The following is a 52571-nucleotide window of genomic DNA, read 5'->3' on the forward strand; positions in this document are numbered from 1 at the left end:
GGATCGCCGCGCGCACCGTCGACGCCGTCACGTTCACCAGCGCGCCCGCCGCCGCCTCGCTGCTCGCCCGTGCGGGGGAGCGTGGGGCCGCCGACGGTGTGCTGGCCGCGTTCGCGGGGGACGTGCTCGCCGCGTGTGTGGGGCCGGTCACGGCGGCGCCGCTGCGGGAGCGCGGCATACCGGTGCGCGCGCCCGAGCGCTTCCGGCTCGGCCCGCTGGTCCAGCTGCTCTGCGACGAGCTGCCCGCGCGCTGACGGAGACCGCCCCCGCCGCCCGCCGTATGAAGATCGGGAAACATTTCCCCGGCCGGTTGAGCGCTTGCGGCCCCGCTTCCGTAGTGAAGGTCGTAAGCAGCCACATCAGGTCTCGACCGGGAGGTTCGGGTGCGCAAGGATGCCGCCGTGGCCGATGACCGTCCCAGGCGGGACCGGCGCCGTAGCGACGCACCGCGCGACAACCTCTCCGCTCCGGACGAGGAGCTCATGCGTGCTCTCTACCGGGAACACGCCGGTCCGCTGCTCGCCTACGTCCTGCGCCTCGTCGCGGGCGACAGGCAGCGCGCCGAGGACGTCGTGCAGGAGACACTCATCCGGGCCTGGAAGAACGCCGACCGGCTCGATCGGGCGACCGGATCGGTACGGCCCTGGCTGGTGACGGTCGCACGCCGTATCGTCATCGACGGCCACCGGAGCCGGCAGGCCCGGCCGCAGGAGGTCGATCCTTCGCCGCTCGACGTCATGCCCGCGGAGGACGAGATCGACAAGGCGCTCTGGCTGATGACGCTCTCGGACGCGCTCGAAGACCTGACGCCCGCGCACCGCGAGGTACTGATCGAGACGTACTTCAAGGGGCGGACGGTCAACGAGGCGGCCGAGACGCTCGGCATTCCCAGCGGAACCGTGCGCTCACGGGTGTTCTACGCGCTGCGTTCCATGAAACTCGCGCTGGAGGAGAGGGGGGTCTCGGCATGACGACGCACGACGGTTCCGGCGCGGACGGAGAGGGCTCGGTGCACGACGCGGTCGGCGCCTACGTCCTCGGTGTCCTCGACGACGCCGACGCCACCGCCTTCGAGGAGCACCTGGCGGGCTGCGAGCTCTGCGCTGCCAGGCTGGAGGAGTTCTCCGGCATGGAGCCCATGCTCGCCCTCCTCGCCGACGGCCCGGCCGCCCGGGAGGCGGCGCCCGGCGGGCCGGGTCCTGCCGTGGGCACGGGCCGGCTGCGCTCCGTACCCGCACCCGGGGAGGAGGCCGCCCCGCAGGGCGGCGGCACGGCGGCCGCGGGCGAGGACGGCGGCGCATCCGCCGTGTCCGTACGGCCGAGCCCGCAGCTGCTCGACCGGCTGGTCGACGAGGTCGGGGCGCGGCGCGCCAAGCGGCGCAGGCGCGGCCTGTACCTGGCGGCCGCCGCCGCGGTGCTGATCGTCGGCGGCCCCACGGCCGCGGTCGTCGCCACCTCGGGCGACTCCGCCCCGGCGAGCAGCCAGGCAGCCGACGGCCGCACCGACGGCGCGTACTTCACGTCGATGACGACGAAGTACAGCGCGACCGACCCCACCACCAAGGTCAGCGCCACCGTGGCGCTCCAGTCCAAGGCGTGGGGCACGAACGCGGTGGTGGAGCTGAAGAACGTCAAGGGCCCGCTGAAGTGCCGCCTGGTCGCCGTCTCCACGTCGGGCGACCGGCAGGTCGTCTCGTCCTGGACGGTGCCCCCGTGGGGCTACGGCGTGCCCGGCAGCCCCCACGAGGTCGCCCGCAAGCCGCTGTACGTGCACGGCGGTGCGGCCGTTCAGCCCAAGGACATCGACCACTTCGACGTGACCACCTTCGACGGCAAGCGGCTCGTGCGGGTTCCGGCCTGACACCGGGTGCCCCCTTCGCGTACGGTTGACGGTTTCCGTAGCACGTCAAGAAGGGGGCCAGGGTGGCCGCGCAGGAAGCCGCTGTCCATTCCGCCCACGCCGCGGCGGGATCAGGGACCGGACCCGGGGCGCCCGCCCCTGGCCCGGCGGACGACTCCGCACGCGCCGGCGAGATCGCGGTCGAGCAGCGGCACCTCGACCGCGTCTACCGCCGCCTGGAGGAGAAGATCCACGAGGCGGAGTTCCTGATGGCCGACGCGGCCAAGCGCGGCCAGGTCGGCACGCCGGGCGCGCTCGCCGAGCGGGACGCGCAGGTCTTCAGGGCCGGTGTGCACCTGTCCCGGCTCAACAACGAGTTCGAGGACTTCCTCTTCGGCCGGATCGACCTCCTCGCGGGCAAGGACGGCAAGAAGGGCCCCGACGGCGCGTACACCTCGGTCGAGCCCGCCGACGACGCCGTACGGCCCGACGGCACCGTGGCCGTCGCGGAGACCCTGCACATCGGCAGGATCGGCGTGCTCGACTCCGACTACGCGCCGCTCGTCATCGACTGGCGCGCGCCCGCCGCAGCGCCCTTCTACCGCTCCACGCCCGTCGACCCGGGACGCGTCGTGCGCCGCCGCGTCATCCGCTCCAAGGGCCGCAGGGTCCTCGGCGTCGAGGACGACCTGATGCGGCCCGAGCTCACCGCCGAGCTGGACGGCGCGCCGCTGCCCGTCGTCGGCGACGGCGCGCTGATGGCCGCGCTCGGTCAGGCGCGCGGCCACACCATGCGCGACATCGTCTCGTCGATCCAGGCCGAGCAGGACCTGGTGATCAGGGCGCCTGCCGCGTCCGTCACCGAGGTCTCGGGCGGTCCGGGCACCGGCAAGACGGCGGTCGCGCTGCACCGCGCCGCCTACCTGCTCTACCAGGACAGGCGGCGGTACGCGGGCGGCATTCTCGTCGTCTCGCCCACGCCGCTGCTCGTCGCCTACACGGAGGGCGTGCTGCCCTCCCTCGGCGAGGAGGGCCAGGTCGCGATCCGCGCGCTCGGCTCCCTCGTCGAGGGCGCGGAGGCCACCGCGTACGACGAACCGGCGGTGGCCAGGATCAAGGGCTCAGCGCGGATGGCGCGGGTGCTGCGCAGGGCCGCGCGGGGCGCGCTCGAACCCGGCGGCGCGGGTGGCAGGGGCGCGGCGCCGGGCCAGGCGACCCTTGAAGAAGCCGCAGAAGTCACTGAAGAGGCAGCGCAGGACGCGCCGGGGAGCGCCGCGCCCGTGCGCACCGACCTGCTGCGCGTCGTCGCGCTCGGCCGCCGCATCGAGCTGGACGCCGCCGAGCTGCGGCGCGTGCGGCAGGCGGCGCTCGGCGGCACGGCGCCCGTCAACCTGCTGCGCCCGCGCGCCCGCAAGCTGCTCCTCGACGCGCTGTGGGAGCGCTCGGGGGCCGCGGCGCGCGCCGACGAGCACCTCTCGCGCGGCGACGCGGAACTCGCGGCCGAGCTGCGCGCCGGCTTCGACGAGGACGTCTCGTCCGAGGACGCCTTCCTCGCCTTTCTCGACGCCTGGTGGCCCGAGCTGACCCCGCGCCGCGTGCTGGCGGCGATGGCTAACGAGCGCGCCCTCGGCCGCTGGGCGCGCCGGGTGCTCACGCCGGGGGAGGCGCGCAGGCTCGCCCGCTCGCTGCGGCGGGCGGGCGCGGAAGGCACCGGCCCGCTCTCCGTGCACGATGTGGCCCTGCTGGACGAGCTGGAGGCCGTGCTCGGCACGCCGCCGCGCCCCCGCAGGCCGCGCAGGGAGCTGGACCCGCTGGACGCGCTCACCGGCCTCGACGAGCTGATGCCGCAGCGCGAGGAGACCCAGCGCGAGCGCGCCGAGCGGCTGGCCGCCGAGCGCACCGAGTACGCGCACGTCATCGTGGACGAGGCGCAGGACCTCACGCCGATGCAGTGGCGGATGGTCGGTCGCAGGGGCAGGACCGCCACCTGGACCGTCGTCGGTGATCCCGCGCAGTCGTCCTGGCCCGACGAGGAGGAGGCGGCGGAGGCGCGCGACGAGGCGCTGGGGCGCAGGCAGCGCCGCCGCTTCACGCTGAGCGTGAACTACCGCAACCCCGCCGAGATCGCCGAACTCGCCGCGAAGGTGCTCGCCCTCGCGATGCCGGGCGCCGCCTCGCCCCGCGCGGTGCGCTCCACCGGCCTGCGGCCCCGCTTCACCGTCGCGGCCCCCGGCGAGGCGGCCCTCGCGCGGGCCGTGCGGGAGGAGACGCGGCGGCTCCTGGAGAGCGTGGACGGCACGGTCGGCGTCGTCGTCGCGATGGACCGCCGCGCGCAGGCCGCCGAGTGGGTCGCGGGCCTCGGCGAGCGCGTCGTCGCGCTCGGCAGCCTGGAGGCCAAGGGCCTGGAGTACGACGCGACGGTCCTGGTCTCGCCCGCCGAGATCGCGGACGGGGCGGCCGCCTCCGTGGGCCTGCGGACGCTGTACGTGGCGCTCACGCGCGCCACTCAGCAGCTCACGGTGGTCGCCACGGCGAAGGACAAGCCGGACGGCCGCGGAGTCCCCGACCTGCTGCGCGACTGACGCTTCCCGCCACCCCTCCCCCGGCGGTACACGCCGGAGGGAGGGGGCCTGAGCCGGGCCGCGACGGAAAGTCCAACGGGCTTGGCGTCGGGGAAGACTGAGCGGGGGTCGTTTGTTAGCCTGTATACGGCACCGGCCCGATCCAAGCCCCCGGGCCCAACCTCAGTCGCTTCGAGCGACCACTTGCCGCGAGGCGAGCATGGCGGGTCGGTGCCGCTCAGACGTCAGCAGGTCTTCACCGCGGGTTGGTGGGGGCCTGCTTTTCTCGTATCCGCCGCTGTTACGCTCCGGATGATGGAATTGCCCTTCCGGAAGAGGCGGGTTTAGCCGTTACCGAGTGGTAGGTGCGACCATCTGGAAGGTTCCGCCAGGTAACCCGAACGGTGGAACGGCACAGCGGCTCAGTGAAAGCAGAGGAACCCGGCAATGGCAACGGCGCCCAGCGTCTCGTACTCGATGACGGTCCGTCTTGAAGTGCCGGCGAGCGGCACCGCGGTCTCGCAGCTCACCACGGCGGTGGAGGCGTCCGGCGGTTCGGTCACCGGCCTCGACGTGACCGCGTCGGGCCACGAGAAGCTGCGGATCGACGTGACGATCGCCGCGAGCTCCACGGCGCACGCGGACCAGATCGTCGGCAAGCTGCGCGGCATCGAGGGCGTCGCCATCGGCAAGGTCTCCGACCGTACGTTCCTGATGCACCTCGGCGGCAAGATCGAGATGCAGTCCAAGCACCCCATCCGCAACCGCGACGACCTCTCCATGGTCTACACGCCGGGCGTGGCGCGGGTCTCCATGGCGATCGCCCAGAACCCCGACGACGCCCGCCGCCTCACCATCAAGCGCAACACGGTCGCCGTCGTCACCGACGGCTCCGCGGTGCTCGGCCTCGGCAACATCGGCCCCAAGGCCGCGCTGCCCGTGATGGAGGGCAAGGCGGCCCTGTTCAAGCGGTTCGCGGGCATCGACGCGTGGCCGCTGTGCCTGGACACCCAGGACACCGACGCCATCGTCGAGGTCGTCAAGGCCATCGCCCCCGGCTTCGCCGGCATCAACCTGGAGGACATCTCCGCGCCCCGCTGCTTCGAGATCGAGGCGCGGCTGCGCGAGGCCCTCGACATCCCGGTCTTCCACGACGACCAGCACGGCACCGCGATCGTCGTGGTCGCCGCGCTGACCAACGCGCTGCGCGTCGTCAACAAGGACATCGAGGACGTCCGGGTGGTCATGTCGGGGGCGGGCGCGGCGGGCACCGCCATCCTGAAGCTGCTGCTCGCCGCGGGCGTCAAGCACGCCGTGGTCGCCGACATCCACGGCGTGGTGCACGCGGGCCGCGAGGACCTGGTGGACGCGGCGCCCGGCTCGGCGCTGCGCTGGATCGCCGACAACACCAACCCCGAGGGCGTCACGGGCACGCTCAAGCAGGCCGTGGCGGGCGCCGACGTCTTCATCGGCGTCTCCGCCCCGAACGTGCTCGACGGCTCCGACGTGGCCGCCATGGCGGAGGGCGCGATCGTCTTCGCCCTCGCCAACCCCGACCCCGAGGTCGACCCGGCGATCGCCCGCGAGACGGCCGCCGTGGTGGCCACGGGCCGCTCGGACTTCCCGAACCAGATCAACAACGTGCTGGTCTTCCCGGGTGTCTTCCGCGGCCTGCTCGACGCCCAGTCGCGCACCGTCAACACGGAGATGATGCTCGCCGCGGCCGAGGCGCTCGCCGACGTGGTGACCGAGGGCGAGCTGAACGCGAACTACATCGTGCCCTCGGTCTTCAACGACAAGGTCGCGGGCGCCGTCGCCGACGCCGTGCGCGAGGCGGCCAAGGCGGCCGGCGTGACCGTGGACACGTCAGCCGAGGACGCGCCCGCCGCCCCCGGCACCCCGGCCTGAGACACGGGCCCCGGCCTTGTGCGGGTACGACACGCCCGGCGCGTCGCGCGACGGGCGGGCCGAGTGGCCCGTCTAGGGTGGCGGACCATGACACCCCCCGCCGCCGCGCAGCGGCTTTCCGTGTGACGGCGGGGTCATCGGATTGGCTTTCCCGCCGCTGGTGGGGGCAGGATGCAGTCTCAGGGACTTCGTCCTGGGGAGACCTGATCCCGAGGACAACGTTTCGGGGACACCCCCACGGGGCGCGAGGGTTCTCGAATGAAGGCCCGGGGCCCGGCGAGTGTCCGAGGGCCCTGGGAGCATCGGCTTCGATCTCACGCCTCACAGGCAAGAAGAACACGGGAGTAAGAACATGAACCGCAGTGAGCTGGTGGCCGCCCTGGCCGACCGCGCCGAGGTGACCCGCAAGGACGCCGACGCCGTTCTGGCCGCTTTCGCCGAGACCGTCGGCGAGATCGTCGCGAAGGGCGACGAGAAGGTCACCATCCCCGGCTTTCTGACCTTCGAGCGCACCCACAGGGCCGCTCGCACCGCGCGCAACCCGCAGACCGGCGACCCGATCCAGATCCCGGCCGGCTACAGCGTGAAGGTCTCCGCGGGCTCCAAGCTCAAGGAAGCCGCCAAGGGCAAGTAGTCCCCGGGACGGATCCCGGCCCGGCGGCACCGCCGGGCGGGCCGGCCCCGGTCCGCACAGTCAGTCGCCAAGGGCGGCCCTCCGGAAAACGGAGGGCCGCCCTTGCCGCTGCCCGGGGCCCCGCGGGGTCCCGGGCGCCTGCCGTCAGCCGAGGGGGCCGCCCGGCAGTTCCGCCTTCGCGCCCAGCTCGGCGAGCTTGTCCAGGAAGTTCTCGTAGCCCCTGTTGATCAGGTCGATGCCGTGCACGCGCGAGGTGCCCTGCGCCGCCAGGGCCGCGATGAGGTAGGAGAAGCCGCCGCGCAGATCGGGGATGACCAGGTCGGCGCCCTGGAGCTTCGTCGGTCCTGACACCACGGCCGAGTGCAGGAAGTTGCGCTGGCCGAAGCGGCAGTGCGAGCCGCCGAGGCACTCGCGGTAGAGCTGGATGTGCGCGCCCATCTGGTTCAGCGCCGACGTGAAGCCCAGCCGCGACTCGTACACCGTCTCGTGCACGATCGACAGGCCGGACGCCTGCGTCAGCGCCACCACGAGCGGCTGCTGCCAGTCCGTCTGGAAGCCGGGGTGCACGTCCGTCTCCAGCGCGATCGACTTCAGCGAGCCGCCGGGGTGCCAGAACCTGATGCCCCGGTCGTCGATCTCGAAGGCGCCGCCGACCTTCCGGTACGTGTTGAGGAAGGTCATCATCGAGCGCTGCTGCGCGCCGCGCACATAGATGTCGCCCTCGGTCGCCAGCGCCGCCGACGCCCAGGACGCCGCTTCGAGGCGGTCAGGGAGCGCCTGGTGGTTGTAGCCGCCGAGGCTGTCGACGCCGGTGATCCTGATCGTCCTGTCGGTGTCCATCGCGATGATGGCGCCCATCTTCTGCAGGACGCAGATCAGGTCCTCGATCTCGGGCTCGACCGCCGCGTTCGACAGCTCGGTGACGCCCTCGGCGAGGACGGCGGTGAGCAGCACCTGCTCGGTCGCGCCGACCGACGGGTACGGCAGTGTGATCTTCGTGCCGCGCAGTCGCTGCGGGGCCTCCAGGTACTGGCCGTCGGCGCGCTTGTCGATCGTCGCGCCGAACTGCCGCAGCACGTCGAAGTGGAAGTCGATCGGGCGGCCGCCGATGTCGCAGCCGCCGAGCCCGGGGATGAACGCGTGGCCGAGGCGGTGCAGCAGCGGCCCGCAGAACAGGATCGGGATGCGGGAGGACCCCGCGTGCGCGTCGATGTCGGCCACATTGGCGCTCTCCACCCTGGTCGGGTCGAGCACCAGCTCGCCCGGCTCCTCGCCGGGGCGCACGGTCACCCCGTGCAGCTGGAGGAGGCCGCGCACGACCCGCACGTCGCGGATGTCCGGCACGTTGCGCAGCCTGCTCGGGGTCGAGCCGAGCAGGGCGGCGACCATCGCCTTGGGGACCAGGTTCTTCGCACCGCGGACGCGGATCTCGCCCTGGAGCGGGGTGCCGCCGTGGACAAGCAGGACATCGTCTGTGCCGGTCATGAATCTCGCGTTCCGGAGTGGGCGGTCGGGGGGACGTGGGCCGAACGTGCGGCCCGGGTAAGCCTAAGGCGCGCCGGACCCCCTCCCGTAGGTCCGTGCAGGAGGGGAGGACGTAATGAATTCGGCACAACACCCTGTGTACGCCCGCGTGTACGCAAGGTCGCCGCGCCCCCGGCGCTCCGCGGGCGCCGCGGCGCGCCCTGAGCTGCGCGCACGCGCGCCGCGTACGAACGGCACCCCGCGGGCCCGACATGCGGGATCATGTGTCGCATGACCGAGGTGTCCTCGCTCACAGGCCGGCTGCTCGTCGCGACACCGGCCCTGGCTGATCCGAACTTCGACCGCGCGGTCGTCCTGCTGCTCGACCACGACGACGAGGGCTCGCTCGGCGTGGTGCTCAACCGCCCCACGCCGGTCGGCGTCGCCGACATCCTGGAGGGGTGGGCCGAGCACGCGGGCGAGCCGGGCGTGGTCTTCCAGGGCGGTCCCGTCTCGCTCGACTCCGCGCTCGCGCTCGCCGTCATCCCGGGCGACGGCGACGAGGGCCCTCTCGGCTGGCGCCGGGTGCACGGCGCGATCGGCCTCGTCGACCTGGAGACCCCGCCCGAGCTGCTGGCCACGGCGCTCGGCTCGCTGCGGATCTTCGCCGGGTACGCGGGCTGGGCCCCCGGGCAGCTGGAGCGCGAACTGGACAGCGGCGCCTGGTACGTCGTCGAGTCGGAGCCAGGCGACGTGTCCGTGCCGCGCCCCGAGGGCCTGTGGCGCGCCGTGCTGCGGCGCCAGCGCGGGAAGCTCGCCATGATCGCCACGTATCCGGACGACCCGTCGCTCAACTGACGGCGGGGGCCGGGGAGTGCGCCCGCGGCCCGGCGCCCCCGCGCTGCCGGGGGTGAGCGGCCGGACGCGGAGGGCTCCGACCCGCCCTCGGGGAAAAGCCCGGTCCGTGAGTACTCTTGGCTGTTATGAGCACTCTTGAGCCCGAGCGCGGGGCAGGTACGGGCACCCTCGTGGAGCCGACGCCGCAGGTGTCGCGAGGCGACGGCGACCACGAGCGCTTCGCCCACTACGTCCAGAAGGACAAGATCATGGCGAGTGCCCTCGACGGCACTCCCGTGGTGGCACTCTGCGGCAAGGTCTGGGTACCGGGGCGCGACCCCAAGAAGTACCCGGTGTGCCCGATGTGCAAGGAGATCTACGACTCCATGGGCGCGGGCGGCGACGGGGACAAGGACGGCAAGGGCGGCAAGGGCGGCGGCAAGAAGTAGCCGCCCGGCCGCAGCCGGCGGGCGCACCGGGTGCGCCCGGCCGCTGCCGTGCTGGTCCCTTGGCGCGCGAAGGAACGTTTGTGCGGTCCCGGCGCCCGCCCCGGCTGCGGGCCTCTTGCCCTAGCGGCCGCCGTGTGCTGATCTTCCGTATTGGTATAGACCTCATTTCGGTACGGACCCGATCACCTCGGCGGAGGACGAATGGCGACCCACCCTGCGACACCGGACCCGGCTGCCGCCCGCGCGGCCCTGATCCCGGCCCCCGCCCTGATCACGGGCGCTGCGGGCGGCGGCCCCGCCGGATTCGCGCTGCCGCCCGTGCTGCGCCTCGAAGCGGGCCGGGGCACCGAGCGCACCGCCCGCTGGCTGCGCACCGCTCTGGCCCCCGCGACGGGGCTGACGCTGACGGACGCCGCCGCCACGGACACTGCCCCTGCCTCTGTTGTCGCTACCGACGCCGCCTCCGCCGATGCTGTCTCTGCCGACGCCGCCTCCGCCGACGCGGCGGACGGCGGCCACCGCCGCGTCGTCCTGCGCGTCGACGCCGCGCTCGGCGAGGCGGAGGGCCCCGAGGCGTACGTCCTGACGACGGCGCCGCCCGGCGACGGTGCCCCCGCGGTCGCGATCACCGGCGGCGGACCCGAGGGCGTCTTCTGGGGCGCGCAGACCCTGCGCCAGCTCCTCGGCGCCGACGCCTTCCGCCGCGCGCCGCTCACCGCCGACCGGGTCTGGCGGCTGCCCGCGGTCACCGTGCGGGACCGGCCGCGCTTCGGCTGGCGCGGCCTGATGCTCGACGTGGCCCGGCACTTCACGCCCAAGGAGGGCGTCCTGCGCCAGCTCGACCTGGTCGCGGCGCACAAGCTCAACGTCCTGCACCTGCACCTCACCGACGACCAGGGCTGGCGCATCGAGATCAAGCGCCACCCGCGGCTGACCGAGGTCGGCGCCTGGCGCCCCCGCACCAAATGGGGCCACCGCGCCTCCGAGCTGTGGAGCGAGACCCCGCACGGCGGCTTCTACACCCAGGACGACATCCGCGAGATCGTCGCGTACGCGGCGGAGCGGCACATCACCGTCGTGCCCGAGATCGACATCCCCGGCCACTCGCAGGCCGCGATCGCCGCCTACCCCGAGCTCGGCAACGCCGACGTCGTCGACACCACGGCGATCGGCGTCTGGGACACCTGGGGGATCAACCCGAACATCCTCGCGCCGACCGACGCCGTACTCCGCTTCTACGAGGGCGTGTTCGAGGAGGTGCTCGCGCTGTTCCCGTCGAGGTTCATCCACGTCGGGGGCGACGAGGCGCCCAAGGAGCAGTGGAAGGACTCCGCCGCGGCGCAGGCCAGGATCGAGGAGAACGGCCTCGCCAACGAGGACGAGCTCCAGTCCTGGTTCATCCGGCACTTCGACACCTGGCTCACCGCGCGCGGCCGGCGCCTCATCGGCTGGGACGAGATCCTCGAAGGCGGCCTCGCGCCCGGCGCCGCCGTCTCCTCCTGGCGCGGCTACGCGGGCGGCGTCGCGGCCGCCCGTGCGGGCCACGACGTGGTCATGTGCCCCGAGCAGCACGTCTACCTGGACCACCGGCAGGCCCCGGGCGACGACGAGCCGATCCCCATCGGGTTCGTCCGCACGCTGGAGGACGTCTACCGCTTCGAGCCGGTGCCCGCCGAGCTCGACGGCGACGAGGCCCGGCGGATCCTCGGCGCCCAGGCCAACGTGTGGACCGAGGCCATGCAGGACCCCGGCCGCGTCGACTACCAGACGCACCCGCGCCTCGCCGCGTTCGCCGAGGCCGTGTGGAGCAGCCTCGGCGCGCCCGCGGAACGGGACTTCGGCGGCTTCGAGGCGCGCATGGCAGAGCACTACCGCCGACTCGACGCCCTCGGCGTCGGCTACCGGCCGCCGTCGGGCCCGCTGCCCTGGCAGCGCCGCCCCGGCGTGCTGGGGCGGCCGCGCGAGGGCACGCCGCCCGCGGTCTGAGGCGCCGCGCCCCTCGCCGGCCCGGCGAGGGGCGCGGCGCCTCTCGCCCGGCCGGCCGGGGGGATCCGCTCCGCCGCCCGGCCGGTGAGGGATCCGCGGGCAACCCTGGGCGGTCCTGTGGCGGTTCGGTGCGGATCCGGTGGAGGGAGCGCCGGGCGCCGCCGCCCGCCGCGCCGCCCGGGCCCCCGCGGCCGCGCGGCGGCACCGGCCGCGCCCGCCCCGGCCGCCGTACGGGCACCCGCCGCCGGGCCGCGCGCACGGAACACCCGCAGGACAGGGCTGTTCGCAAACCGCCCGTACGGTTTTCGAACGGAGTGAACGGGGCGACCCGCCCGCATGGCCCCAACACCCGGGCGAACGCGGACTTTCCGCCCGTCAGGGTGCGGATACGTCCTTCGTGGACCCTCGCGTCGGGCGGCTCGGAAGATGTGCCAGAGTTGCCACGTCCGGCCTGTGAGCACGTACGGTACGGCACACAGGCGGGACTGCCGGGACACCGGAAAGGGGCAGCTGGGTTGACCACGCACGCACCGCAGACAGCACAGTCCGTGACGCTCCCGGCCTCGCTCGACGAGGCCGTGGCGGCGCTGGCGGCCATGCCCGCCGCGGTGCCTGTCGCAGGTGGGACGGACCTCATGGCGTCCGTCAACAGGGGGCAGTTGAGGCCCGCCGCGCTCGTCGGCCTCAACCGGATGAGCGAACTGCGCGGCTGGCACTACCAGGACGGCCACGCCCTCCTCGGCGCCGGCCTCACCCACGCCCGCATGGGCCGCCCCGACTTCGCCGCGCTGATCCCCGCGCTCGCCGCCTCCGCGCGCGCCGCCGGGCCCCCGCAGATCCGCAACGCCGGGACGCTCGGCGGCAACATCGCGACCGCGGCGCCCACCGGCGACACGCTGCCCGTGCTCGCCGCCCTCGAAGCCGACCTCATCGTCGCGGGTCCGGACGGCGCGCGCCGCGAGATCCCCGTCACCCACCTGCTGGCGGGCCGCGAGATGCTCGCCCCCGCGGAACTCATCGGCTTCGTCCGGGTGCCGCTGCTGCACGCCCCGCAGGTCTTCCTCAAGGCCACGGGGCGCACCGGACCGGGACGCGCCACCACCTCCGTCGCGGTCGTGCTCGACCCGGCGCGGCGCGGCGTGCGCTGCGCGGTCGGCGCCGTCGCGCCGGTGCCGCTGCGGCCCCTGGAGGCCGAGCAGTGGATCGCGTCGCTCATCGACTGGGACGGCGCGCGCGGCCTCACCCAGGAGGCGCTCGCGGCGTTCGGGGAGTACGTGGCAGCGGCCTGCGTGCCCGACCCGCTGCCGCCGGCCGACGGGGGAGAGGCGCCGGGGCCCTCGCCCGCCGTGCAGCACCTGCGGCGTACCGTCGCCACCCTGGCCCGGCGAGCACTGGGGAGGGCGCTCTCGTGACCGACAACGCACCAGGCGGCGCGCAGGGCGCCGACGACTGGCCGGAGCCGGGCCGGGACCCGGGGGACGGCCAGGGCGCGTGGCGGCCGGTGCCGCACGGCGGCGAGTACGACGCGGAGGCCACCGCCTTCGTCCAACTGCCGCCCGAGGGCGACGCCGACGCGCCGCTCGCCGCCCCGGGCCACGGCTACGTGCCGCCGATGATCACCCCGCTCCAGCCCGACCCCTCGGTCGCCGGCACCTGGGGCGCGCCCGACCCGCAGGCGGACGGCGGCGACCAGCGTCACTACGGCGGCGGCTACGGGCAGGACCCGTACGCGCAGCACGGCGTCCAGGGCCCGTACGGCGCCCAGGACATGTACGCGCAGGACCCGTACGGCCAGGCGCCGTACGGGCACGACCCGGCCGCCCAGCAGTACGGGGCGTACGCGCCCCAGCAGCACGGCGCCCCGCAGCACGACCCCGGCGCGACCGGCCACTGGGACTTCACCGAGGCGCTCGACACCCGGGGGACCGGCCTCGACCCGGGCGCGGGGACCGCGGACCAGGCCCCGCAGGTGGCCCAGGCGCCCGCGCGGTCCGAGGCCGCGGGGCAGTGGCGCATCCCCCTGGCGACCGGCGAGGTGCTGGACGACTCCAGCGAGTTGAGCGCTGCGCTCGCGGCGTCGCCGTGGAGCGGGGGCGTCATGCCGCCCGCCACCCTGCCGGGCGGCGCCCGCGCCCCGTGGGCCCCGGAACCGGAACCCGAACCGGAGCCCCAGGCGCCGTCCCACGAGGAGGTCCAGCACGGCTGGGCCCCGATGGCCGACGCCGCAGCCGGGGCCCGCGAGGCCGTCCACGACACCGGGTTCGCCCCCGCGGGGGAAGGCACCGGCCACGAGCCGCCGCTGCCCGACGAGCGGGACGGCGCCGTGCGGGACCTCCGGGCGCCGGACGGCGCGGCGGAGCCCGCGGCCGCGTCTGGGCAGGAACCCGAACAGGATCCCGAGCAGGGCCGGGCGCACGGCTCTGAACGGGACGCGGATCAGGGTGTGGCGCAGGGCGCGGAACGGGATGCCGGCCAGGGCCCGGAGCTGGGCGCCGTGCGGGAGGAGCCGGCGCCCGCCGGGGATGTGGACGCCTCCCGGGCCGACGCGGCGGCTGACGGGTCCGAGGCGGGGGAGGCGGGCCGGGAGACGGCCGTAGCGGAGGACCCGGCGGAGGACGCGGACCGGTCCGAGGGCGACGGTGAAGGGGCCTCGTACGGGGCCGGGGCCGGTGCGTCGTACGACGCCGGGGCCGGTGCCTCCTACGGTGGCGGTGCCGCCGAGGCCGCCGGTGGCGGCGCTCCCGAGGCCGCCGGTGGTCCGGGGCGCTCCGGCGGCGCGGGGCCCGCGGGCGGTCAGGAACGCCCCGGTGGCTCAGAGCCCTCCGGCGGTTCGGATCACTCCGGCGGTCCAGAGCGCTCCGGTGGTCCGGAACGCCCTGGCGCCCTGGGGCCCTCCGACGGCACGGAGGAACACCCCGGCGCCCTGGGACCCTCCGACGGTCCTGAACACACCAACACCCCGGAACACTCGGACACCGCGGGGCACTTCGATGTCCCGGAGCACTCCGATGTCCCCGGGCCCGACGGCGCCGCCCACGGCGAGGAGTTCGCGGTCGCGCAGGTGCCGGGGCCGCACCCCGCCGAGGTACCCGTGCCGGGCGAGGCGTCGGCCGACGACCACGACGAGGTCGAACACCCCACCTTCTCCTACGTGTTGCGGGTCAACGGCCAGGACAGACCCGTCAACGACGCCTGGATCGGCGAGTCCCTGCTCTACGTCCTGCGTGAGCGGCTCGGCCTCGCGGGCGCCAAGGACGGCTGCTCGCAGGGCGAGTGCGGCGCCTGCAACGTCCAGGTCGACGGGCGGCTCGTCGCATCCTGCCTGGTCCCGGCCGCCACCACCGCGGGCTCCGAGGTGCGGACCGTGGAAGGACTCGCCGCGAACGGCGAACCCTCCGACGTACAGCGGGCGTTGGCCGCCCGCGGCGCCGTGCAGTGCGGCTTCTGCATCCCCGGCATGGCGATGACCGTCCACGACCTGCTCGAAGGCAACCACGCGCCCAGTGAGTTGGAGACCCGCCAGGCGCTCAGCGGCAACCTTTGCCGCTGCTCCGGCTACCGGGGCGTCCTCGAAGCCGTCGACGAGGTCGTCGCGGAACGCGCCGCCGCCGTCGAGGCCGCCCACGCAGCCGAGCCCGCCCACCCCGCCCACCCCGCGCCCGCCCCGGGCACCGAGGGCATCGCGGAGGGCGGTGCGCGGATCCCGCACCAGGCCCCGCCGGGCGCCGGCGGTGTCCAGGCGCCGCACGGCACGCACGAGCCCCAGAGGCCGCACCACCCGCACGCGAACGACGGAGGCATGGCGTGAGCGACGACCTGGCCACCGACCCCGCCTCCGCGGCCCAGGACGGCGAGGCCCCCACCCACGGGCTCGGCGCGTCGCTCCCCGCGGCCGAGGCCCGCGCCAAGACCGAGGGCACCTACCCGTACGCGGCCGACCTATGGGCCGAGGGCCTGCTGTGGGCGGCCGTCCTGCGCTCCCCGCACCCGCACGCCCGCATCGTCTCCGTCGACACCTCGGCCGCCGCCCGCATGCCCGGCGTGCGCGCCGTCCTCACCCACGCCGACGTGCCGGGCGACTCCTCGTACGGCCGCAAGGTCGCCGACCGCCCCGTCTTCGCGTCCGACGTCGTGCGCCACCACGGCGAGGCGATCGCCGCGATCGCCGCGGAACACCCCGACGCCGCCCGTCTCGCCGCCGCGGCCGTCGCCGTCGAGTACGAGGTGCTCGAACCCGTCACCGACCCCGAAAAGGCCTTCTCCGCCGAGCCGTTGCACCCCGACGGCAACCTGGTCCGGCACATCCCGCTGCGCTACGGCGACCCGGCGGCGCAGGGCGACGTCGTCGTCGAGGGCCTCTACCGCATCGGACGGCAGGACCCCGCGCCGGTCGGCGCCGAGGCCGGTCTCGCGGTGCCGCGCCCCGACGGCGGCGTGGAGATCTACACCGCATCCACCGACCCGCACACCGACCGCGACCTCGCCGCCGCCTGCTTCGGACTCCCGCCCGAGCAGGTCAAGATCGTCGTGACCGGCGTGCCCGGCGCGACCGGCGACCGCGACGACCCCGGCTTCCAGATCCCCCTCGGCCTGCTCGCGCTGCGCACCGGCCGCCCCGTGAAGCTCGCGGCGACCCGCGAGGAGTCCTTCCTCGGCCACGCCCACCGCCACCCCACCCTGCTGCGCTACCGTCACCACGCCGACACCGAGGGCCGGTTGGTGAAGGTCGAGGCGCAGATCCTGCTCGACGCAGGCGCGTACGCCGACCAGTCGTCCGAATCGCTCGCGGCAGCCGTCGCGTTCGCCTGCGGCCCCTACGTCGTCCCCCACGCCTTCGTCGAGGGCTGGGCCGTACGCACCAACAACCCGCCCTCGGGCCACGTGCGCGGCGAGGGTGCCCTGCAGGTGTGCGCGGCCCACGAGGGGCAGATGGACAAACTCGCCGCCAAACTCGGCCTCGACCCGGTCGAGTTGAGGCTGCGCAACGTCCTCGCGACCGGGGACATCCTGCCCACGGGGCAGACCGTGACCTGCCCGGCGCCCGTCGCCGAACTCCTGCGCTCCGTCCAGGAGTTCCCGCTGCCCACCCTGCCGAAGGACACTCCCGAGGAGGCGTGGCTGCTGCCCGGCGGGCCCGAGGGGGCCGGCGAGCCGGGCGCGGTGCGGCGCGGTGTGGGCTACGCCCTCGGCATGGTCCACATGCTCGGCGCCGAGGGCGCCGACGAGGTCTCCACCGCCACGGTCAAGGTCCACGACGGCACCGCGACCGTCATCTGCGCCGCCGTCGACACCGGCCAGGGCTTCGCCACCCTCGCCCGGCAGATCGTGCAGGAGACGCTGGGCGTCGAGGAGGTCCACGTCGCCGCGGTCGACACCGACCAGCCGCCCGCGGGGCCCGCCGCCCACGGCCGCCACACCTGGGTCTCGGGCGGCGCCGTCGAACGCGCGGCGAAGATGGTGCGCACCCAGCTCCTCCAGCCGCTGGCCCACAAGTTCGGCATGTCGACCGAGCTGCTCCAGATCGCCGACGGCAAGATCACCTCGTACGACGGCGTGCTCTCCACCACCGTCACCGAGGCCCTCGACGGCAAGGAGCTGTGGGCCACCGCGCAGTCCCGGCCGCACCCCACCGAGCCGCTCGACGAGTCGGGCCAGGGCGACGCGTTCGTCGGCCTGTCCTTCTGCGCGATCCGCGCCGTCGTCGACGTCGACATCGAACTCGGCACCGTACGCGTGGTGGAGATGGCCGTCTCCCAGGACGTCGGCCGCGTCCTCAACCCCGCCCAGCTGCGCACCCGTATCGAGGCGGGCGTCACCCAGGGCATCGGCGCCGCGCTCACCGAGAACCTCCGCACCAGCCGCGGCCTGGTGCGCCACCCCGACCTCACCGGCTACGCCCTGCCGACCGCGCTCGACGCGCCGGACGTCAGGATCGTGCGGCTCGTGGAGGAGCGGGACGTCGTCGCGCCGTTCGGCGCCAAGCCGGCGAGCGCGGTCTCCGTCGTGACGTCGCCCGCCGCGGTCGCCTCCGCCGTACGCGCGGCCACCGGCCGCCCCGTGGGCCGGCTGCCCATCAGGCCCCAGGCGGCGGTCGTCCAGGCGTGACCGCAGGGGCGCCGACCGGCGCCCCGAACGCCGTTGCCCTGTCAGCCCTCGCCTGCGTACTGTCACTGGCGGTCGATACAGTGGTCACGGCATGGCAGTGGTCACGGCATAACGGTGCGCGGACGGCCATCCGCGCGGCGGCGGGGACGGGGGAGACAGTCGTGGTAGCGGCGGCAGCGGACGGCGGCGGAGGCTCGGGCGGCCTCTTCGGGACCATGTTCAGCGAGCTGATCGGCGGCGTGCAGTCGGCGGTCGGCGACGTCGTCAACAACCTCGCCGACATGAAGCAGTTCAAGAAGGACGTCGACGGCCTGCTCACCGAGCTCCACGGCTCGCAGGCCGCGCCCACCCGCGTCGGCCAGGACCGCATGCGGCGCACCCACCTCGGCGGCGAGGGCTTCCACGAGGCCCAGTACCTCTACGCCTCCTACGACACCGTCCACACCGAACTGGAGAGCCTCTCCAAGGTCCTCGGCCTCCAGATCGAAAGCCTCAGCCTCGCGATCGAGACGTCCGGCAAGAGCTACAACGACCTGGACGACGACATCAAGGCACGCATGCACAAGCTCAACAGCGAGATCGAAGCCCAATACCACCCGGATCGGGATCCGTACGCCCACAAGCAGGGGCCCAAGTCCGGCACGGGCGGCTACGGCGAGCACGGCGGTGCGTCATGACCGCGCCCGGCGGTGAGACCGACTTCGAGTCGATGTCGCATGCCGAGATGGCTGCGCTGCTGCGGTCGGCGGACGCGCGGACAGCGGCGAACATCTCGGAGAAACTGGCCTCGGTCGCGAAGACGGTGAACAAGATCGGCGAGCGCCTCAAGGCCCACGTCACGGCCCTGGAGTGGGAGGGCGAGGGCGGTGACGCGTTCCGCGAGTGGGGCAACCAGACGGCGAACGCGACGCTGAAGCTCGCTTCGTATGCGGAGGGCGCAGGCACGTGGATGGGCCACGTCTCGCAGACGATCGTCGAGACCCACGCGAACATGCCGGCGCTGTCGGTGACCACGGGCGCCCAGTCGGATCTGCATCACGCGACGCGGGCGCTGGCGGACAGCGACTCCCCGAACTGGGAGAAGTCGGCGATGCTGGCGTCGTCGCGCATCGAGTCCACGCGCGCGGATGCCGCGGCGCAGATGCGCAAGCTGGCGTCGTCGTATGTGCAGGCAGGCGCCGAGATCAACAAACTGAAGCCGCCTACGTTTCCGCCACCGGCCAAGGGATTGGGCGGGGAATGGTCCGAGCCGCACCGAGACATTGATCGACAGCGCGGCAACGGGACGGCATCCCGCTTTGTCGGTTCGGGAAGTGTCGGGGGATCGGCGACCGACCACGTTCACGACGGGCAGTACGGCTGGCGTTATTCGCTGGCCTTGAACCACTCTTCTTCTCCCTCGGGTACGCATTCCCCCACAATTGGTGCTTCGCATGTGCCGGACTCGCACATGGAGATCGACGGTGCGGCGCCGACGGTTTCCCCGACGAGGGCTGAGTCCCCTCTCGGCCCACCGGCTCATGGCGTCGGCCCGGGAGGTGTATCTCCGGGTGTCGTTCCTCCTGCTTTCGGCGGCGCGCCCGGAACTGCTTACGGCATCGGCTCACGGGTCGGCAACTTCGCGGTACGGCCGGGCGGGGGGACTCCGGTTGCCGGGATCCCTCGTGTGCCGAACTCCGGTGAGGCTGTGGCAGGGAGGGGAAGCACGCTCCCGCGTGAAAACGGGATCATCGGTGGGCGGCCCGTGCAGTCGCCGAGCGGCAGACCGCAGGCGAGACTGCCCCGCAGCCTGGTCGTTGGCGGTGAAGAGGGCGCCAACGGCACCGGCGGTCAACGGCCCATGATGGGCCGCGCTATGCCCGGAATGCACATGGGTGGGCAAGACGGAGCCGCCGCAGGCCGCAACGGCCTCGTCGGCGGGCGCCGACTCGCTTCGGAGACTGGTGGTGTCGTGGGTCGGCCTGCGCAGCCTGGCCGGTTGGGTGAGCGGGCTTTCACCCGCGGAGGCTCCGGGCTCGTACTTGAAGACTCGTCCCAGGACCAGGAAACTACTGGCAGGCGTTCAGGCCAAGGGGGTCGGAATGGAGCGATGCCTCATGGCGCCTCTGCCTCCCGGCGTCGTAAAAACGACCAGGCGACGGAGCGTACCGACTACCTGAGTGAAGAAGAGACCTGGCGGCAAGGCGACCGGCGGGTCGTGCCCCCTGTCATCGACTGAGTCCGCCGGATTGGCCAGAGGGAAGATGCGCAGAACACGCCCACGATCGCTGTGTTACCGGGCCGCTGCCGCATGCGGGGTGGGCGGTCTGCTCCTGGGGGCGACGGCAGCACCCGCGCAGGCCGCGGGCACTGTCCGCGAGATGCAGTGGCACCTTGACGCCATGGAGGCCGACCAGATCTGGAAGATCACCACCGGAAAGGGTGTGACGGTGGCGGTCATCGACTCAGGTGTGGACAAATCACTTCCAGATCTGCGAGGGCAGGTCCTCCCTGGGAAGGACTTCTCTCAGCAGAAGGGGGACGAGTACACGGACGTGGCTGAGCACGGATCAGGTATGGCGGCTCTGATCGCGGCTACTGGAAAACTCGGACCTGCTCAAGGTTCGTGGGGACTGGCTCCGGGAAGCAAGATCATTCCCGTTCGCATTCCCTATGCGGATGAGGAGCTTGCGAAGGACGGCAGGTCCTTCGACGCCAGTGTGGCCGAGGCAATCCGATGGGCTGCACGTTCGCAGGCGAAGGTCATCAATATCTCGGCGGGAAGCGCCACGGGGGACAGCTCCGATTTGCAGGCTGCTGTGAGGTATGCCCTGGGCAAGGGGAAGTTGGTTTTCGCCGCTGTCGGAAACAACGGCGAAAAGGGCAACCCTGTCGAGTACCCCGCTGCTACTCCAGGCGTAGTGGGCGTCGGCGGTCTGGACCGTAAGGCGGTCTCTCTTCCGCTTTCGGAGACCGGTCCTCAGGTGGACATTTCCGCGCCGGCTCAGGACATCGTCAAGGCATGTGTGGGAAAGACCGGACTGTGTGGCGGTAGTGGCACCAGTGATGCCACCGCACTGACTTCCGCCTCGGCCGCCCTTGTCTGGTCGAAGCACCCGGACTGGACGAACAACCAGGTCTTGCGCGTTCTACTGAACACGGCGAGTGGCGTAGCCGGTGGTGCGCGGCACAACGAGTCCGTCGGGTACGGGGCCGTTCGGCCGTTGGTTGCCTTGAAGCATCCGGGGGATCCGGGGCCCGCGGACGTGTATCCGCTGCCCGACCTCGCCGCGTCGGAGAAGTCGGCCGCCTCGGGCGGCGCCGGGGCGGACGGCGGCAGCGGCGGCGGCACACAGAGCGACGCGCCCGCGAGCGCCGCCTCGGGCTCGGGTGGCGGGGGCTCCACAGGGCTGTGGATCGGAGTCGGCGCGGCCGCCGTGGTCGTGGCGGCCGGCGCGACGGCGCTCGCGGTCTCGCGAGCCCGCCGCAGGGCAACGGCCGTCGCACCGCCGCAGCCGCCCGGCCCGTACGCGTACACGACGCCACCGCAGCCGTACTATCCGCCGAAACCCCCCAGCCAGGCGCCGCAGTATCCGCCGCCTCCGGCGGGAGGACAGAGCCCGCCCCCACCAGGCAGTGTCTGACGCGTCGGGAGCCCCTGACGGGCAGCTGGGCATTGCTTTCACCGCTGTCCGGAACGGGTGGATAGGGTGATTTCTTCCGGCAATTGACGCCCCCCTGAAATATCAAAGGGATGATAAAGTGCCCGGGACTATGGGGAGCCGAGGGGCGTTCTGGCGCGCGGTGACTCGGGGGGAGCGGGGCGTCTTGTCGTGCGACGGCGGGCGGGCGTCCAACCGTGCTCGGGGCGCGCGGAACGCCGCCGCGGCGTCGGACCGTACGGCCCCGGGGCCTGTCGGCGGAGACGGTGCGGCGGCCGGTCCCGGTTCTGACTGACGGGGGCATCATGTCGTTCGATGAAGAGTGGGCGTCCGCGCGAAGCGCCGCCGCAGGCAACGCGAGAATGCGGCTTGCCGGTGCCGCAGGGGACGGCGGGGGCGGCGGCGTCGACTACAAGGTCACCTCGCCCGACCTGAAGGCCGTGGGGAACGACGCCCAAGGCCTGTTCCACCAGTTCGAGACCGACGCGTTCCATGCCGGAGCGAACACGGGTACGGCCGCCGACACGCTCAGCACTGACGGGTTCGCCACCGGCTCGGCCCTCTGGGCCGCATGGGACACCTGGCGCACTCAGGCCGAGACCCTGCTGAGTGCCTGCGCGCACATCCACAATCACCTCGAAGACACCGTGGTCAGCCACAAGAACCACGAAGAGACCCTGATCAGCAACTTCTCGATCTCCGAGATCGACAAGCACTTCACGTAAGGGTCGGGCATGTTGACGTTTGAGCAGGTCCTGCATGCGAACCTGACCGGTCTCGACGACGCGGTGACGGACTGGGGCGCCACCGTCACGAAGCTCGAGACGCTTGAGCGGTCCGCCGACACCATGAAGACCAAGGCCGAGAAGGCCGATTGGGCCGGGGAGAACGCCGGGGTGACCCGTGAGTTCGTGCGGAAGACGGCCAAGGAATTCAGCGACGCGAAGACGGAAGCGAGCAGCATCCGCAACGTTCTCCGTGACGCGCACACGGAGTTCGCAGCCGCCAAGAAGGCCCTCAACACCGTTGTGGACGAGGCACCAGCCAAGGGCATACGCATAGATCCCGACGGTGTCGTCAGCTATCTGATCCGACCCGACAGCAGGTCGAAGGATTACGACGGGCCCAATCCCACCCAGGAGCAGTTCGCGGCCACCAGGTCCGCCATCAAGGCGGCCGTCGACCGGGCGAACGACGCCGACGAGATCGCGTCCCGTGCGCTGCGCACGCTGGTGGGCAAGGACAAGAACGACTTCTCCGGGACCGACTACAGCTCCCTCAAGGCCGCCTCCAAGGCGCAGGACGCCGAAGACGCCAAGAAGGCTGCCGCGATCGTGGCGAAGGGGGACGACGCCACCCCCGACGAGGTCAAGCGGCTCAACAGATACCTCGCGGACAACAAGGGTGACCAGTACTTCGCCGAGCAGTTCGCCCTCGATGTCGGGGCGAAGGGAAATCTGGACTTCTGGGCGGACATCGGCGACCCGAGCGACGGGTCGCGTCTCGGCGTCGACCACAAGGACCTGCTCAAGGACCTCCAGAAGAACTGGAGCCTGACGCTGGCCAGCGCCACGCATTCCGACAGCCCGGCAATGAACCAGTGGAAGGCCGACATCATCCACGCGGGTGCGGAGCCGATCCACACGCGTGGGACATCGCCTTACGGCTTCCAGGTCATGAGCAACCTGATGCGGTACGGGAAGTTCGACTCGACGTTCCTCCACGACTACGGCGACGCACTCGTCGTCACCGAGAACAAGATGACGAAGAACGGCATGGGGAAGCCCAGCATGTTCTGGACCTCCTCGCTCGGCGGCATGTCGCATCTCAACTGGAGCGGAACGGACATCGGGCGCGACCCGATGGAAGGCCTCATGGAGTCGCTCGGGCACAATCCCAAGGCGTCCGCCGACTTCTTCAACAGCAGCATCGACCTGACGCCCGGCGACACGACGGACGACAAGAAGGTCGACGCCTTCGACTACCTCACGAAGGACCGGGACTGGCCCAAGGACGTCGTCGACGGCGGCGAGAGCAACAAGTTCGGCTACGACAGCCTCGGCCACGCCCTGGAATCGGCCACCTTGGGGCACCCGTACGACGACCAGCACGCCGCTCTGGTACGCACTGACGACGGCGCCAAGGTGATGCAAAAGGTCGTGGAGCAATACGGAGGCGACGCCGAACTGCTCAAGAAGCAGGAGTCGTTGTCCGACAGCCTGGGACACATGGGCGCGGGGTACATCGACGACATCGACTGGGCGCTCGCCGAACATCCGGATCGAGGCGATCACACCAGCAGCTTCGCCCCGCCCGCGGGGAGCAAGGGGCATATCAAGCTTGGGACGGCCGACGCCCAGAAGTTCCTGAGCTCGCTCGGTCAGCACCCCGATGCCTACGCCGATGTCGGTCGCGCCCAAAGCGTATACACCAGCTCGGTACTTGAGGCTCACACTGGATCTCAAGGTATGGGCCCGGACGAAGCGACTGGGCCGGCTTTGGAGGCAATGCGGGTCGGAGCCCAGGTGCAGGGCACTCTCGACCACTCACGGGTGGCTCAGATCGCTGCTGAGGGCGCCAAGGCGGCCGACGCCTACAGCAAGGCCCTGGACGTCAGGTCGGGTTGGACCGACCTCGGCGTCGGGGCTGCGATCGGGGCCGGTGCGGCGTTCCTGCCAATCTCTGCCCCCGCGGCGGGCGCGGCTGCGGTTCTCGTTCCGCTCGCGATGGACGACGGTCAGGGAGTCATTGGGCAGTTCGCGGGCCAGATCACGGGTGGCTGGTTCGACGGCTCCAAAGACAGCTGGAGCGATGACCACGATGCACGTCTCCATGAGGCCGAAAGCGAGGTCTATACGGCGGGGGAATCGAATTCCGAGGCGCCGATGAACGTGTACATGGAGAGGCACGGAATCGATGTGGGTTCGAGATCCGGCCAGGAGCTCATCCAGGCAACACAGCTTGGTTACGAGTACGGAAACGGGCAGGATCAGCGACAGGGGAACCTTCCTGAAACGGGTTGAGGTCGTTGGCGTGACGTGGGGTCGGAATCGAGTGCGAGGTGTGGATGTGAGCGTGTGGCGGGCGACGCGGGCAGGGATCTTGGCGTGCGCACTGGGGGCGGTCCTCGTCGGTTGCGGCAGCGGTGGGGACGATGGCACCAAGACCGTTTCCGCGAGCGAGGTGTGCAACGGACGCCTCTCGTCGTCGGGCGCCGCGGCGGTGGAATTCCTGACCGGAACAAAAGAGTTCTCCCCGAGTGGGAACGACCCCTCTGGTGTAACGCTTCCGAAGGCAGCCGCGTCTTTGTCCGACGAGTACGAGGAAGACGGGAAAAGTAATCCCATACCCAAGCCGGCATGCGCGGTCACCACTCCGAAGGGCGGTAGCGCGGAGCTGTCGGCCGGGTTCCGAACCACCACAGCCGAGACCGCGGACGGACCGGTAGCGGACACGCTCAAGAAGTACGAGGTGGGGCGCAGTGCACTCGTCGGTATCGCACGTGCATATCTATATTTCGACTGTGTGAGCCCTGAACTGCACGGTAGTACGAGGGAGAAGCCGGCAGTTGTGCTCGGAGAGCTGACCAACAACGCGGAGGGGCAGGGTCGGTACAAGCCGGAGGGCGGACCTGAGAAGGTGCGTGAGGCGAATCTGACTGTCCTGCATTCGCTTTCCCTGGACATGGCCAAAGAGCTCGGCTGTGCGGAAAACGGCGGCCTCTAGGGCAAGTTGTCGCTCAAGCCCGTTGCGCAGGCCACGGACGAGGAGTGATCCTCCGACCGCACCGGACGCGGCAGAGGCCGGGGAATGGCGGAAGTTCGCGATCGGACGGGGTTCATGAGGCCATGGTGACGAACCTCCAGTCCTGGTACGACGCCGGTAGTGCGGATGGCGACCTGCGGGACGCGGACTGATGACAAGGAGTGTGCTGGTGGGGCGTCGGACTGGGCTCGTCGGTCTCGCATGCGGGCTGGTGCTCGGAGTGACTGCCTGTGGCGACGGCTCGGGCGGTGAAGCAAAAGACGGCCGGTCGACCGGTGTCCTGGGCCACGGCGTGCGACGGGATCATCAGCGCTGACATGCGTGCTCATCTGGCGAAGGGCGCGAACGCCGGACTGGTTCCCGAAGACACCGTCTACGAGACCGGCTCCCGCAGTGGGAAGCGGCAGGTTGCGCAGGTCGCGAAGGACTTGGCCGCCGAGCCGCGTGGCACGGAGCACGAAGGTCTGTGCAAGCTGCGTGACAGAGACGGAAAGGACCTCGTGAGCGTTGCGTTCTACTGGGCAGCCGACGACTTCCCGCGCGGCCAAGGCGACAGTCAGAACGTGGTCACCGAGGTCGACAAGAATTTCAAGTACATGACCGACAAGGGGCGGCAGGTTCTGGGCGTCAACTGCGCGTCCACTGGAGGGGACGAGGAGACGGCGCTCCTGCACGGGATGGTCGACGGCAATGCCGCCTTCGACGAACGCTCCGCGATACAGATGCTCTATGCGGCGGTGTCGAAGATCCTTCCCGACCTGCGGTGCACGAATGGTGTGACCGTCCCGACTCGGCTCCCGTATCGTGATCCACGGATGAAGTGACGGGGCAGGCCGGAGGTGCTGCTCCGCAGGCCGGCCTGTCGCAAGCTTCGACTGCTGTTTTTGCTGTGACAAGTTCTGGTCGGCGTTTCTTTGGGTGACGTTCCCAGGAGAAGTGTCCGGGCCCTTCCGCTCGCAGTGTCAAGTCCGTTTCGCAACAGTGATTGGTACGTGCAGTTGCACGAACGCATCAGGAACAGTTACACGTCTGGCTACACCCTCGGTCAGGAGGCGGCGGCAGGATGAGCGTGAAGAGTGCGTCCAGGGTGCTGCTCGGCGCGGTTCTTGCGTCGACCGTCGTACTGGGCCTCACGGGCTGCACGGACTCGGGGCGCAGCAGCGGCAGCGATGGTGGCACCGGCAAGCCGGCCGAGCACGTGGCCGGGGGCGACCTGACCACGTGGCGCAAGGCGTGCCACGGTGCGGTGGATGCTGCCTCAGCCGCGGCGCTGGCCAAAGCGGAGCCGGGGCCCATCTATCAACTGCCCGTGAAGGGCGACGCGTTCGCTTCTGTTGCCGAGAGCCTTGAGAAGCCGGTCGGTGGCAGCGGCACTGTCTGCTTCGTCCAGGACGCGAAGGGGACCCTCATCTTCGAGGTCGATTTCGACTCGATGGCGGGGGCGTCTCCGAAAGCTGGGACGGAAGAGGGCGAGGCCCGTTTCGTCTCGGTAGCCGACAGGGAGAACATCGAATTCAGCTGCAAGAGCGCGGACATGGACCAGGCACACCCGTATCTCACGGTGAACGGCGACATCACGGGAACGGCCGCAGCCCATGGCGGTGCCCGTCGCGCCGTGTTGGCCGCGGCGGCAGAGCATCTTGCCCCCGCGTTGCACTGCCGCAAGCCGGTCTCTTTCACGGGTGTGTCGTCGAGGGCTGAGTAAGCGTGCGACGGCTCGGTCGACCCGACGGACCGTCGCTGTATACCGATCCCTCCGCGGAAGCCGGGCGCGATCGTTGATGAGAGGGATACGGACTGGTGGAAAACGGCCGACGGTTGAAGGCGGTCGCGATGGCTGTGGTCCTGTGCGTCGGTCCGGTCGGTCTGCTGGCGGCGTGTGGTGGTGGTTCGCCGTCGGGGGAGGTGAAGACCGAGGGCAGGCCGGTTACCTGGGAGAAGGCGTGCGACGGGATCTTCAGCGCGGACACGCTGGGGGAGTTGCGCAAAGAGACGTCCGGCGTGGAGTCGTTTCCGCAGAAGACCGTGTATGAGGTTCGGGAGGGCTCGGGGCAGGACACTTCGCCTACTTGTGGGTGAATACGTACCAGCGCCAGGTCAACATCGACTGCCGGCGACCCGGCAATACGCCGGCGGGTGGGCATCCGGCGACGCTGCACGGTGGTCTGCGGTACCGGGACGGGTTCGACGACCGCTCCGCGACGCAGGCTCTGTACGCCTCGGCGGCGCGGGTCCTGCCGGCCGTGCACTGCACGAACGATGTGACCGTGCCGACCACGCTTCCGGACCGGGATCCGCGGATGAAGTGATCGCGCGGGATGCGGGCCGCGTCTCCGGTGGCGGAATTCGAGCTGATTGATGGGAATTGACGTGCGTGTATGGAGGGCGGTCGGGGCCGTCGGGGTGGTTGTCGGGGTCGGGGCGGGTGTGCTCGGCTGCGGTGGGGGTGGTGGCGACCGTGCGCAGAAGACGGTCTCGGCGGCCGCTGTCTGCGGCGGTGCGCTCTCGCCGCAGGCCGCGAAGTCGTTGGACTTCCTGATGGGTTCGAAGGAGTACCTGCCGTCCAGTGGGAGCGACGCCGATCTCACGGGGGCTGCCACCGAGCTGCGGGACGGGTATGTGGCCGGTGTCGATGCGGAAGACCTCGATGTGAAGCCGGCCACCGCGTGTGCCGTGCCCGATCTCAGGACGGTCGGCACCTCGGACCTGCGCGTGCAGTTCAGCTTCGCCACGGCGCAGGAGGCCGACAGGAAGACGTTCTCCGAGCACGTGCGCTACGGGATCGGGCGCAACGCGTTCGTGAACTCCGACTGGGCCTACCTCTACTTCGACTGTGTCAGCCCGCGGCTCAAGGGCAGCACGGAGAAGCAGCCGGCCATCGTGGAGTCCGTCCTGTCGAACGCCGCGCTGAGCCAGCACAGGAGCGAGCCGGACGGCACGCGGCGGAAGATCGACGAGGCCAACCTGTCCGTTCTCAACTCGGTCGCGCTCAAGGTGGCCGGGAAGCTCCAGTGCGCGGACAACGGTGGCCTCACCTCCGATCCGGCGCTCCGCCCCGCCGATGGTGCGTGACGGACGGCCGCGCGCGGCCGCTTTCTCCCGGGTCGGGCGGGCGGGCGTCGCGGTGTGCGCGGCGGGGGTCTTTCTCGTCGGCTGTGGCGGCAGTGGCGAGGGAGGCGGCGGTGGTTCGGCTGTCTCTGCTGGTGCGGTCTGCGAGGGGCGTCTTTCGGCGGCGGGGGCCGCGGCCGTGGAGGATCTGACCGGGGCGGAGAGGTTCTCGCCGGTCGGGGGCGGGCGGTCCGGCGCGACGTTCGCCAAGGCCGCCGCGTCCTTGTCCGACGGGTATACGTCGGACGGGCGGGGCGATCCGATCGCGAAGCCCGCGTGCGCGGTCGCCACGCCGGACGGCGGGGGACCGGAGCTCACGGTCGGGTTCAGGACCACGGCGGCCGGGTCCGTGGACGGGTCCGTGGACGACAGGCTCACGAGGTACGGCGTGGGGCGCGGTGCGTACGTCGGTCTCGCGCATGCCTACGTGTACTTCGACTGTGCGAGCGCGACGTTCTACGGCAGTACACGGGAGAAGCCGGCGGTCGTGCTCGGGGAGCTGGCCGACTACGCGCAGGGGCCGGGCCGGGACGCGCCGAAGGGCGGGGCGGAGAAGGTGCGGGAGGCGAACCTGACCGTCCTGCACTCGCTCTCCCTGGCCATGGCCGAGGAACTCGGCTGCGCGGGAGACGGCGGTCTCGGGGCGGAGCCGGCGCTCACACCCGTCGCGCGGGCCTCGGGCCAGGGATGATCCCCGGCGCCGTTCCCGGGTCCGTCGCCCTGCCGGGTCCGCCGCCCCCGCCGGCGCTGACGGGTCGTACGCCGAAGGGACCAGGCGGGGCCCGCCGCCGGACAGAGGCCGGGGGCGGGGGTGACCCTTACGCTGCCAGGATGGAGACTCCTGAGTCGCGCGACGCCGATGTCGCGGCCTTCGAGCCTGCCGAGCTGCCGGGGCCGTTCGACACGGCGGCCGTGTCGGGAACGCCCGAGCTGCCGGGAGACGCGCCGGGGCCGGCGGGCTCCGGGGCGGGGGACGCGCCCCAGGCGGGCGGGGGACGCGGCGGAGGGGGTGGGGTGCTGCGGGGGCCGTATCGGGCGCTGAGCGTCGGGATCGTCTCGGTCGTGCTGCTCATCGCGTTCGAGGCGACCGCCGTGGGGACGGCGATGCCGGTGGCGGCGCGGGAGCTGCACGGGATTCCGCTGTACGCGTTCGCGTTCTCCGCGTACTTCGCGACCAGTCTGTTCGGGATGGTCCTCGCCGGGCAGTGGGCGGATCGCGCGGGGCCGCTCGCGCCGCTGACCGCCGGGATCGGGATGTTCGCCGCGGGGCTGCTCGTCGCGGGGACGGCCTCGGGCATGTGGGTGTTCGTCCTCGGGCGGGGCGTGCAGGGGCTTGGCGGGGGCCTGGTGATCGTCGCGCTGTACGTCGTCGTGGGGCGCGTGTACCCGCGGCGGCTGCGGCCCTCGATCATGGCGGCGTTCGCGGCCGCCTGGGTCGTGCCGTCCGTGGTGGGGCCGCTCGCCGCCGGCACGGTGACGGAACAGCTCGGCTGGCGCTGGGTGTTCCTCGGCATTCCGGTCCTGATCGTGCTGCCGCTCGCGCTCGCGCTGCCCGCGATCCGGCGGACGGCCGCGGGCCGCGCCGACCCGCGGGCGCCCGCCCCGCGTTTCGACCGGCGCCGCCTCGTGCCGGCGCTCGCGCTGTCGGCGGGCGCCACGCTGCTCCAGTACGCGGGCGAGGACCTGCGGTGGGTGTCGCTGGTGCCTGGCGTGGCGGGCGCCGCGCTGCTCGGCGCCGCCGTGCCCCGGCTGCTGCCCGCGGGGACCTGGCGGGCGGCGCGCGGACTGCCCGCCGTGGTGGCGCTGCGCGGGGTGGCCGCGGGGGCGTTCGTCGCCGCCGAGAGCTTTGTGCCGCTGATGCTGGTGACGCGGCGCGGTCTGTCGCCGGCGATGGCGGGCCTCTCGATCGCGGTGGGCGGGGCGACCTGGGCCCTCGGCTCGTACGTGCAGTCGCGGCCGCGACTCCAGCCGCGCAGGGAGCCGTTGACGGCCCTCGGCATGGTGCTCGTGACGCTGGGGATCGCGATCGCGCCCGCGGTGCTGTTCCGCGCCGTGCCGGTGTGGGCGGTGGCGGTCGCGTGGGCGGTCGGCTGCCTCGGCATGGGGATCGTCGTCTCGTCGACGAGCGTGGTCGCGCTGAGCCTGTCCGCGCCCGAGGAGGTCGGCGCGAACTCCTCGGCCCTCCAGATCTCGGACGGCCTGTCGAACGTCCTCATGCTGGCCGTGGGCGGCGCCGCGTTCGGCGTGTTCGGCGGCGGCGCGGTCGGTGCGGGCGGCGCGCCCGTCGCGGCGAGCGGGGCGGCGGGCTCGCACCCCGCCGCGTTCGCCTCGGTGTTCGTGCTGATGGCGGCCGTGGCGCTGGGCGGCGTGTGGGTCGCGACCCGGGTCCGCGCGGGCGGGCCCCCGGGCCCGCCGCGGCGCCCAGGGACACGCGGCGCCGCCCGGATGTGACACATCCCGCACCCCGGCGCGTGGGGTCGCGTTCGTACGAGGATCATGGCGGCGCCCCGGTAGGGTGGCCCGGTTGTCGTACGGCAGCGGCCGGTCCCGCGCGGGGCCGCCGCCAGGTTCGGAACGGAGACCGTGAGCACTCCCGCCTCCCACCACCTCTCACCCGCCTTCCCGGGCCGGGCCCCCTGGGGCACGGCCAACAAGCTGCGCGCCTGGCAGGAGGGCGCACTCTCGCGCTACCTCCAGGAGCAGCCGCGCGACTTCCTGGCGGTCGCGACGCCGGGCGCCGGCAAGACGACCTTCGCGCTGACGCTCGCGTCGTGGCTGCTGCACCACCACGTCGTGCAGCAGGTCACGGTCGTCGCCCCGACCGAGCACCTCAAGACGCAGTGGGCGGACGCCGCGGCGCGGATAGGGATCAAGCTGGACCCCGACTACAGCGCGGGTCCGCTCAGCAAGGAGTACGACGGCGTCGCCGTCACGTACGCGGGCGTCGGGGTGCGGCCGATGCTGCACCGCAACCGCTGCGAGCAGCGCAAGACGCTGGTCATCCTGGACGAGATCCACCACGCCGGCGACTCCAAGTCGTGGGGCGAGGCGTGTCTGGAGGCGTTCGAGCCGGCGACCCGGCGCCTCGCGCTGACCGGTACGCCGTTCAGGTCGGACACCAACCCGATCCCGTTCGTCGTGTACGAGGAGGGCAACGACGGCATCCGCCGCTCCTCGGCCGACTACACGTACGGCTACGGCAACGCCCTCGCCGACGGCGTCGTGCGGCCCGTCATCTTCCTCAGCTACAGCGGCAACATGCGCTGGCGCACGAAGGCGGGCGACGAGGTGGCCGCGCGCCTCGGCGAGCCCATGACGAAGGACGCCGTGTCGCAGGCGTGGCGCACCGCGCTCGACCCGCGCGGCGACTGGATGCCGAACGTGCTGCGCGCCGCCGACCAGCGCCTCGCCGAGGTGCGCAAGGCGATCCCCGACGCGGGCGGCCTGGTGATCGCCGCCGACCAGGAGTCGGCGCGCGCCTACGCGAAGCTGATCCGGGAAATCACCGGCACGAGGCCCACCGTCGTGCTGTCGGACGAGGCCGCGGCCTCGAAGCGCATCGAGGAGTTCAGCGCGAGCGAGGACCGCTGGATGGTGGCGGTGCGCATGGTGTCCGAGGGCGTCGACGTGCCGCGCCTCGCGGTCGGCGTGTACGCCACCACGATCTCGACCCCGCTGTTCTTCGCGCAGGCCGTGGGCCGTTTCGTACGGTCGCGCAGGCGCGGCGAGACGGCGTCCGTCTTCCTGCCGACCATCCCCGACCTGCTGGGCTTCGCGGGCGAGATGGAGGTCGAGCGCGACCATGTGCTCGACAAACCGAAGCGCGGCGACGAGGACCCGTACGCGGAGTCCGAGAAGGAGATGGACGAGGCCAACAAGGAGGAAGACGAAGCAGACGCTGACACTGGCGAGCAGGACACGCTGCCCTTCGAGGCGCTGGAGTCCGACGCCGTCTTCGACCGGGTCCTCTACGACGGCGCCGAGTTCGGCATGCAGGCTCACCCGGGCAGCGATGAGGAGCAGGACTACCTCGGCATCCCCGGGCTGTTGGAGCCCGACCAGGTGCAGATACTGCTCCAGCGGCGGCAGGCGCGGCAGATCGCGCACAGCCGCAAGAAGCCCGACGAGGAGGCGGACCTCCTCGAACTGCCCGCCGAGCGGCGGCCGGTGGTGTCGCACCGCGAACTCCTCGACCTGCGCAAGCAGTTGAACACGATGGTCGGCGCGTACGTGCACCAGAGCGGCAAGCCGCACGGGGTGGTCCACACCGAGCTGCGCCGGGTGTGCGGCGGCCCGCCGAGCGCGGAGGCGACGGCGGGGCAGATCCGCGAGCGGATCAAGAAGGTCCAGGAGTGGGCCACCCGGATGCGGTGAGCCCCGGCGGGTGCGGGCCGCCTGCGCTGTGAGGTCCCGCCCGCCGCGCGGCCGCGTGTGCCGAACGGCCCCGCCCGCCGCGCGCATGCGTCCGTCGTGCCGTCCCGTCCGCCGCGCGGAGCGCGCGGTCCGTCCCGCCCGCCGCGCGCGGATCCGCCGTCCGTCCCGCCCGCCGCCGTACGCGTACGGCCCCGGTGTGCCGTGCCCGCCCGCCTCGGTGTGTCCGGTGTGGACGCCGGCCCCGCGGTGTGGGCGCCCGGCCCGCGGTGTGCGCACCGGGGCCGCGGTGTGTGCGGTGTGTGCGCGGGCCCGGTGTTCCGCGCGTCGCGGATCAATGTGCTCATCACCGGTTTTTCCTTGTCATTTGCCCATCGTTCGGGACGAACACAACGCTTCGTGCCCGGATTCTGGACCAGGCCTTCCGCTGAGCGGTAACGCTCGCTACTGTCCGGACACGTGACCACGCGCCGTGGCAGCGCCGCCGCGCAGCGCAGCCGGTGTGCCGTGTCCGGTGGCAGTTTCCTCCGCGCGCCACCGAGCCGACGGGACCGGTGCCGCGGCCCGCGCGGGACCGTCGCCACCACTCGCTCCGGGACCATCGAAGGAGAGGGCGTCGTGACCGCCGAGACCTCCCAGACGCTCGACAGGGGACTGCGTGTCCTGAAGCTGCTCGCCGACACCGACCACGGCCTGACCGTCACCGAGTTGTCGCATCGGCTCGGCGTCAACAGGACCGTCGTCTACCGCCTCCTCACCACACTGGAGCAGCACACCCTGGTGCGCCGCGACCTCGGCGGCCGGGTCAGGGTCGGCCTGGGGGTGCTGCGGCTCGGGCGCCAGGTCCACCCGCTGGTGCGGGAGGCGGCGATGCCCGCGCTGCGGTCACTCGCCGAGGACATCGGCGCCACCGCGCACCTCACCCTGGTCGACGGCGGCGACGCCCTCGCGGTCGCCGTCGTCGAACCGAGCTGGACCGACTACCACGTGGCGTACCGCGCCGGGTTCCGGCACGCGCTGGACCGCGGCGCAGCAGGCAAGGCGATCCTCGCGGCACGCGGCGCCGTGCTGACCGAGCCGCGCTGCACGCTGACGCACGGCGAGTTGGAGACCGGCGCGAGCGGCGCCGCGGCCGCGCTCGTCGGGGTCAGCGGGATAGAGGGCAGCGTGGGCGTGGTCATGCTCGCCGACTCGGTGCCGGAGCGGGTCGGCGCCCGGGTGGTGGACGCGGCCCGCGAGGTCGCGGACGCCCTGCGCTGAGACCGCACGGCGGCCCGTCCCGTGGGCCCGCCGGGCGCCCGATAGATTGGCACCGTGTTCTCTCGTCTCTCGCGCCCCGTGTTCCTCGCCGTGTGCGCCGTGCCGGTCGTCGCCCTGTTCGTGATCGTCGCGGTGCTGCCGCTGCCGTACGCGGTCGCGGTGCCTGGGCTGACCGCGGACGTGCTCGGGGTGGACAAGGGGCAGCAGGTCATCACCGTCGGCCGCGCCCCGGTCAGGAAGACCACCGGGCAGCTGCGGATGACCACCATCGAGGCGACGGGCCCCTCGGCGACGGTGTATCTCGGCGACGTCGTGAAGGGCTGGTTCCGGCCGAAGGAGGCGGTGCTGCCGCGCGACGCCGTCTACCCGGCGGGGCAGTCCGTCAAGGAGATCGACAAGACCAACACCAACGACATGGTGCAGTCGCAGGACGACGCGGTCACCGCGGCCCTCGCCTATCTGCACAAGGACCCGAAGTCCGTCGACGTCACGCTGCACCTCGCCGACGTCGGCGGCCCGAGCGCGGGTCTGCTGTTCACGCTCGGCATCATCGACAAGCTCGCGGGCGACGGCTCGGGTGGCGACCTGACGGGCGGCAGGACCATCGCGGGCACCGGCACCATCGACGGCTCGGGCGCGGTCGGCGCGGTCGGCGGCGTGGCGCTGAAGACCCAGGCGGCGGCCCGCGCGGGCGCCACGGTGTTCCTGGTGCCGAAGGCGGAGTGCGCCGACGCGAAGGTCAACCTGCCTGCGGGCATGCGCCTGGTCCCCGCCACCACACTGCGCGGCGCGGTCACCGCGCTCAAGGCGCTCGGCTCGGGCGGCCGGGTCCCGGCCTGCTGAGCGCCCCGGCGCCGGGCCGCGGCCCGCGCCGCGCCAGCGCACCGCGCCCCGTACCGCACCGCGCTACCGCGCCGAGTCGTCGGCCGCCTGCCGCACGAGGGGGATGATCCGCAGCGGTACGGGGTTCTCCATCACGATCGCCGTGGACGCGCGGACGATCCCGTCGAAGCCGACCACGCGGTCGATGACGCGCTGGAGGTCCGCGTTGGAGCGTGCCACCAGGCGGCACAGCATGTCCCCGCTGCCGGTGGTCGTGTGCAGTTCCAGCACCTCGGGGACGCCGTCCAGGTGCGTGCGCACGTCGGCGCCCTGGCCCTGGCGGATCTCCAGGGTGGCGAAGGCCGTCACCGGGTAGCCGAGCGCCGCCGGGTCGACGTCGGGGCCGAAGCCGCGGATCACCCCGCTCGACCTCAGACGGTCGAGCCGCGCCTGCACGGTGCCGCGCGCCACGCCGAGGCGCCGCGACGCCTCGAGCACCCCGATGCGCGGCTCCTGCGCGAGCAGCACGAGCAGCCGTCCGTCGAGTCCGTCGATCCCCATGGCGGCACTCCCCGTTGCGTGTGTGCCGGGGCCCGGGAGGCGTCGCGTGGGACGGGCTACGGGCGGGCCTCGCCCCGGCGTGGTCAGGCTGTACAGATCGTCCGGTGATTCTGCCATCCAGCTGGACATGTTGCCCAGCACTTGCGGGAACTGTTGCGCACCTTGTGGAGCGGGGAGACCCTGACCCCATGGCAGACACCTCGATGCACCCAGGCACCGCGTCCGACGCCGCTCCCGTACCCGACTCCGCGCGTGAGGCCGATCCGTTCCCGGTGAAGGGGATGGACGCGATCGTCTTCGCCGTCGGCAACGCCAAGCAGGCCGCGCACTACTACTCGACCGCCTTCGGCATGCGGCTGGTCGCCTACGCCGGCCCGGAGAACGGCAGCCGGGAGACCGCGAGTTACGTGCTCAGCAGCGGTTCCGCCCGCTTCGTGTTCACGTCGGTCGTCAAGCCGTCGACCGACTGGGGCCGGTTCCTCGCCGACCATGTCGCCGAGCACGGCGACGGCATCGTGGACCTCGCCATCGAGGTGCCGGACGCGCGCGCGGCGTACGCGTACGCGACAGCGCAGGGGGCTCGCGGCCTCGTCGAGCCGCACGAGGTCGCCGACGAGCACGGCACGGTCGTGCTCGCCGCGATCGCCACGTACGGCACCACCCGGCACACACTCGTGGAGCGGACCGGCTACGACGGGCCCTACCTGCCGGGGTTCGGCGCGGCCGAGCCGATCGTGGCGCCGCCGGCCAAGCGGAGCTTCCAGGCGGTCGACCACTGCGTCGGCAACGTCGAACTCGGCCGGATGAACGAGTGGGTGGGCTTCTACAACAAGGTGATGGGCTTCACCAACATGAAGGAGTTCGTCGGCGACGACATCGCGACCGAGTACTCGGCGCTGATGTCGAAGGTCGTCGCCGACGGCTCGCTCAAGGTGAAGTTCCCGATCAACGAGCCCGCAGTCGCGAAGAAGAAGTCGCAGATCGACGAGTACCTGGAGTTCTACGGCGGCGCCGGGGTCCAGCACATCGCGCTCGCGACCAACGACATCGTCGCCTCCGTGCGCCAGATGCGCGCCGCAGGCGTGCAGTTTCTCGACACACCGGACTCGTACTACGACACGCTCGGCGAGTGGGCGGGCGAGACGCGGGTGCCCGTCGAGACGCTGCGCGAGCTGAAGTTGCTGGTCGACCGGGACGAAGACGGCTACCTGCTCCAGATCTTCACCAAGCCGGTCCAGGATCGCCCGACCGTCTTCTTCGAAATGATCGAACGACACGGTTCGATGGGCTTCGGAAAGGGCAACTTCAAGGCGCTTTTCGAAGCGATCGAGAGGGAGCAGGAGAAGCGCGGCAACCTCTGACGCGCGGCTCGCACCGCCCGTGCCCGCTCTGCCCGCGGCCCCGTGGAGACTGACCCACGGGGCCGTGCCGCTGCCCGGGGCGCGGGCCGTCAAGCGGCCTGCCCCGCAGGGGAGTTGACGCGAGACATCACGGTCGTGCGGCCGGGGCCTGCGCGGTGCCGCTGTCCGCCTCGGCCGCCAGGTCACCTGGCGCGCCTGCGGCGCCGCCCGTCGCGGCGGAGCCGCCGAGCGCACCGAGCGCCTCGCGGGCGCGGGGCGCGAGCAGCGGCGAGAAGTACGGGTTCGTGCGCAGCGCCTCGTCCAGGTGGCGGCGCGCCTCGGCTCTCATGCCGAGCGCCCGCTCGATCTCGCCGCGGTGGTACGTGGAGAGCGCGCTGCGGCGCCCCTGCTCGGTCGCGGTCGTGGCGTACGTGAGCGCGCGGGACGCGTCGCCGGAGCGGTAGAGCGCCCAGCCGAGCGCGTCGGCCGTCTCGATGCCGCGGCGGCCGCCCGTCCACTCGGCGGTCAGCCGGGTGACGGCGGCCGCGGGCGCGCCGTGGTCCGCCTCGTAGCGGCCGAGCACCAGGTTCTCGTCGACGCCCGCGCGGGTGCCGCGCGCCGCAAGTGCGCGCACCTTCGCGTACTGCGTGCTCGCGTCGCCCGTGAGGCCGAGGGACTCGTAGAGCTCGCCGTACTCCAACGCGTAGGCGGGGTCGGGCAGTCGGGCGAGCGCGGTGTCGTACGCCTGGTACGCCTCGTCGGTCCTGCCGAGCGAGGCGAGCGCCCGGCCGCGGCCCGCCTGCGCCGCGTACAGGTCGGGCGCCGCCTGGAGGGCGGCGCCGTACTGGCCGAGCGCCTCCGCCGGCTCCCCGCGCTCCCAGGCCAGGTCGCCGAGCGCGGCGAGCGCCGCGGCCTTCTGCGCGGGCGCCGCGGCCTGCTCGACGGCGGCGGACGCCTGCGCCGCGGCGTCCTCCCGCCTGCCGCGGTCGCGGTGGACGACGGCGTTCTCGGCCGCGGCGGCAGGCGCCTTCGGCCGCGCCGCGGCGAGCCGGCGGGCCGCGCGGCCCGCCGCCTCGTAGTCGCCGAGGCCGTTGTACGCGTCGATCAGCGGCGGGTAGGCGGCCCAGGCGGTGGGCGAGCGCCGCAGCGCGCGCTCGCCCCAGGCGCGGGCGGCCGGGTAGTCCCGCCGGGCGTCGGCGAGCGCGGCGAGCCCGACGAGCGCCTCGGGCGGCGTGTCCGCCGCGGGGGCGCCGGTCGCCGCGCGGGCGGGGGCGCCTGCCGCGACGGCGGTCGCGCCGGTGGGTGCCGCAGGGGTGGGCGGGGCCGCGGGGGACTCAGGTGCGAGGGAGGCGCCCGTGCCGGTGGAGGCGCGGGGTGATGAGGGTGCCACCGGGGTGGCTGAGGCGTCGGGCAGGGGACCGGCGAGGGCGCGGCCGAGGGCGCGCTCGGCCCGGGGGAAGGCCGCGGGGTCCGCCTGCCGCACCCCGCGCTGCACATAGGCGGAGCCCAGCACCGCCCAGGCCCGCGCGTCGCCCGGGTGGGCGCGCACCCGGGCCTCGCGGCCCCTGATCAGCGCCGCGAGGTCCGCGCCCGACGCCGGGGCCCCGGCCGACAGGGCGTCGAGGGCGCGGGCCTCGGGCCCGGGCGGCGGCGGTGCCCCCTGTCTTCCGTCGGGTACGCACACCAGCGCGCCCGCCACCAGGAGGCCGCCGACCCCCACGGCGAGCGCGGCGCGCTTGATCTGTCTGCTCTGTCGGGCCCTGTCCTGGTTCATCGCATCCATGGAGGCAACTGTGCGTCAATGTGATGATCACACTCTGTCCTGTGGGGTGGCTCGCATACGGGTTCACACCGATGGCCGTCGGTGCGAACCTGGGATCATGGACGATCTGCTGGAATCCGGGACGACCGCCGCCGACCGCGGCGCCCTCGCCGACCACCTGCGCGCGGGCCTGCCCGCCGACGCGGTCCTCACCGACCCCGACGTGACGGCCTCGTACGCGCACGACATGGCGAGCTTCTGCGCGGCGGGCGCGCCGGCCGTCGTCGTGCTGCCGCGCACGGTGGAGCAGGTCCAGCACGTGATGCGCACGGCCACCGCGCTGCGGGTCCCCGTCGTGCCGCAGGGCGCCCGCACGGGCCTGTCCGGCGCGGCCAACGCCTCCGACGGGTGCATCGTGCTGTCGCTCGTGAAGATGGACCGGATCCTGGAGATCGACCCCGTCGACCGGGTCGCCGTCGTGGAGCCGGGCGTCGTCAACGCGACGCTCTCGCGCGCCGTCGCCGAGCAGGGCATGTACTACCCACCGGACCCCTCCAGCTGGGAGACCTGCACCATCGGCGGCAACATCGGCACCGCGGCGGGCGGCCTGTGCTGCGTGAAGTACGGGGTCACCGCCGAGTACGTGCTCGGGCTCGACGTCGTGCTCGCCGACGGCCGCCTGCTCTCCACCGGGCGCCGCACGGCCAAGGGCGTCGCGGGATACGACCTGACCCGGCTGTTCGTCGGCTCCGAGGGCAGCCTCGGCGTCGTCGTCGGGGCCGTGCTCGCGCTGAAGCCCGAGCCGCCGCGGCAGCTGGTGCTCGCCGCCGAGTTCACCTCGGCGTCCGCCGCGGGGGAGGCCGTACGCCTGATCATGGAGCGCGGCCATGTGCCGTCCCTGATGGAACTGATGGACGGCACCACGGTCCGCGCCGTCAACGCCATGGCCCACATGGGCCTGCCCGAGACCACCGAGGCGCTGCTGCTCGTCGCCTTCGACACCCCCGACCCGGCCGCCGACCTCGCCGCCGTCGGCGAACTGTGCACCGAGGCGGGCGCCACCGAGGTCGTGCCCGCCGACGACGCGGCCGAGTCCGAGATGCTCCTGCAGGCGCGCCGGCTGTCCCTGCCCGCTCTCGAGGCGGCGCTCGGCACGACGATGATCGACGACGTGTGCGTGCCGCGCGCCCGGCTCAGCGACATGTTCGAGGGCGTCGAGGCGATCTCGGCGAAGTACGACACCAAGATCGGGGTGTGCGCGCACGCGGGCGACGGCAACACCCACCCGATCGTCTGCTTCGACCCCACCAGGCCGGACGACGTGCGCCGGGCCAAGGAGGCGTTCGACGAGATCATGGCGCTCGGCCTGCGCCTCGGCGGCACGATCACCGGCGAACACGGCGTCGGCATCCTGAAGAAGGAGTGGCTCGCCCGCGAACTCGGGCCGGTCGAGCTGGAGTTGCAGCGCCAGGTCAAGTCCGTCTTCGACCCGCTCGGGCTGCTGAACCCGGGCAAGGTGTTCGACGCGCAGGGCGGAGCGGGCCACTGACCACCACGGGTCTTCTCCGCGCGCGACGGTGTCGTGGCTCAGGCGGGCGCTCCGTGTGCCAGGACGTCACCCGCGATGCCGGCCTTGTCGGGACGGTTGTACTCCTTGATGCTGGCGGACCAGGCGGGCACCGTGATCCGGTCGGCGCCGTCGGGTCCGAGGAAGTCGAAGAGGGCGTCGATCTGCGGGCGTTCGAACCCGATGGCCGTCTGGAGGGCGGTGAAGAGGGGACGTTCGATCAGCCCGTCGCGGTCCGGGTCGCCGAGTGCGGCGAGTGCGTCCGCGAACTCGCCGATCGCCCCGTCGAAGCGCTCCGGGTCGATCACGCAGGCCGTGTACTCGGCGAAGTCGATCCGGCCGTCGTGATCGGTGTCGAGGTTGCTGACCAGGGCGTTCCAGAAGCCGCGGAAACCGGCGGCCATCGCGGCCTTCGCCTCGTCGTCGGACCCGGCGGCCGCCGCGACGACCCGGTCCGCCATGGTCTCGAAGTCCTCGGACTCCAGGTATCCGTCACCGTCGACATCGAAGCGTGTGAAGATCAGTGTGATCCGGTCGACTGCTTCCGTCCGCATGAGATGTGACCTTTCGTCAGTTCGTGGCGTCGCGCGATGCGGACGCCGTGGGCACCGCACAGGGCCGGGCACGGGTCGGGACCGGTGAGGGGGGAGTGGCGCCAGGGCGGCGAGGCGAGGGGGAGCGGCTGCGCCCGCCCGTCGGCCGGCAGCAGCGGAGATGGTCGTTCCTCACGGTGGCAGACGCCGATGGCCGCGTCGACGGCGGCGACCGGCGTTCGTCAGGAAGAGTGAAGCCGCGGACAGGGGTCCGACGGCGGCTCGTCGGATGTGCCGCTCTCGCCGGCCCGGCCCCGGCCGCTGTCGGCCCCCGCCGGTCCCGTACCCGTGGGGTACGGCGCCGGTCCCGCCGGTCCTGTACCCGTGGGGTAGAGCGCCGGCTCCGCCGATCCCGTGCCCCGCGCCCGTCCCGCGGATGTCCCGGGGTGTGCCGTCACGCCTCGGGCTTGCGGCCGAGGCCGCAGTAGCCGGCGCGTGCGCGCAGCACGGCCCGGCTGTCGGCGTCGAGCGCGACCCCGGGTTCCGGGTGCCATTCCGGCCGCAGCACGACACCGGGCTCGACGAGCTCCAGACCGTCGAAGAAGGCCGTGACCTCGGCCCTGCCGCGCAGGTGGACGTGGTGGACTCGCGCGCCGTAGGTGCTCAGCGCCGGGCGGGCCGCGGCGTCGTCGCCACCGGCCTGCGACAGCCCCAGGTAGCTGCCGGGGGCCAGGGGGCGCAGGTACCCCCGTACCAGCCTGGCCGCCGCCTCGTCGTCGAAGAAGTGCAGTACCGCGCTCATCAGCACCGCCACCGGGCGGCCGGGGTCGAGCAGGCCCGTGGTGCGCGGATCGTGCCACACGGAGCCGGGTTCCGCGATGTCCCCCTCGATGACGGCGGCACGCTCGTCCCCTTCGAGCACCTGCCGCCAGGCGCCGGCCGCCACCGGGTCGCGCTCCACGTAGACGACCCGGGCGGCCGGGTCGACGGCCCGCGCGATCTCGTGCACATTGTCGCCAGGGTCGTCGGAGGGGACGCCGGAGCCGAGGTCGAGGAACTGGTCGATGCCCAGCAGCGCCAGGTGGCGCACCAGCCGGCGCAGGAACATCCGGTTCACGCGCGCGATGGCCCCGAACAGCGGGTAGTCGCGCAGGAAATCGTCCAGGGTCTCGCGGTCCGCGCTGTTCCCGCGGGAACCGCCGAGTGCGAGCCCGTACACGCGGGCGATGGACGCGTCGTCCGCATGCGCGGCGTCACTTGCCATGGCCGCAGTGTAACCAGGGCGCGCGGCCGACGGCCGTCCCGCGGGGCGAGGTCGTCGGCGGAGCGCCCCGCCCTCTTCTCTCCCCGTATCTCCTCGTGCACGGACGGTGGTTGATAGCCTGTCGGCGACGATGTGCGCCGCGGCCGCCGCGTGCGGGAGCGCACGGCACGCCAGGTCCGGCTTCGGGAGGTGGCCCGTTGTCCCGCACGACCGACGACATCCTCGATGTCCTCGACCCCCCGCCGGGCGCCGAGCCGGACCCCGACGCGTTCGTGCGCGCCGCCATGGCCTGGCACTTCGGCGAGGACACCGGCTCGCCGTTCTGGCTGGCGCGGGCCGCTTCGCTGGGCTTCGATCCGCGCACGGACGTCAGGGGCCACCAGGACCTCGCCCTCTTCCCGAACGTCGCGGACGAGCTGCGCGACGTCCGCGCCGCCGCTCTCGTGCCGCGCGGCTACGGTGCGCGCCCCGGTGTCGTCGGCGTGGCCGAGAGCGGGGGCACCACCGGCGCGCCCAAGCGCGTGGTCATCCTCCGCGACTGGTGGGACCGGGTGGTGAGCGCGGTCGATGCCGATCTGGACGCCCTCGGGTTTCCCCGCGGGGCGGACTGGCTGGCCCTCGCGCCGACCGGGCCGCACATGGTCGGGGATCTCGTCACCCGGCTGGCCACCGACCGCGGCGGCATCAGGTTCCCCGTCGACCTGGACCCGCGGTGGATCAAGAAGCTCCTGGCCGCGGGCGACACGGGCCAGGCCGACGCCTACGGCGAGCACCTCGTCGAGCAGGCGGCGCACCTGCTGAGCACCCAGGACATCGGCGTGCTCATGACCACCCCGGCGCTGCTGGAACGCCTCGCGCGCCGCGACGACCTGGTGGAGCTGGTCAACGCGAAGGTGCGGGGCATCCTCTGGGGCGGGACGCACATGGACGCAGACTCGCGGGACCTCTACCGCACCGAGGTCTTCCCCGGCGTGCCGCTCCACGGGGTCTACGGCAGCACGATGATCCTCGGCGGGGTCGGCGAACGGCTCGGCCTGACTGCGGACGACCCCTGCGTCTTCGATCCGCTCGCGCCCTTCGTCACGTTCTCCGTCGTCGCCCCCGAGACCGGCGGGACGGTCGGCCACGGCGAGCGCGGCCAGGTGGTGACCCACCATGTGAGCAAGTCGTTCCTGCTGCCGGCCAACCTCGAACGCGACCTGGCCACCCGGGTGCGGGCGCCGGCGGGTGCCCCCGGTGACGCGATCGCCGACGTGGGCCCGGTCGCGGTCTTCGACGAACGGGCCGTCATCGAGGGCGTGTACTGAGGTGGGCGCGCCGATCGAGGTGCCGGCGCTCGGGCCGAAGGGTCCCTACCGGTCCCGCAACCGGCTGCCGATCAGCGATGTGGCGGGCCAGCCGATCGCTGAACTGAGCCTGGTTCCCCCGCTGTTCGTCTCCCGGGCGATGGCCGCGCTGCACCGGGCCGCGACCCCGCCGACGGAGGAGCGGCTCGCCGCCCTCGCCCGTGCCGGTGAACTGTTCGCCGCGGGCACGGTGGCCGGCCTGGACGCCGACGCGTACGCGCACGCCGTCTGCCGGATGTCCGGGACCCCGCTGACCGGTGTGCGCACGGCGGTCGAGAGCATCCGGCGGAGCACCGCGCTTGCCGACCGCAGCGCGCAGGCGGCCCGTCCCGTCGGCGCCGTGCGCGACTGGCGCGCCCCGGAGGCGCGCACCGGCACCGCGGTGTGGGTCCGGCGCGGCGCCGTGTTCGCCGTGCAGGCCGCCGGGAACCATCCCGCCGTGCACGCGCTGTGGCCGGAGGCCCTGGCGCTCGGCTACCGGGTGGCCGTGCGGCCCTCGCGCCGCGAACCGCTCACCCCGTACCGCCTCGTCAGCGCCCTGCGGGCGGCCGGCTTCGGCGCCGACCAGGTCGTGCTGCTGCCCACCGATCACCGGACGGCCGACACGCTCCTGCGCGAGGCGGACCTGGGCATGGTCTACGGCGGCCAGGCGGTCGTCGACCGGTACGCGGCCGACCCCACCGTGCTGCCCGCCGGGCCCGGCCGGGCGAAGATCCTCGTCACCGCCGACTCGGACTGGCGCAGCCACCTCGACGTCATCGCGGACTCGGTCAGCCGCGACGGCGGTGTCGGCTGCGTCGACGCCACCGCCGTGTTCGTCGAGGGCGACCCCGGGCCCCTCGCCGCGGCACTGGCCGAACGGCTCGCCACCATCGCCGACATGCCACCGGAGGACGAGCGGGCGATCCTGCCGGTGCACCCGCTCGCGGAGGCGCGGCGCCTGTCGGACCACCTGCTCGCCAGGGCCGCGGGCACGAAGGCCTGGCTCGGTGGCGCCGGAGTGGTGGGCGACCTGGGCGACGGCACCGCGACGCTGCGGCCCGCCGTGCACCAGCTCGATGGCCCGTACGCCGAACAGGCCGGGACGGAACTGCCGTTCCCGTGCGTCTGGGTCGCGCCCTGGACCCGCGAGGCCGGCGTCGAGGTGCTCAGGAACAGCCTGGTCCTCACCGCGATCACCGAGGACGAGGAGCTGCTCGACCGCCTGCTCGCCGAGCCTTCCATCAGCAACCTCCACATCGGCGGCCACCCGACCCACTGGATGGCCCCGGGTGTCCCGCACGACGCCTACCTCGGCGAGTTCCTGATGCGCACCAAGGCGGTCATCCGCGGCTGAACGCCCCCGGCCCCAGGGGGTTCGCCGTTTCCTCCCCGGCTCGGCCGCCCGCTGGTATGTTCCGACCATGAACAAAAGAGGGGCGGACGGCAGCGCGGGCGACGCGGACTACGGCTCCATCGGTGAGCGGTACACCTCCTACCGGCAGCCGGAGCCGCGCATCGCGCGGCTGATCGAGGCGGCGCTCGGCGACGCCCGCACCGTCGTCAACGTCGGCGCGGGGGCCGGTTCCTACGAGACGGCGGAGCGCGCGGTGACGCCCGTCGAGCCCTCCGCGGTGATGCGCGCCCAGCGCCCGCCGGGCCTGCCTGCGGCCGTCGACGCGGTCGCTGAGCAACTTCCCTTCGAAGACGACGCGTTCGATGCCGCGATGGCGACCTTCAGCGTCCACCAGTGGGGCGACTTCCGGGCCGGGCTGCGCGAGATGCGGCGGGTGGCGCGCGGGCCCGTGCTCCTCCTGACCGCGGACCCCGTCCTCGTCAGGGACTTCTGGCTGTACGCGTACGCGCCGCTCGTCCTCGACACCGAGGCGCGCCGCTATCCGGCTGTCGCGGACCTCGCCGAGGTGCTCGGCGGGCTCGTCGACGTGACGCCCGTACCGATCCCGTTCGACTGCGTGGACGGCTTCAACGAGGCGTACTACGGCCGCCCCGAGATGCTGCTCGACCCCGGTGCCCGGCAGGCCAACTCGGCCTGGAGCTTCGTCGATCCGGCGATCCGGGAGCGGTACGCGGCGGCGCTTGACGCCGCTGTCGGGTCGGGGGAGTGGGACGAGCGGTACGGCGAGCTGCGCCACCGGCCGTCCTACGAGGGGTCGTTGGTACTGGTGCGGGGGCTGCCCGACTGAGCGGGGGCGCCGGGCCTCGGCCCGGCGCGCCTCAGGGCCAGAGGAGCTGCCTGCGCCAGCCGTCCGCCGCGCGCAGATAGGCGAGGCGGGTGTGCCGGCGCCCGGCGTCGCCCTGCCAGAACTCGACGCGCTCGGCGCGCAGTTCGTACAGCGTCCACTCCGGTGCCACCAGGTCCTGGTGCCGCTCGACGCGGGCCAGCGACTCCGCGGTGCGCCGGTCGCGCTCCGCGAGGTCCCCGAGGGGGCGGCTCTGGGTGCCGAGCAGCGCCTCGGCGCGCGCCTGCGGCGAGCGCGCCAGGAAGTCGGCCGCGGCCTGCTGCGCGGGCCGCGCCGCGACCGGCCCGCGCACCCGGCCCTGCCGGGCGAGCGGCGGCCAGTAGAAGGTGAGCGCGGCCCTCGGGTGCGCGGCCGGCTCCCGGCCCTTCGGGCTGCCGGCGTGCACGGCGAACTGCCAGCCGCCGGCGTCGGTGTTCTCCAGGTTCTTCAGGATGAGGACGCGCGCGTCCGGGTGGCCCTCGGCGTCCACGGTGGACAGCGTCATCGCGTGCGGCTCGCGGACACCGGCGGCGAGCGCCCCGCGCAGCCACGTGACGAACAACTCCTCGGGCGCCGCCGGGGTGTCGGCGGGGTCGAAGGTGGGGAGGTCGTCTCCGGCGAAGACCTCGATCCCACGCAGGAGTTCGCGCAGGCCGGCGTGGTGGTCCATGGGTTCTCCCGGCGGTGGGAAGGGGGCGGGGCATTATGTTCCGCCGGTAAACATAATACGGCCGAGCGGGGCGGGATGCCGGAACGCCCGTATCGACTCGTCGTCGGTCGGCATATTGTATTCTGTATGCAGTGCGCGCCCGGCGCGCCGCGGAGTGGAAGGGGACCGGCATGCTCACCAAGAAGGAAGCCGCGGAGGCCGTGCGCCAGGCCAAGATCCGTACCGGTGTGACCTGGGCGCAGCTCGCCGAGACCGTGGGCAGGCCGCTCGCCTGGACGACCGCGGCGCTCCTCGGCCAGCACCCGATGGGCGAGAAGGAGGCCGAGCGCGCCGCCGCGCTGCTCGAACTCGGCGAGGACGCCGTGCTCGCCTTCCGCAGCCAGCCCTACCGCGGCGGGCTCGACACGGCCGTCCCGGTCGACCCGACGATCTACCGCCTCTACGAGGTGGTCCAGGTCTACGGGCCGACCATCAAGGAGCTCATCCACGAGCAGTGCGGCGACGGCATCATGAGTGCCATCAACTTCAAGCTCGACGTGGAACGCGTGCCGCACCCGAAGGGCGACCGGATCGTGATCACCCTCGACGGCAAGTACCTGCCCTACGAGTGGTGACGCCGCGGGGCCGGCCGTCCCGGCCCCGCCCCGCCAACCGGCCGCCGGACGCACCCGGCGGCCCCAGGCCGGCGCCCCGTGCGGGGGCCGGCCGTCCAGGCGGCCGCCGGAGCGGCGTGCGCCCACCCGCCGCTCCGGCGGTCCTTCAGCCGCGCGGCGCGCGCGGCCCGCCCCGCCCGAGCGTCATCCGGCGCAGCAGGCCGTCCCTGACCACGAGCGCGTGCACGAGCACGCCCGACATGTGCGCGACGAACACCGCGAACAGCGTCCAGCCGCACACCACATGGACGGTGTGGAGCGCCGCGTAGAGCCCGGCGTCCTGCGGCAGGAGCCCGGGCAGCCGCAGGCCCCCGGGGAGGAGCACGGGGATGCCGGCGGCCGACTCCATGCCCCAGCCCGCCAGCGGTTGCACCAGCAGCAGCCCGTACATCAGGCACTCCGAGGCGGCGGCGACCGCGCGTTCCGCCCGCGGCATGGCGGCGGGGAAGGCGGGCCCGCGGCGCAGGGCGCGGTTGGCGAGCCGCGCCACCGCCAGCACGAACACGGCGGCGCCGAGGGGCTCGTGGACGCGCAGCAGGGCGTGGTAGCCGCCGAGCCACCCCGTCATCACGATCCCGGCGAACAGCGTGGCGACGACCAGGACGGCCGTGATCCAGTGCAGCCCGCGGGCCGTCGCGTCGTAGCGTGCGGGGCGCGGGGTCGCCGGGGCCTCGGGGACGGCGTCAGCCATGGAGCACCTGCCGCACGTCGACCGCGCTCGGGGTGTGGTGCTCGGCGGCCCGGCGCGCGTACGACTGCGCGTACACGGCCGAACGCGCGCTCAGCAGCGGGTCGTCGGACGGCTCGATGCCGGGCGGCAGGACGAGCGGGTCGAAGTTGACGTCCCGCGCGGTGCCCGGCGCCTCCGTCTCCACGGTGTCCAGGGTGAGTGTCCCCGCGACGACCCTGCGCCGCCGCTTGGGCCAGGGGAGCGTGGCGTCGTCCAGCGGATCGCCCGGCTCGGCGACCGTCACGACGAGCCGCCAGCGCAGCGGCCCGGCCGACAGGTCGCGCACGAGCGCGTCGAAGAGGTAGTCGCGGGTGCCGGGCGCCGCCGGGTTCCCGCCGGGCACGGGCCCTGCGGGCCGCACCGGCCGGAGCGGCTCCATCGCCCACCTGACCGGGACACGGCCGCCCGCGGGCAGGCCGCTCCCGCCGCGGCCGCCCGTGAAGTAGAAGGCGTTGAGCCCGTGGAAGGTGCTGTCGGCGAAGCCCGACGTGGCGGGCCTCGCCGCGACCACCTTCATGGCGCGCGCGGTCTCCGGGTGGCGTTCGAGGAACGCGGCCATGGCGCGCGGGTCGGGCCTGCCGGTGGCGGGCACCGGTTTCGAGGCCCGCACCCGTTCGAGGAAGCCGCTCGGTGTGTTGTCGAGGAAGACGGGGAGGTCGACCATGGCCGTGCGCCACTGGCCGCCGTCCTGCGGGTCGAAGCGCAGGCCGAGCCCGCGCACGGCGGCCGGTGCGTCCGGCGCGTAAGGGACGCCACCGGAGAGGGAGAACCTGCCGGTGACCGGGGTCCTCCCGCCGGGCCTGAACACCGAGGCCCCGCAGAGCGCGGCGGCGTCGGCCGTGGCCGTGAAGCGGCCCCGTACGGCCACGCCCTTCGCGTGGTTGCGGCGGAAGCCGGGGTGGCGCCCGAAGACGCCCTCCAGGCCGTCGGCGAACCGCGCCGGTGTCAGCCGCTCGGGCGGCAGCGCTCTCAGTCTGCCGCCCGCGTACAGGAAACCCCCGACGGTCGTGACGCCGATCCCGCCCACCGCGGCCAGCCCGAACAGCGCACTCCTGCGCTCCACCACGCGCTCTCCCTCATCCGCCGACATGGCACTGCGTGCCGATCCGCGCGGGATACGGGGCGCGGGCCGCGAGCGTTGAAGGAACGCGCTGTGGTCCGGGTCACAGGGTGCGGCGCGGGTCCGCCCCGCGCCGTGCGACCGCCGGGGCGGCCGAATGTCAGCGCAGGCGCGAGGAGTTCATGATGGAGGCCAGGTGGGCGACGACCATGATCCAGCTCACCGCGGCGATGGCCGCGACGGCGATCCTGGTCGGCTCCGTGCTGTTGAGAGCGGCGTCCACGATCGCCACGGCGAGCAGCAGCAGCGACGCCTCGATGCCGTTGGTGATGCGGTGGATCTTGAACGCGGAGGCCACCCGCCGTGCGAAGGCGATCGACTGGGCGCGCGGCGCCGTCGACTCCTCGGTGGCGACGGCCAGTCCGCGCCGCGCACGGGCCACGTCGACCAGGTCCGTCGACGCCTTCAGCAGCACGATGCCGAGGGCCGCGGCAAGGCCCACGGACACCCACAGGTCCGAACCGCCGCGCGCCGCACGGAAACCGGCGCCGACGAGCAGCGCCGCGTCCGCCAAGTAGGCGCCCAGGCGGTCGACATAGATGCCGACCGCGCTGTTCTGCCCCTTCCAGCGCGCCACTTCGCCGTCGACGCAGTCGAAAAGCAGGAACAGCTGGAAGAGGATCGCGGCGAGCAGCGCGCCCCACAGGCCGGGGACGAGCAGCGCGACCCCGGCGAGGACACCGCACACCACCATGGTCCAGGTGAGCGCGTTCGGTGTGACGCGGGTGCGGACGAGCTGCCGCGTCGCGTGCAGCGAGATCGTCCGCATGTACAGGCGGCCGGCCCAGTGCTCGCCGTTGCGGCTCGCGAGCTTCGCGTTCGGCTGGCAGACCTCGCGCAGTTCCGCCAGTGCCGGAGCAGTCGTCATCTTCGGTGTTCCCTCTCGCCCTCCGCCGACCCGTGTCGCCCAAAGGGTAGAGGACCGCCAGCGGACCCTCCCCGGCCACCTGCCGTTCACGCACCGCGGGGCGGCCAGGTGCCGACCCCTGTGCGGCGCCTGGCCCCGTTCCCGGTGCGTGAACGGCGGCGGCCGCGCCCAACGACTCGGGCGCGGGGGCGCCCGGTGCCGGGGGAGGGTGCGCGGGAGGGTGAACTGCCGTGCCTGTGAGGCGAGTCACTCTCCGGCGTCCTGGCAGTCCGACCCGTCGGACGGCCACGGGTCCCGCAGCCACAGGTCGTCCGCCGGGGTCGGTGCGAGCAGCGCGAGCAGCGCCTCGTCGAGGCCGAGCCGGTCCGTCTCCGTGCCGGGCGGCACGACCCGCAGTGTGTGTTCGAGCCACTGGTACAGCGCCCCGAGCGGCGCCTGCAGCAGCGCGTCCCCGTCCGGCGAGGTCAGCGCGAGGCTGATCACGCTGTGCCCGCTCACGCGCGTCGGCCAGATCCGTACGTCGCCGTGCCCGCACGGCCGGAACACGCCCTCCACCAGCAGCTCGCGCGCGAACGTCCAGTGCACCGGGTTCTGCGAGTGGATGTGGAAGGCGATGTGGACCGCGTAGGGGTCCGCCGTCCTGTACGTCAGCCTGGCGGGTACCGCCACGCTGTGCTCAGGCGACAGGACCAGCTCGATGTCGAGTTCCCGTTCCACGACGGTGTCGGTGGCGCCCATGGTCTTCGTCCTCTCCCTCGTTCGGCCCCGGGACTGGTTGTCCGGGCGCCGTACTGGGAGAGAGCCGGGTGCCGCGCGACTATGACGCGGCTTCTCCAAGATTTTTTTCCGGCACGGGTACGGGGCTCAGCCCGCCCACGCGGCGAGCCGCTCACGCACGAGGCCCGCGACCGCTTCCACCTGGTCGTTCAGATAGAAGTGGCCGCCCGGCAGCACCCGTATCCGGAACTCGGACGCCGTGTGCCCTGCCCAGGCCGCGGCCTGGGCAGGGGCGACCCGCGGGTCGGCGTCGCCGAGCACCGCGGTCACCGGGCAGCCGAGCCGCTCCCCCGGCCTGGGGCGGTACGTCTCCAGGGCGCGGTAGTCGCTGCGGACTGCGGGCAGGACGAGGCCCACGAGCTCCTCGTCGTCCAGCGCGCCCGCGGCCGTGCCGCCGAGGGACTTCAGCTCGGCGACCACCTCGGCGTCGCCGAGCAGGTGGACCTGCCGGCCCTCCGCCACCGAGGGCGCCTTGCGCGCGGAGGCGAACAGGCCCACGGGCCCGCTGGACCCCGGGCCTTCGAGCAGCCGGGCCACCGCGAAGGCCAGCGTCGCGCCCATGCTGTGCCCGAAGAACGCCGTCGGCCGCCCCTGCCCGCCGTCGCGCAGCCGCAGTGACTCGGCGACCAGGGCGGCCATCTCGTCCAGGTCCTCGACGCAGGGCTCCGCGTACCGGTCCTGCCGCCCCGGGTACTGCACCGCCACGGTCTCCACCGCCCCGCCGAGCGCCGCCGCCAGCGGCCGGAAGGACGAGGCGGCGCCGCCCGCGTGCGGGAAGCAGACCAGCAGCGGCGCCCCCGCGGTCGGCCCGGGCGCCGCCCGCAGCCGCCGCAGCCACGCCTCCGGGTCGGCCCGCCCCGGCTCCGCGGCCCCTGCCGCTCCCGACGGTGTCGTCGCTGCGTGACTCATGGCGCGGTACCTGCCTCTCGGTCGGTGCGGTGCGGACGCCTGCCGCCCGGGGGGCGTCCGTACGCGCGGGCTGCGCCGCCCGCGCGGTGGGCGGGGCGCCCCGGGACGGCCGGGGCGCCGCGGAGGGCCGCCTCAGGCTGCTGCTCCCCCCGACGGCCGGGGAAAGTATCCCTCCTCGACGACGCACTCCACGTGCTGCCAAAACGGCTCCCTGGCAGCTCGTTCAGTGTGCTGTGCCGGCTCCGGCGTGCGGGCATCGTGCCCCGGGAGGCGTTCGGCGAGCGGCCGGTCCTGCGGCGTCCGTGAGGGGTGGCGCCGTCGCGCGCGCTTCATCCGGATGTGCGACGCCTTCCCCATCCCCGTGCTCTCTTTCGTGGACGTCCCCGGGCCCCTGCCGAGCGCCGAGCATCGAGCGCCCCCGCCCGGTCGCCCGTGCGCGCGGGCTGCGCGCACCGCTGCCGCCGCGCGGCCCCGGCGCCTGGCGGGCCGCCGCCTGGCGCTGACAGGCAGCACACCTGCGGTGGTCCCCTTACGGCCCCCGGCCCGGTACCGTGCTGCCGTCCACTGCGCGCCCGCGCCGGAGGAGGCCCCGCGCCCCGCGGCCGGGACGGCCCGGCGGGAGCCGCCGGTACGCCGATAACGTTGTGTGACGACTCCGTGACCGAAAAGTGGCGCAAAGGAGAGGACCGCCCCGGCGGCGGCCGGTGTTCTGATAGATGTGAGGCCTTGAACAAAGGCACTTGAGGAGATACGGGACCACGGTGATGAGCGCCCCGACATCGGCAGCAGGCGACGGCGGGCCCGCGGCCGGCTACTACCCCGATCCGTCCATCCCGGGCTACGTCCGGTACTGGAACGGCGCTGCCTGGGTGCCCGGCACCAGCAGGCCCGCGCCCGCGGGGAGCGAGGCCGCCGACCCCCGCGCGCAGGCCGCACCGCAGGCCCCCGCCCCCGACGCGGCGCCGCAGGCCGCCGAGGAGACGGGGCCCGTCTTCTTCGACGAGGACCCCTCGGCCGGCGTCGCCGACGGACCGGACGCCGCGCCCGCCCCGCAGGAGCCCGCATCCGCCTGGCAGGCCGACACGGCGCGGCAGTCGGGCTTCGGGAGCGAGGTGGACCACCGGGTCGCGTGGGGCGCGCCCGCCGACCCGCGGGCCGCTTCGCCCGCCGACCCCTCGGAACTCTCCGCAGCCCCGCCCACCGGCCTGACCGCCGTGCCGCAGGCGCGCACCGCCCAGGACGCCGCGGCCCCTGCGCCCGAGCCGCTGCCCTCGCGCGCGGTGGACGACGCGGGCCGGCACGTGGGGCCGCCCCGCTCCGCCAAGCCGGTCGACTCGGGCGCGGCGATGCGGGCACTCGCCGCCGCGCGCCGCGCCAAGGGGGCAGGGGCGCCCGAAGAAGGGGCGGGCGCGCCCGCAGCCGGGGCAGCGCGGGGGGGGGGGGCCGCGCCCCCCCCCCCCCCCCCCCCCCCGCGCGGCGGGGGGGCCGCGGCGGGGGCGCG

The 52571-nt window shown here is 73.2% G+C and carries 44 protein-coding genes and 2 pseudogenes (1 of these 46 only partly in view); 35 read left to right on the forward strand and 11 right to left on the reverse strand.

What is annotated here, in order from left to right:
• From AB0910_RS21750 to AB0910_RS21775, 6 genes and pseudogenes are all read left to right on the forward strand, one after another.
• Window positions 1–251: pseudogene (locus AB0910_RS21750) on the forward strand (uroporphyrinogen-III synthase); its annotated part reaches 568 nt to the left of the window's first position; the annotation flags it as partial.
• 132 nt (window positions 252–383) lie between these two features.
• Window positions 384–971: a sigma-70 family RNA polymerase sigma factor gene (locus AB0910_RS21755; protein ID WP_366746259.1), complete on the forward strand. Its 588-nt coding sequence runs from the start codon at window positions 384–386 to the stop codon at window positions 969–971.
• Entirely contained in the window at window positions 968–1861 is an 894-nt protein-coding gene (locus AB0910_RS21760) for a zf-HC2 domain-containing protein (RefSeq protein ID WP_366746260.1), read from the forward strand. Before AB0910_RS21755 ends, AB0910_RS21760 begins: the two co-directional genes overlap by 4 nt.
• A gap of 173 nt (window positions 1862–2034) precedes the next feature.
• Window positions 2035–4422, forward strand: coding sequence for a UvrD-helicase domain-containing protein (locus AB0910_RS21765; RefSeq protein WP_366746302.1), 2388 nt, complete (start codon window positions 2035–2037; stop codon window positions 4420–4422).
• A 426-nt stretch (window positions 4423–4848) separates the two neighbouring features.
• Window positions 4849–6309: an NAD-dependent malic enzyme gene (locus AB0910_RS21770; protein WP_366746261.1), complete on the forward strand. Its 1461-nt coding sequence runs from the start codon at window positions 4849–4851 to the stop codon at window positions 6307–6309.
• Window positions 6310–6661: 352 nt separating this feature from the next.
• Window positions 6662–6943: an HU family DNA-binding protein gene (locus AB0910_RS21775; RefSeq protein WP_007382399.1), complete on the forward strand. Its 282-nt coding sequence runs from the start codon at window positions 6662–6664 to the stop codon at window positions 6941–6943.
• Between the two features lie 144 nt (window positions 6944–7087).
• Here the strand turns inward: AB0910_RS21775 and murA are convergent, their stop codons facing one another.
• Window positions 7088–8428, reverse strand: a complete 1341-nt coding sequence (gene murA / locus AB0910_RS21780; RefSeq protein ID WP_366746262.1) for a UDP-N-acetylglucosamine 1-carboxyvinyltransferase — start codon at window positions 8426–8428, stop codon at window positions 7088–7090.
• 270 nt (window positions 8429–8698) lie between these two features.
• Here murA and AB0910_RS21785 point away from each other — a divergent pair, with 270 nt between their 5' ends.
• The 21 genes from AB0910_RS21785 (at window position 8699) to AB0910_RS21885 (ending at window position 34772) form a co-directional block, all read left to right on the forward strand.
• Window positions 8699–9265, forward strand: coding sequence for a YqgE/AlgH family protein (locus AB0910_RS21785; protein ID WP_366746263.1), 567 nt, complete (start codon window positions 8699–8701; stop codon window positions 9263–9265).
• 125 nt (window positions 9266–9390) lie between these two features.
• Window positions 9391–9693 (forward strand): DUF3039 domain-containing protein, encoded by a 303-nt coding sequence (locus tag AB0910_RS21790; protein ID WP_366746264.1) that lies wholly within the window; start codon window positions 9391–9393, stop codon window positions 9691–9693.
• A 201-nt stretch (window positions 9694–9894) separates the two neighbouring features.
• A complete protein-coding gene (locus AB0910_RS21795) occupies window positions 9895–11679 on the forward strand; it encodes a beta-N-acetylhexosaminidase (RefSeq protein ID WP_366746265.1) in 1785 nt (594 codons plus the stop codon).
• Between the two features lie 515 nt (window positions 11680–12194).
• Window positions 12195–13091, forward strand: a complete 897-nt coding sequence (locus tag AB0910_RS21800; RefSeq protein ID WP_366746266.1) for an FAD binding domain-containing protein — start codon at window positions 12195–12197, stop codon at window positions 13089–13091.
• On the forward strand, window positions 13088–15487 hold the full coding sequence (locus AB0910_RS21805; RefSeq protein ID WP_366746267.1) for a 2Fe-2S iron-sulfur cluster-binding protein: 2400 nt from the start codon (window positions 13088–13090) through the stop codon (window positions 15485–15487). The genes AB0910_RS21800 and AB0910_RS21805 overlap by 4 nt, the downstream gene beginning before the upstream one ends.
• 8 nt (window positions 15488–15495) lie before the next feature.
• The gene (locus AB0910_RS21810) at window positions 15496–17784 is read left to right on the forward strand and encodes a molybdopterin cofactor-binding domain-containing protein (protein ID WP_366746303.1); all 2289 of its coding nucleotides are present in this window, start codon (window positions 15496–15498) and stop codon (window positions 17782–17784) included.
• Window positions 17785–17945: 161 nt separating this feature from the next.
• Complete coding sequence (locus AB0910_RS21815; protein WP_366746268.1) at window positions 17946–18461, forward strand: hypothetical protein; 516 nt, start codon at window positions 17946–17948, stop codon at window positions 18459–18461.
• Window positions 18458–20002: a hypothetical protein gene (locus tag AB0910_RS21820; protein WP_366746269.1), complete on the forward strand. Its 1545-nt coding sequence runs from the start codon at window positions 18458–18460 to the stop codon at window positions 20000–20002. The genes AB0910_RS21815 and AB0910_RS21820 overlap by 4 nt, the downstream gene beginning before the upstream one ends.
• A 163-nt stretch (window positions 20003–20165) precedes the next feature.
• The gene (gene mycP, locus AB0910_RS21825) at window positions 20166–21407 is read left to right on the forward strand and encodes a type VII secretion-associated serine protease mycosin (RefSeq protein WP_366746270.1); all 1242 of its coding nucleotides are present in this window, start codon (window positions 20166–20168) and stop codon (window positions 21405–21407) included.
• A gap of 323 nt (window positions 21408–21730) precedes the next feature.
• Window positions 21731–22150: a hypothetical protein gene (locus AB0910_RS21830; protein ID WP_366746271.1), complete on the forward strand. Its 420-nt coding sequence runs from the start codon at window positions 21731–21733 to the stop codon at window positions 22148–22150.
• Window positions 22151–22159: 9 nt separating this feature from the next.
• Complete coding sequence (locus AB0910_RS21835) at window positions 22160–24448, forward strand: hypothetical protein (RefSeq protein WP_366746272.1); 2289 nt, start codon at window positions 22160–22162, stop codon at window positions 24446–24448.
• Between the two features lie 46 nt (window positions 24449–24494).
• On the forward strand, window positions 24495–25151 hold the full coding sequence (locus tag AB0910_RS21840; protein WP_366746273.1) for a hypothetical protein: 657 nt from the start codon (window positions 24495–24497) through the stop codon (window positions 25149–25151).
• A gap of 287 nt (window positions 25152–25438) precedes the next feature.
• Complete coding sequence (locus AB0910_RS21845) at window positions 25439–26014, forward strand: hypothetical protein (RefSeq protein WP_366746274.1); 576 nt, start codon at window positions 25439–25441, stop codon at window positions 26012–26014.
• Window positions 26015–26253: 239 nt separating this feature from the next.
• A complete protein-coding gene (locus AB0910_RS21850; RefSeq protein ID WP_366746275.1) occupies window positions 26254–26895 on the forward strand; it encodes a hypothetical protein in 642 nt (213 codons plus the stop codon).
• A gap of 370 nt (window positions 26896–27265) precedes the next feature.
• Window positions 27266–27499 carry a hypothetical protein gene (locus tag AB0910_RS21855; protein WP_366746276.1) on the forward strand — a complete coding sequence of 78 codons (234 nt, stop codon included), beginning with the start codon at window positions 27266–27268 and terminating at the stop codon, window positions 27497–27499.
• Window positions 27500–27560: 61 nt separating this feature from the next.
• Window positions 27561–28262, forward strand: a complete 702-nt coding sequence (locus tag AB0910_RS21860) for a hypothetical protein (protein WP_366746277.1) — start codon at window positions 27561–27563, stop codon at window positions 28260–28262.
• A 175-nt stretch (window positions 28263–28437) separates the two neighbouring features.
• Window positions 28438–28989 (forward strand): hypothetical protein, encoded by a 552-nt coding sequence (locus AB0910_RS21865; RefSeq protein ID WP_366746278.1) that lies wholly within the window; start codon window positions 28438–28440, stop codon window positions 28987–28989.
• Window positions 28990–29129: 140 nt separating this feature from the next.
• Complete coding sequence (locus AB0910_RS21870; protein WP_366746279.1) at window positions 29130–30749, forward strand: MFS transporter; 1620 nt, start codon at window positions 29130–29132, stop codon at window positions 30747–30749.
• A gap of 132 nt (window positions 30750–30881) precedes the next feature.
• Window positions 30882–32672 carry a DEAD/DEAH box helicase gene (locus AB0910_RS21875; protein WP_366746280.1) on the forward strand — a complete coding sequence of 597 codons (1791 nt, stop codon included), beginning with the start codon at window positions 30882–30884 and terminating at the stop codon, window positions 32670–32672.
• A 615-nt stretch (window positions 32673–33287) separates the two neighbouring features.
• A complete protein-coding gene (locus tag AB0910_RS21880) occupies window positions 33288–33929 on the forward strand; it encodes a helix-turn-helix domain-containing protein (RefSeq protein WP_366746281.1) in 642 nt (213 codons plus the stop codon).
• Window positions 33930–33983: 54 nt separating this feature from the next.
• Window positions 33984–34772, forward strand: a complete 789-nt coding sequence (locus AB0910_RS21885; protein ID WP_366746282.1) for a S16 family serine protease — start codon at window positions 33984–33986, stop codon at window positions 34770–34772.
• A gap of 63 nt (window positions 34773–34835) precedes the next feature.
• On the opposite strand, the gene AB0910_RS21890 is transcribed toward AB0910_RS21885, so the two are convergent.
• Window positions 34836–35312 carry an Lrp/AsnC family transcriptional regulator gene (locus AB0910_RS21890; RefSeq protein ID WP_366746283.1) on the reverse strand — a complete coding sequence of 159 codons (477 nt, stop codon included), beginning with the start codon at window positions 35310–35312 and terminating at the stop codon, window positions 34836–34838.
• Between the two features lie 188 nt (window positions 35313–35500).
• On the opposite strand from AB0910_RS21890, the gene hppD reads away from it, so the two are divergent.
• A complete protein-coding gene (gene hppD / locus AB0910_RS21895) occupies window positions 35501–36673 on the forward strand; it encodes a 4-hydroxyphenylpyruvate dioxygenase (RefSeq protein WP_366746284.1) in 1173 nt (390 codons plus the stop codon).
• 127 nt (window positions 36674–36800) lie between these two features.
• On the opposite strand, the gene AB0910_RS21900 is transcribed toward hppD, so the two are convergent.
• Window positions 36801–38435, reverse strand: a complete 1635-nt coding sequence (locus tag AB0910_RS21900; RefSeq protein ID WP_366746285.1) for a tetratricopeptide repeat protein — start codon at window positions 38433–38435, stop codon at window positions 36801–36803.
• A 97-nt stretch (window positions 38436–38532) separates the two neighbouring features.
• Between AB0910_RS21900 and AB0910_RS21905 the strand changes: the two genes are divergently transcribed.
• On the forward strand, window positions 38533–39963 hold the full coding sequence (locus AB0910_RS21905; protein ID WP_366746286.1) for an FAD-linked oxidase C-terminal domain-containing protein: 1431 nt from the start codon (window positions 38533–38535) through the stop codon (window positions 39961–39963).
• A gap of 38 nt (window positions 39964–40001) precedes the next feature.
• Here the strand turns inward: AB0910_RS21905 and AB0910_RS21910 are convergent, their stop codons facing one another.
• The gene (locus AB0910_RS21910; RefSeq protein WP_366746287.1) at window positions 40002–40535 is read right to left on the reverse strand and encodes an EF-hand domain-containing protein; all 534 of its coding nucleotides are present in this window, start codon (window positions 40533–40535) and stop codon (window positions 40002–40004) included.
• Between the two features lie 433 nt (window positions 40536–40968).
• Window positions 40969–41778: an SAM-dependent methyltransferase gene (locus tag AB0910_RS21915; RefSeq protein ID WP_366746288.1), complete on the reverse strand. Its 810-nt coding sequence runs from the start codon at window positions 41776–41778 to the stop codon at window positions 40969–40971.
• Between the two features lie 197 nt (window positions 41779–41975).
• On the opposite strand from AB0910_RS21915, the gene AB0910_RS21920 reads away from it, so the two are divergent.
• The 3 genes from AB0910_RS21920 to AB0910_RS21930 all read left to right on the forward strand — a co-directional run bounded on the left by AB0910_RS21920 (window position 41976) and on the right by AB0910_RS21930 (window position 45307).
• Window positions 41976–43085, forward strand: a complete 1110-nt coding sequence (locus AB0910_RS21920) for a phenazine antibiotic biosynthesis protein (RefSeq protein WP_366746289.1) — start codon at window positions 41976–41978, stop codon at window positions 43083–43085.
• 1 nt (window position 43086) lies between these two features.
• Window positions 43087–44460 (forward strand): aldehyde dehydrogenase family protein, encoded by a 1374-nt coding sequence (locus AB0910_RS21925; protein WP_366746290.1) that lies wholly within the window; start codon window positions 43087–43089, stop codon window positions 44458–44460.
• A 67-nt stretch (window positions 44461–44527) separates the two neighbouring features.
• Complete coding sequence (locus tag AB0910_RS21930) at window positions 44528–45307, forward strand: methyltransferase domain-containing protein (protein WP_366746291.1); 780 nt, start codon at window positions 44528–44530, stop codon at window positions 45305–45307.
• 31 nt (window positions 45308–45338) lie between these two features.
• On the opposite strand, the gene AB0910_RS21935 is transcribed toward AB0910_RS21930, so the two are convergent.
• Window positions 45339–46013 carry a pyridoxal 5'-phosphate synthase gene (locus AB0910_RS21935; RefSeq protein ID WP_366746292.1) on the reverse strand — a complete coding sequence of 225 codons (675 nt, stop codon included), beginning with the start codon at window positions 46011–46013 and terminating at the stop codon, window positions 45339–45341.
• A 170-nt stretch (window positions 46014–46183) separates the two neighbouring features.
• Here AB0910_RS21935 and cynS point away from each other — a divergent pair, with 170 nt between their 5' ends.
• Window positions 46184–46627, forward strand: a complete 444-nt coding sequence (cynS, locus tag AB0910_RS21940; RefSeq protein ID WP_366746293.1) for a cyanase — start codon at window positions 46184–46186, stop codon at window positions 46625–46627.
• A 145-nt stretch (window positions 46628–46772) separates the two neighbouring features.
• Here the strand turns inward: cynS and AB0910_RS21945 are convergent, their stop codons facing one another.
• The 5 genes from AB0910_RS21945 to AB0910_RS21965 form a co-directional block, all read right to left on the reverse strand.
• Window positions 46773–47357: a cytochrome b/b6 domain-containing protein gene (locus AB0910_RS21945; protein ID WP_366746294.1), complete on the reverse strand. Its 585-nt coding sequence runs from the start codon at window positions 47355–47357 to the stop codon at window positions 46773–46775.
• Window positions 47350–48459, reverse strand: coding sequence for a catalase family peroxidase (locus AB0910_RS21950; RefSeq protein ID WP_366746295.1), 1110 nt, complete (start codon window positions 48457–48459; stop codon window positions 47350–47352). Before AB0910_RS21950 ends, AB0910_RS21945 begins: the two co-directional genes overlap by 8 nt.
• Window positions 48460–48616: 157 nt before the next feature.
• On the reverse strand, window positions 48617–49384 hold the full coding sequence (locus AB0910_RS21955) for a CDP-alcohol phosphatidyltransferase family protein (protein WP_366746296.1): 768 nt from the start codon (window positions 49382–49384) through the stop codon (window positions 48617–48619).
• A gap of 246 nt (window positions 49385–49630) precedes the next feature.
• Complete coding sequence (locus AB0910_RS21960) at window positions 49631–50122, reverse strand: SsgA family sporulation/cell division regulator (protein ID WP_366746297.1); 492 nt, start codon at window positions 50120–50122, stop codon at window positions 49631–49633.
• Between the two features lie 126 nt (window positions 50123–50248).
• The gene (locus AB0910_RS21965) at window positions 50249–51070 is read right to left on the reverse strand and encodes an alpha/beta fold hydrolase (protein ID WP_366746298.1); all 822 of its coding nucleotides are present in this window, start codon (window positions 51068–51070) and stop codon (window positions 50249–50251) included.
• Here AB0910_RS21965 and AB0910_RS21970 point away from each other — a divergent pair.
• Window positions 51069–51467, forward strand: a pseudogene (locus AB0910_RS21970) (carboxyl transferase domain-containing protein); the annotation flags it as partial. The gene AB0910_RS21965 and the pseudogene AB0910_RS21970 sit on opposite strands and share 2 nt — an antisense overlap.
• A gap of 367 nt (window positions 51468–51834) precedes the next feature.
• The coding region (locus tag AB0910_RS21975) for a DUF2510 domain-containing protein (RefSeq protein ID WP_366746299.1) at window positions 51835–52571 on the forward strand (737 nt) is incomplete at its 3' end.

Origin of the sequence: Streptomyces sp. NPDC047002 (assembly GCF_040704505.1) — a bacterium.
GTDB lineage: Bacteria > Actinomycetota > Actinomycetes > Streptomycetales > Streptomycetaceae > Streptomyces.

What these genes read in the sequence shown, in the direction of transcription:
- AB0910_RS21760 (WP_366746260.1), top strand. Translation starts at nt 968, where the DNA reads ATGACGACGCACGACGGTTCCGGCGCGGACGGAGAGGGCTCGGTGCAC.
- AB0910_RS21770 (WP_366746261.1), top strand. Translation starts at nt 4,849, where the DNA reads ATGGCAACGGCGCCCAGCGTCTCGTACTCGATGACGGTCCGTCTTGAA.
- AB0910_RS21775 (WP_007382399.1), top strand. Translation starts at nt 6,662, where the DNA reads ATGAACCGCAGTGAGCTGGTGGCCGCCCTGGCCGACCGCGCCGAGGTG.
- murA (WP_366746262.1), bottom strand. Translation starts at nt 8,428, where the DNA reads ATGACCGGCACAGACGATGTCCTGCTTGTCCACGGCGGCACCCCGCTC.
- AB0910_RS21785 (WP_366746263.1), top strand. Translation starts at nt 8,699, where the DNA reads ATGACCGAGGTGTCCTCGCTCACAGGCCGGCTGCTCGTCGCGACACCG.
- AB0910_RS21790 (WP_366746264.1), top strand. Translation starts at nt 9,391, where the DNA reads ATGAGCACTCTTGAGCCCGAGCGCGGGGCAGGTACGGGCACCCTCGTG.
- AB0910_RS21795 (WP_366746265.1), top strand. Translation starts at nt 9,895, where the DNA reads ATGGCGACCCACCCTGCGACACCGGACCCGGCTGCCGCCCGCGCGGCC.
- AB0910_RS21820 (WP_366746269.1), top strand. Translation starts at nt 18,458, where the DNA reads ATGACCGCGCCCGGCGGTGAGACCGACTTCGAGTCGATGTCGCATGCC.
- mycP (WP_366746270.1), top strand. Translation starts at nt 20,166, where the DNA reads ATGGAGGCCGACCAGATCTGGAAGATCACCACCGGAAAGGGTGTGACG.
- AB0910_RS21830 (WP_366746271.1), top strand. Translation starts at nt 21,731, where the DNA reads ATGTCGTTCGATGAAGAGTGGGCGTCCGCGCGAAGCGCCGCCGCAGGC.
- AB0910_RS21835 (WP_366746272.1), top strand. Translation starts at nt 22,160, where the DNA reads ATGTTGACGTTTGAGCAGGTCCTGCATGCGAACCTGACCGGTCTCGAC.
- AB0910_RS21850 (WP_366746275.1), top strand. Translation starts at nt 26,254, where the DNA reads ATGAGCGTGAAGAGTGCGTCCAGGGTGCTGCTCGGCGCGGTTCTTGCG.
- AB0910_RS21870 (WP_366746279.1), top strand. Translation starts at nt 29,130, where the DNA reads ATGGAGACTCCTGAGTCGCGCGACGCCGATGTCGCGGCCTTCGAGCCT.
- AB0910_RS21890 (WP_366746283.1), bottom strand. Translation starts at nt 35,312, where the DNA reads ATGGGGATCGACGGACTCGACGGACGGCTGCTCGTGCTGCTCGCGCAG.
- hppD (WP_366746284.1), top strand. Translation starts at nt 35,501, where the DNA reads ATGGCAGACACCTCGATGCACCCAGGCACCGCGTCCGACGCCGCTCCC.
- AB0910_RS21900 (WP_366746285.1), bottom strand. Translation starts at nt 38,435, where the DNA reads ATGGATGCGATGAACCAGGACAGGGCCCGACAGAGCAGACAGATCAAG.
- AB0910_RS21905 (WP_366746286.1), top strand. Translation starts at nt 38,533, where the DNA reads ATGGACGATCTGCTGGAATCCGGGACGACCGCCGCCGACCGCGGCGCC.
- AB0910_RS21910 (WP_366746287.1), bottom strand. Translation starts at nt 40,535, where the DNA reads ATGCGGACGGAAGCAGTCGACCGGATCACACTGATCTTCACACGCTTC.
- AB0910_RS21915 (WP_366746288.1), bottom strand. Translation starts at nt 41,778, where the DNA reads ATGGCAAGTGACGCCGCGCATGCGGACGACGCGTCCATCGCCCGCGTG.
- AB0910_RS21930 (WP_366746291.1), top strand. Translation starts at nt 44,528, where the DNA reads ATGAACAAAAGAGGGGCGGACGGCAGCGCGGGCGACGCGGACTACGGC.
- AB0910_RS21935 (WP_366746292.1), bottom strand. Translation starts at nt 46,013, where the DNA reads ATGGACCACCACGCCGGCCTGCGCGAACTCCTGCGTGGGATCGAGGTC.
- cynS (WP_366746293.1), top strand. Translation starts at nt 46,184, where the DNA reads ATGCTCACCAAGAAGGAAGCCGCGGAGGCCGTGCGCCAGGCCAAGATC.
- AB0910_RS21945 (WP_366746294.1), bottom strand. Translation starts at nt 47,357, where the DNA reads ATGGCTGACGCCGTCCCCGAGGCCCCGGCGACCCCGCGCCCCGCACGC.
- AB0910_RS21955 (WP_366746296.1), bottom strand. Translation starts at nt 49,384, where the DNA reads ATGACGACTGCTCCGGCACTGGCGGAACTGCGCGAGGTCTGCCAGCCG.
- AB0910_RS21960 (WP_366746297.1), bottom strand. Translation starts at nt 50,122, where the DNA reads ATGGGCGCCACCGACACCGTCGTGGAACGGGAACTCGACATCGAGCTG.
- AB0910_RS21965 (WP_366746298.1), bottom strand. Translation starts at nt 51,070, where the DNA reads ATGAGTCACGCAGCGACGACACCGTCGGGAGCGGCAGGGGCCGCGGAG.